We start from the raw sequence: 57,671 nt of genomic DNA, 5'->3' as shown, positions 1-57,671 counted from the left end.
CGACCTGGGTCGTGCCCAGCCGCGTGCGCAGGCGGTCGAACAGTAGGGCAATGGCGTCGTCCGCCTGTCCGGAGCGGCCAACGCCGGCCGGCGCGGACTCCGGTGCGGCCTCAATTTGTGTGGCCTCCAGGGGCTGCACGGCGGTGAGCGTCAGCACCATGGCCTCGATCCCGAAGCCGACATCCAGGCCGTCCAGTGTCTCCTGGAACAGGCGGGCCAGGGCCTGCGGGTCGCGGGTCGGTCGGCTGGTCCCGACCGCCCGGTGGATCATGGTGCCGTCGACGCGCGCCATCTCCAGCACCAGACGCCGGGCGCCGTGGCGGCGGCGCTCCAGCCGGGGCTGGAAGGCGCGACAGAGGGTGGCGATGGCGTGGGCGATGTCCTCCGTGCGGCCGATGGGCTCGGCGAAGGCGAGAGCCTCGCGCCAGGGGTCGGCCGGCGGACGCGGGGTGAAGGGCTCCGGCGCATGGCCGAGCGCCTGATCCAGCCGCTGCGCCACCACCGTGCCCAGGCGCGCGGCCAGGGGCGCCCGGGGCAGGGCGGCGAGGTCGCCGATCCGGGTCAGGCCGAGGCGTCGCAGGGTTTCGCACACATCGGCGGGTAGGCGCAGGGCCTCCACCGGCAGGCCCATGAGAAGCTGGCGTTGGGCGCCTTCCGGCAGATGGGCGACGCCCGGCGGCTCGGTGGTGTCGTCGGCCAGGAAGCGGGCGGCGGCCCAGGCGGCGCCCTGGGTGTCTGCCAGCCCCAGGCGGACGGTCGTGAAGCCCGCCGCGCGTACGCGCGTCCGCAGGTCGCGGGCCAGGGACTCCTCGCCGCCGAGTAGATGGGCGCAGCCGGTGATGTCGAGCCACAGGCCGCCCTCGCCACCGGGGCCCGGCCCCTCGATGGCGGTCCAGGGGGTGTAGCGCGTCGCCCAGGTGGCCAGCGCGCCGAGTGCGGCGGTGTCGGCGGCGGGATCGGCGGGGCGTGTCGCCAGCGTGGGGCACGCGGCGCGGGCGTCGGTCAGCGGCCGGTTCGCGAACACGCCGGCGGTCTCCGCCGGGCGGTTGACGGCGTACAGAGTCGCGGTCGTGCCCGTCTCCGTCACCAGGGCGAACGGGGCCTCACGCGGACCAGCGGACGGCGTTCCCGCACGGGTCGCCCGATCCGTCGCGAAGCGCGGCAACCACAGAAAGAGCACTCGTCTCATCGTTCCACTCCAGTCGCCAACCCGCCGGCCGACCGCTTCGGCATCGCTCCAGCCGTACGTCCCAACGCACCGCGCCCAGCCCCGACCACGCCACCGGCGCGGCCGGAACGGGGGTGACCCGCCAGCGCGTGGTGGCCGCGACCGATCCCGCCGGTCCGGCGCGTCCGGCGGGCACCAGCAGCAGGCCCGTGACGCCGCCGGCCTCGGCCGCGAGCTGAAGCCGCCGCCCAGCGGTGAGACCGGCGACGCGCACCTGTCCCACGACGGCGGCGAGGCCCGGGGTGCGCAGGCCCTCTTCCAGGCACCACAGCACCTGCGCGTCGTCGCGGGCGCGGGCGATCATGATCCGGCGCGGCGGCAGGCCGAGCTGGGCCAACCCCGGGGGATACAGCGTGTCGTCCGTCCCCCCTTGGCGGAGGCACCACAGCACCGGCGCGTCCCGGTGCGCCGCCAGCCGGCCCGCCAGAAGCGCGGTGAAGCCGAGCGCCGCGGCCGGTCCGGTGGCCTGTTCCGCCGGGTCCGCGTCGGCGCCCACCACTTGATGCAGGCACCCCAGCGGCAGACCGCCCCAGGGCAGCGCGGTATCCACGGCCTCCAGCCCCAAGGGCAGGGTGGCGCCGGCGGTCCGGGACGCCCCTTCCAGGCGCTGGATCCGCTGGCGCAGCCGTTCCAACGAGGATGAGTGAGACATGCGACCAGCCCTTCGTGTTCCGTATTTGTTCTATGCGAGAGTCGCGCCGGGAGTCAACACGTCCCACCCTCGGTCGCGTCCTCAATCCCTGGGTCGTGTCAGGCCACGCTGGCTCCCGGTCTTGACCCGTCCGGGGCGAACCCCCACGGTCAAGAGGTTCACTTATCCCGATCAGGATCACCGCCCCGTGCCCACAGCCGCCTCCGTCGCCCCGCCGTTGATCGAGGTGGCCAATCTGACCCAGGATTATCCGGGCCTGCGGGCGCTCGACGCCGTATCCTTCTCCATCGCGCCCGGGACTGTGACGGCGTTGGTCGGCCCCAATGGCGCCGGCAAGACCACGCTGCTGCGCTGCCTCGCCGCGCTGGATCTGCCGTTCGCCGGTCGGATTCGGGTCGCCGGGCTGGACGCGACGGAGCGGCCGCGCGCCGTCCATCGCATGACCGGGTTCCTGCAAGATTTCTTCGGTCTCTATGATTCGCTGACCGTCGAGGCGGGCCTGTGGTACGCCGCCGCCGCGCGCGGCGTGCCGCGATCCGCGATTCCCGAGCGCATCGCCTGGGCGGCGGCGGCGGTCGGCCTGTCCGAGCGGCTGTCGCACCGCGCCGGCACCCTGTCGCGCGGCATGCGCCAGCGTCTCGCCACCGCGCAGACGATCATTCACCGGCCCCGGGTGGTGCTGCTGGACGAGCCGGCGTCCGGGCTGGATCCGGAGAACCGGGCCGATCTGGCCGGGCTGCTGCGCCGCCTGCGGACGGACTATGGGATGACGCTGGTGGTGTCCTCCCACATTCTGTCGGAGCTTGAGGACTACTCCACGCACGTCATGATCCTGCGCGACGGCCGGCTGATCCGCCACGATGCGCTGGGCGATGAGGCCGGCGGTGAACCCGGGGTGGCGAACGACCGGACCGGGCCGGCGCGGCTGCTGGTGTCCCTCAGCCATCCCACCCCCGACGCGGCTGCGGTTCTGGCGGCGCGCGACGACATCGCCGATGTGACCCCGCTGGGGGAGGACGACCGGCGCGTCTTCGTGACCCTGGTTGACGGCGCCGATCCCGCGCGCCGGACCGATCTGCTGGCCGCCCTGGTGGCGGCCGGGGTGCCGGTGTGTGGGTTCGATGTGGAGCGCCGGAACCTCCAGGATGTCTATCTCGATCACCTGCGTGAGCCGCGCGAGCCGGCCGGAGAGGCGCCATGACCCGATTCGCGACCGCGCGTCTGGGGAACCCCGAGTTCCGCCGCAATCTGATGGTGGAGATCTCGCCCCAACGCCTGCTCGGCATGCCGGTCGTTCTGGGGTTGCTGTTTCTGGCGGGCGCGGAAGCGGGCGGCGCCGAGACGGTCGATGTGATCGCTCACGGCGCGCTGGTCGTGCTGCTGCTGTTGTGGGGCACGCGGCTGACGGCGGGCGCGGTCGCCGACGAGATCCAGGCCGGCACCTGGGACGCCCAGCGCATGAGCGGCCTGTCCCCCTGGGCCATGACCTGGGGCAAGCTGTTCGGGGTGACCGCCTTCATGTGGTACGGGGCCGCGTTCGCGGTGGCGGCGATCTGGATCGCCGGCATCACGGGTATGGTGGAACTGCTGGACCTTCTGCTGACCGGGGTGGTGGCGCAGGCCGGCGCGCTGCTGTTCGGGCTGTTGCTGCAACGGGTGCGGCGGACGGGCGGCAAGCGCTTGGGAGTCGCCCTGGCGCAGATCTTCGCCATCGGTCTGGCGGTCTGGCTGACGACGCAGGAGAGCTTGTGGGAGGCGCGGCCGGTTGAATGGTGGTCCCTGACGGTGGACGGCCGCGACTTCATCCTCCTCTCCAAGGCCTTGGCGCTGGGTTGGGTGCTGGCCGGCATTCACGCCCTGATGCGCGAGGAACTGCGCTACCGCGCTCAGCCCTGGACATGGCTGGCGTTCCTGGCCTTCTGCGCCGTCTATGTCGCCGGGTTCGGGGACGAGCTTCTGGTCGTCAGCCTGTTCGGAACCATGCTGGCGGTCGACGCCGTGCCGCTGGTGATCATGATCGGCACCGTGGCCGGCCTGACGCTCGTGGCCGCCCTTCTGGGGATGCACAACAGCGTCGAGATGCGGCGCTGGCTGGCGGGGCCGACGCGCGCCCGAAGCCGACCGGGCGCCCTGCTGACCGAGGCGCCGGCCTGGGGGCTGGGTCTGGCCGTGACGCTCCTGCTGGGGCTGGTGCTGACTGTGATCTGGCTGCGGGTGCCGGAGCCGTCGTGGCTGCCCGTCCTGATCTGGAGCGGCGGGCTGTTCCTGCTGCGGGACGTCGGCGTGATCCTGGCGTTGAACCTGGACTCCGGCGCGCGGCGAGGGCCATGGGCCGGGCTGATCTATCTGTGGGCGCTGTATATCCTGGTGCCTGTGGCGTTGGTCAACGTCTCGCCCGGTGCCTCCGCCGCCGTGATGCCCACCGTGGCGCCGACGGTCTTCGGCGCGTTGATCCCGGCGCTGGGGCAGGCGGCGCTGGCGTGGCTGCTGGTGGCGTGGCGGTGGCGCGTCGCCAAGCGGGGTCTGTCCACCGCGAAACCCGGGTAGCGCACACGCGCAAGGCCCCCTGGACCCGTGCCGTCCGGCCCCGCGAAGAGGAGGTGCCGGCCGTGCGCCGCGAACACGGTCGCCGCATGACGCAGCGCAGCGTGCATGCGGTCGGGCTTGGGCAGATGCCACGTCCGGCCGGGACCGAAGTAGCCCCCCGGTCCCGCCCCACCGCTTCCATCCATATCGGCATGGTTCGGGTCGGGGCCGTGGGAGGTCACCACGCGCCCGTCGATGCGGGCGTCGGGTGGCAGCCGGTAGCGCAGATCGACCCCGACCAGCACCACCGGATCGCAGCCCATCAGGAACGCAAGCTGTACCGCCAGATAGGCCACGGTCTGCCCGGCGTGCAGCGGACCGTCGGCGCGGGTGGCGAACCCCGGCACGGGCCGGCGGTCATCCGGCGCGTACCACGACCAGTCCACCGGAAGATGCAGGCGTCCAGCTGCGCGCGGGATCACATCGGCATGATCCACGGGCAGGATCAGGGGCGCCCAATCCAGGGCGCGCAGCGCGGCCGCCTCCTCGACGGCGACGCGGCGGTCCTCGACCAGATGCCATGTGGGCGTCAGGCGGCCCGTGTGATGCAGCCGCCACGCCCCGTTCAGGGCGAAGGTCACGGCATCGCGCAGCGGCGCGAGGTCGAGCGTTGCGAGGGAGGGCCCGTTTCCCACCACCACCGCCGGGCGCCCGGCGTGGAGCCCGGCAAGATCATAAAGCGTGGTGACCCGCTCTGGCGCCGCATCGGCCGGATGGCCGGCCAGCGCGAGCCGTTCGCAGCGGGGCAGGGTGTCGGGGTGATTCGCGACCGTCAGCGGAACGCCGGCCGGCACGAGAACGCCGCCGACCGGCGCGGTGGGGGAGGGCGCCGCCGCTGGGGTCGAAAAGTCCGGCACATGGATGCCGAAGCAGGCGGGATGGTTTTGGGTGCTGGGCGGCAGGGGGACGCACGGCACCGCTCGCGGGGCCTCCAGCGCCGGCCCGATCGTCGCCAGTCGCGCGTTCAGACCGCGCGGTGCCACCACGCCCGGGCGTAGCACCAGCGTCGGCTCCCGGGCGACGCAGGACTCGGCGTGCGCCGGCGCGGGGAGGGCGGTCTGGCTGTGGTGAACACGTGGCGCCCAGGGCGCAAGTGCCTCCCGCAGGGGGCGGCTCAGGCCACCCGTCAGGGCGACCGTCACGGGTGGCCCGGGCGCCAACGGGTCGTCGTCGAGCAGGCCGGCGAGGGTCTGGAGGGCCGCCGGCTCCTGGCCCGGCCGGAGGGGGATGCGGATCGCGACGGGGGGGCGAGCCCTCACCGGCTGCCGACGATGGCGGCGGCCCGCTGCGGCGACCATCCGTGTTTCAGCAGATCGGCCATGCCCTCTTTTTCGATCGGTTTGCTGAACAGGTAGCCCTGGCCGAGCTGGCAGCCGTTGGCGCGCAGGAATTCGACCTGCGGCTCGGTCTCCACGCCCTCGGCGATCAGTTGCAGCCCGAGCGAACTCGCCATCCGGATGATGGCCTGCGTGATCGCCATGTCATCCTCGCTGCTCGGGATGTCCATCACGAACGAGCGGTCGATCTTGAGCGCGTCGATCGGGAAGCGCTTGAGGTAGGACAGCGACGAATAGCCGGTGCCGAAGTCGTCGATCGACAGCGTGATGCCGATGTTCTTCAGCGACCACAGGGCCTCCACGGCTTCGTCCGCGTTCTCGACCAGCATGCTCTCGGTCAGTTCCAGGTCCAGAAGCTCCGGCTTCACCCCGGTGTCGCTGAGGATGCCCTTGATGGTCTCGGCCAGCCGCTGGTCGCGGAACTGGCGGGCCGACAGGTTGACGCCCACCCGGATCGGCGGCAGGCCCTGGTCCCGCCAGACGCGGAGCTGTTTGCACACCGCCCGCAGCACCCATTCGCCGATGGGCACCACGAGGCCGGTTTCCTCCGCCACCGGCACGAACTCCACCGGCGACACGTCGCCCAACTCGGTCGAGCGCCAGCGCAGCAGGGCCTCGGCACCGACCACCGCCCGCGAGGTCAGGTCCACCTTCGGCTGGTACACCATAAACAACTCATCGCGTTCCAGCGCACGGCGCAGGCCGGTTTCGATCTGGAGGCGCCGCACCATGTCGTCGGACAGACGATCGGTGTAGAACTGATAGTTGTTGCGGCCTTTCTTCTTGGCGAAGTTCACCGCCGTGTCGACGTTGCGCAGAAGGTTCGAGATGCCGCCCCGGGTGCGCGGATAGATCACCACGCCGATGGACCCGGAGGTGTAGATCTCGCGCCCGTCCACCTCGAACGGGCGGGACAGGTCGATCAGCATGCGATGCGCGATGTCCGCCACCTCGTCCTCGCCGCTCACATGCTCCAGGATGACGGTGAATTCGTCGCCGCTCTGGTGTGACACGGTGTCGCCGGGGCGCACGTGCCCCTGCAGGCGGCGCCCGGCCATCTGAAGCACACGGTCGCCGGCCGGGTGGCCGAGCGTGTCGTTGATGTTCTTGAAGTGGTCCAGGTCCACGAACAGGATGCCTAGCATCGTGCCGCGCGTGTCCGCGCGCGAAATCGCAGCCTCCAGCCGGTCGCGGAACAGCGCGCGGTTGGGCAGTCCGGTCAGCGGGTTGCGCGTGGCCAGGAACAGCAGGCGCTGCTCGGCGATCTTGCGCTCGGTGATGTCGCGCATCATGCCGATGAACAGATGCCGGCCGCCGATTTTCATCTCGGACAGGGCCAGTTCGGCGGGGAACGTGGTGCCATCCTGGCGGCGCGCCTCCACCTCCCGGCCCATACCGATCACCCGGCTTTTGCCGGTGGTCAGGTAGTGAACGATGTGGTCCTGGTGCTTCGCCCCGGCCTCCTCCGGCATCAGGATCGTGACCGGCTTGCCGATCGCCTCCGACGCCTCGTACTCGAACATGGTTTCGGCGGCGGCGTTGAAGGTTTCGATGGTGCCCTGGGAATCGACGATGATCAGCGCATCGACCATGGTGTCCATGATCTTGGACAGCCGTTCCTCGCGCTGGATGATCTGCTCCGTCGCCCTTTGGCGTTCGCTGACGTCGCGGGCCACCAGCATGTACCCGATGCCCGGACCGTCCGGGTCGTAGGGTACGGCGGCCAGTTCCACGTCGATCACCCGGCCGCGCACGTCCAGGAGTTGCGCGGGCAGCCGGCGATGTTCCCCGACCAGAAGGGTTTCGGCCTCGTCGAGCAGCGGGCGGCTGTCCTCGTGCACGTACTGCCGAAAGTCCCGCCCGATCAGGGAGTCCGCCGGCCAGACGCCCAGGATCGCCGCGCCAGCGTCGTTCATCACCTCAATGCGGTTGTCGCGCACCACGCAGATCAGGTCCGGCGCCAGATCGATGAGGTGGCGGTAGGTTCGGTCCGCATGCGCGATGTCCTTAAGGCGCCGCAGATCCAGGAGATCGTTGATGATCTCCAGCATGCCATTGCCCGACCGGACGATGTCGTCGATGTAGGTGCGGTACTGCGCGTTCTCCATCGGGCCGAACACCTCGGCCTGGATGACCTCGGCGAAGCCAATGATGCTGTTCAGGGGGGTGCGCAGCTCGTGGCTGATCGCCTGCATCAGCGTGGTCTTGGCCGCATCCGCCGCCTCGGCCTGTTCCAGGGCTTTGGCGACGCGCTGCTTTTGGACCTGGCTTTCGGTGATGTCGGTCAGTGTGATGGCGACGCCATCGGCCAGCGCGGTCGCGCCGAGGCGGACCCAGCCGGTGTCGCCGTCGGGCCGCTGGATCCGCTGTTCCAGCATGCGGGGCTCGCGGTCCGCCACCACCCGTGCCAGCACGTCCACCAGCCCGGGCCAGCCTACATCGTCGGCCAACGCTCGCAGGCCCGCATCCGTGACGTCGCTGCCGGTGCGCTGGAACAGCGCGGTGAAGGCCGGGTTGACCAGAAGGCATCGGAAATCCGTCACAGCCCCGTTGGGGTCGCGCACGCATTCCAGCGCCGCCAGCCCGTCGCCGATGGTGTTGACCACGCCCTCCAGAAAGGCGCCGCCCTTCGCCAGGGTCGTCAGGGTTTCCTTGCGAGCGCAGGCGTAATGGATGGCGCGCAAGAGGCTTTCCGCCGAAAGGCCGTCCTTCGAGAGATAATCCTGGGCGCCCCGGCGCACCGCCGCCACCGCCGCGAAGGCATCATCCGTGCCCGTCAGGACGATGATCGGCGTGTCGGGGGCATCCCGCAGAATCGGATCCAGTGTGGCCAAGCCAACGGAATCGGGCAGTTGCAGGTCGAGAACGACAACGTCGAACGGATCCCGGGACAGGGCATCAAGCGCCGCTTCGAGGGTTGAGGCCTCGATCACGTCAAACTGCGCCGACGCTCCCTCATCCAGCAAGGCCGAGACGAGCGAGGCGAACGATGGATTGTCTTCAACGAGAAGAACACGCACGGTCGTCGCCTCGATCTCCTCTGCCCTCACAATGCCGCGACCGGGCGGGATCGCAGGCGCAGACTCTAAGAGTCCGCCGTGGATTCAGCAGGCTGAGTCCCCGTGCACACACCCGAGTCCGTTTCCAAAAGAGTGCCCCGGGGTTTGCGGTGAGTCCAGAGCCATGAGGACGGCGGTCGTCTCCAACCCCTTGATATAACATTGCGGAACCCGATGGGGCGAGGGCTGCCGGGGGCTGTGATGCGTGGACCGCGCTTGCCGGATAGACCCTCGGCGCGGTCCATCTGCCCCCATTGACCGCGAGACGTCCTTGGGAGCGATTAAGGATGGGTGTTCACGACCTCTATCGGTGCCGATTACCATCGCGCGAGAAACACCGTGTATTCCTAGGTCAGGCGATCGCTCTTCAAGACCGGATGACCGGGTGGCGCATCGGGTGGGGCTGGGTTTCATGGGACGCAGGTGCGGGACGAGGCTGTCACCCGTACACCGTGTCGCTGGCGCCGGAGACCTTCGTATCAAGTGTGCCGAGTCGAGGGTGCCTCCCCATTAGGGCGGGGCGGCCGGACTCAACTCGCTCGGGAGGGCCAGGGCATCGGCGCGACGGAAGGGCGGTGGCGCCGATGCCGGGCGCGCCTCGACGTCTACCGGGATCACGCCGTTTCGCGGGCGGGTGCGGTTTCCGGCTGGTTCAACGGGCCGGATCGCATTGGGGGGGGAGACCTCCGGGGCGATGGTCGGGGCGGGCTGTGCCGCCGTGTCCAGCCCCAGGGACGGTTCGGTCCCATCGCGAGTCCGTCCGGTCCCGAGCGTCGGCGGCGGCGCGGGCGAGGGGTCCGGTCCATCGGCCAGGTTTCCCTCGGCCCGGGATTCGCCTGTAAGGGCCGCCCAGGCTTCTTCAAGGGTCGGGAGGCTGGTATGCCCGCCCCCGGCCAAGTCCCGCAGCAGCGCGCGGACATCGCTTGGCTCGGACACCCGGGCGGGCAGGGGGACCCCATGTGGCACGGCATCCGGAAGGGCGACGACAAGCCCCTGTACCGGCACGCGGCCGACCCGCGCGCGAAGGGCACCGAGCACCTGGTCCAGCAGCGGGAGCGGGTTCGGGATCGTCTGGGCGTGTCGGCCCGTGCCGATCTGCCACGCGCCGGCGCGCGGTGCGTCGGTCACCGGCTCGTCCAACCGGACCGGAAGCAGGACCATCAGGGCGTGCTGCAACGGAACGACCGCCGCGATCGACAGGGGCGCCGCCGCGATCGCTTCGGCGGGTGGCCCTGCGTCCAAAATCACAGGGCCATGGACGGGCGCGGCCACCCGAAGGTCCAGCGCGCGCAGACCGTCCACCAGGGCACGCCAGTCGGTTGCGGCGGCGGACCGGTCGGTGGCGATCGCTCCCGCGTCGGCGTCTGACGCGCCACGTCCGAAGAGCCGCGCCAAAAGACCAGGGCGCGCCCCGGTCGCGTCTCGTCTCCGTTCTGCCATCATATCGAGCCCTTTCTGGTCACGATTCTTGGCCGATGCGGTGTGGTCTCACACCGGGGTTCCGAACGCCAGTGTCGTCGGTGCGGGTGGGGTCGTCCAGCCCTGCGCCTAGGCCAGGTCGAGCAGGGCCGGCACATTCAGATGCGCGACGACATGGTCGGCGAGGGCGTCCAGCGCGGCCTCGACCCGGGTTTCGAACGCAGGCCCTGTCTCCCGGCCGGGCCGCAGCCCCGACAGCAGGGCCGCGCGCGTGGCATCGCGATTCAGCAGGCCATGCAGATAGCAGCCGAGCACGCGGCCATCCGCCCGCGCCGCGCCCTTCGCCGCCAGACCGTCGATGCCGGCCAGGGCGCCCGGCCAGGGACGCCCGGCGTCCGGCCCCTGGGTCACGCCCATGTGCATCTCGTAGCCCAGCGGGCCGTCCCGCAAGGTCTTGGTGGGGCCGATGACCGTGTCGACGTCGAGCAGGCCGAGGCCCTCGGCGGAGCCCGGCGGCCCTTCGATCCCGTCCGGATCGGCGACCGTCCGTCCGAGCATCTGGTAGCCGGCGCACACCCCCAGCACCGCGCCGCCGCGCCGGACGTGGCCGAGCAGATCCACATCCCAGCCCTGGGCGCGGAAAAACGCGAGGTCGGCCAGCGTGGCCTTGGAGCCGGGCAGCAGCACGAGATCCAGATCGCCGGGCAGCGGCTGGCCGGGCTGGATGACCGACAGGGCAACGTCCGGTTCGGCGGACAGCGGGTCTAGATCGTCGAAGTTGGCGATGCGCGACAGGCGCGGCACGGCCACCTTCAGGGGGGCGCCGGCACGGGCGGCCGCCGGGGCCTCCAGCGCCACGGCGTCCTCGGCGGGCAGGTCGCGCGCCCGGTCGAACCACGGCGCCACGCCCAGGCAGGGAAGGCCCGCCGTGTGCGCCGCAATCATCGCCACCGCCGGATCGAACAGGCTGGGGTCGCCCCGGAACTTGTTGATGACATAGCCGCGCAGTGTCGTGCGGTCCTCGGCGGGCAGCAGCGCCCAGGTGCCGACCAGGGAGGCCAGAACGCCGCCCCGGTCGATATCCCCGACCAGCACGACCGGCGTCTGCGTCGCCACGGCGAATCCCATGTTGGCGATATCGCCGGCGCGCAGGTTGACCTCGCTGGCGCTGCCGGCCCCCTCCACAACCACCACGTCGGCCTCGGCCCGCAGGCGCGCGAAGCTGTCCAGCACGGCCGGCATCAGATCGGGCTTCAGGCGGGTGTAGTCGCGCGCGCTGGCATTGCCCCAGACCGTGCCCTGTACGACCACCTGACTGCCGACGTCGGTCTGCGGCTTCAGCAGCACGGGGTTCATGTGCACGGAGGGCGGCACGCCGCAGGCTCGGGCCTGCAACGCCTGCGCCCGGCCGATCTCGCCGCCCTCGACGGTGACGGCGGCGTTGTTGGACATGTTCTGCGGCTTGAACGGCCGCACGGTCAGGCCCTGACGGGTCAACGCGCGGCACAGGCCCGCGACCAGCAGCGACTTGCCGACGTCGGAGCCGGTGCCCTGAAGCATGACGGCCCGCGCAGGGCGACCCCCGCGCAGGGCGTTCAGGCGTCGGATGTCGGACCCCCGGAGACCGGCCTCATCCACCGCCCGGCACCGGTTCCTGCAACGCCTCGATCAGCGGGCTCGACGCCGCATTGGATACGCTGCGATCGAACAGGATGGCGCGGGGCGTCACGGTGGGCGCGTCGTAGTAGGCGGCGTTCCAGTGCGGGCGGGGTTCGATCACCGCGCCCTCGAAGGCGCCGCCGGCGAACAGGCCGCGGCTGTGCGAAAAGGCGACGATGTCCTGGTTGACGTCGGTCGTGCTGCCGGTCGACAGCCCGCCGCCGAAGGTGCCGAAGCTGATGCTGGCCCCCGCTTCCAGCTTGAACTTGTCCTTCAGGATGGCCTGAAGGCCGGCCTCGGTCATGACCAGCAGGATCACGCGCGAGTCCTGGGCCCCGGCCTGAAAACCGAGGCTGCCGGCGGACATCTCCAGAAACGCGGGTTCGGAAAAGGCGCCGGTGTCATCCCGGACGCTCAGCAGCGCCGTGCCGTAGGCCGCGCCGAGGACGAAACCGCCCTTGAAGAAGCTCGGCACCACGACGACGGCGCGGGCTCGGCCAAGGAAGTCGTTCAGCTCCACCTTGAACCCGCTGTTGCGGCGCAGCTCTCGAACCGTGACCGTGGCATCCGCGACCGCGCCCAGGGCCTTGGCCAGGGCGTCGGCGTCGGCCGGGTCGGTGCTACCGCGTGTCGGGATCGGCGCCCCGGCGCTCTCCGGGCCGACGGGGGCGAGAACCTGTCCCTGCGGGCTGGTCGGGGCGGGCGGCGGGGCCAGTTCCGTCGTGGGCGGATTGCCCGGTCCGCCGCCGATGACCCGGGGCGGCCCCAGATCCGGGTTTTGGGGCGCCGTGGTGTCGTCGGCCGGTGCCGGCGTCGCCATCGGGGGTTGGTCCAGTTCGCCCTGGCTTGGATCCAGCGTTCCGGTCGAGGGACCCAGCAGCGGCACGGGCGCGCCGGGATCGCTCGCCGAGCCCGCAGTCTGCGCCAGGGTGGGCGCGATCGGTGCCACGGTCAGCGCCAGGGCCAGGGCCAGCGGCCCGGTGTGCCGGGCGATGGCACGCGGGGTGGCCCGCGTCCGGATCGATGGGCAGAGGGTCGAACGAAGGCGATCCACGATGATTCCTCCTGTGATCGCGGCGGCGGTGCTGGGCCCGTTCCTCGGACAGTCGGTCCCATCCGTCAAGAGACACCCGCAGAATGGCGCGAATATGGACGCGGCGGGGCGGTTTCCAGGTCGGTTCCGACGTGCGCCCCCCGGGCCGCGTGTTGAACCCGAACCGGTTTGCTCCTATACACCGAGCACCGACCGCGCGTGCCGACCTCCGGCGCCATCGGGCGGGGCGCGGGTCAGACCGCGCTATCCGCCCCGTTGCTTGTGCGCGCCGCCGCTCCCCCCGTTGCAGGTTCGACCATCCATGACCGACCTTTCGCATATCCGCAACTTCGCGATCATCGCGCACATCGATCATGGCAAGTCCACGCTGGCGGACCGCATGATCCAGATGTGCGGCGGCCTCGACGACCGTGAGATGAAAGAGCAAGTGCTCGACAGCATGGACATCGAGCGCGAGCGCGGCATCACGATCAAGGCCCAGACCGTCCGCCTGACCTATCAGGCCGGCGACGGCAAGACCTACGCCATCAACCTGATGGACACCCCGGGGCATGTGGACTTCTCGTACGAGGTCTCGCGCTCCCTGGCCGCCTGCGAGGGCGCGATCCTGGTGGTGGACGCCTCCCAGGGGGTCGAGGCGCAGACGCTGGCCAATGTCTATCTGGCGCTTGAGAACGATCTGGAGATCGTGCCGGTCCTCAACAAGATCGACCTGCCAGCGGCCGAGCCCGAGCGGATCAAGGAGCAGATCGAGGACGTGATCGGCATTGATGCGTCTGAGGCCGTGATGATCTCCGCCAAGACCGGGCAGGGTGTGCCGGACGTGCTGGAAGCCCTGGTCCGGCGTCTGCCGCCGCCGACCGGCGAGGCGGAGGCCCCGGCCAAGGCCCTGCTGGTCGATTCCTGGTACGACCCGTATTTGGGCGTCGTGACCCTGGTGCGCGTGATCGACGGCACGTTCCGCAAGGGTATGAAGATGCGCATGATGCGCACCGGCGCCGTGCATCCCATCGACAAGGTGGGCATGTTCACGCCCAAGCTGGTGGAGACGGAGACCCTGTCCGCCGGCGAGATGGGCTTTATCATGGCGGGCATCAAGTCGGTGGCCGACACCCAGGTCGGCGACACGCTGACCGACGACCGCAAGCCCTGCGAGACGCCGCTGCCGGGCTTCCGTCCGTCCGTGCCCGTCGTGTGGTGCGGTCTGTTTCCCGTGGACACGTCGGACTTTGAGACTCTGCGCGACAGCCTCGGCAAGCTACGGCTGAACGACGCCAGTTTCGAATACCAGATGGAAACCTCGGCGGCGCTGGGCTTCGGGTTCCGCTGCGGGTTCCTCGGCCTGCTGCACATGGAGATCATCCAGGAGCGCCTCAGCCGTGAGTTCGACCTGGATCTGATCACGACCGCGCCCAGCGTGGTCTACAAGATGCACCTGACCAACGGCGACTATCTGGAGCTTCACAACCCGGCCGACATGCCGGATCTGGCGACGATCGACACCATCGAGGAACCCTGGGTGAAGGCGACCATCATGGTGCCGGACGAATACCTGGGGCCGGTGCTGAAGCTGTGCACGGAGCGGCGGGGCGAGCAGCTCGATCTGACCTATGCCGGGTCGCGGGCGATGGCGGTCTACAAGCTGCCGCTGAACGAAATCGTGTTCGACTTTTATGATCGGCTGAAGTCGATTTCGCGGGGCTATGCTAGCTTCGACTATGAGATGTCGGAGTACACGGCCTCCGACCTCGTCAAGGTTTCCATCCTGGTCAACAACGAGCCGGTGGATGCACTGGCCTTCGTCGCTCACCGCACCCAGGCGGACAACCGCGGCCGCCAGATCTGCGAGCGGCTGAAGGACCTGATCCCGCGCCACATGTTCAAGATCCCGCTGCAGGCCGCCATTGGTGGGCGGGTGATCGCGCGCGAGACCATTTCGGCCATGCGTAAGGACGTGACCGCCAAGTGCTACGGCGGCGACATCACCCGGAAACGCAAGCTTCTGGAGAAGCAGAAAGAGGGCAAGAAGAAGATGCGGCAGTTCGGCAAGGTCGAAATCCCGCAGTCCGCCTTCATCGAAGCCCTGCGTATGAAGGAGGGCTGAGGGCGCTAGGGTCTCTTGAAGACCAACGGCATCGAACGATGACCTATGGAGTCGGTAGCCGGCCCGCTATTCAGACGTCGTTGGGTCCTGCCCGTCCAGGAAGGCCGCAACGGCCGGCGTGGCGCGCAGGCCCTCCAGGTCGGCCTCGGTCGGCAACTGCGGGCGATCACGCTCCGCGTTGACCATGCACAGAAAGCCCATGGGCGCATCGCCGAGGGTGCGGAACTGGTGCCATGTCATGGGCGCGATCGTCACCAGATCCTGCGACTTCACGCGGCGTACCGTGTCGCCCTGAAGGCACAGGGCGGCGCCCGTCAGGATCATGACGCCGTGCGCGTGCTCGTGGCGCTCCAAGGTGCTGTGCCCGCCGGGCGCGACCTCGAAATAGCGCAGCTCGCAGCCGAGCCAGGGCTCCGAAAACAGGATCTGCCTTGTCACCGCCTTGAAGGGGGCGCTGCCTTCCTCCTTGTAGGCGAGCACGTCCACACCCTCCCAGCGCTGCGGCTCTGTCTGGCGGCGGACGGGCGGGGTGGCCGGCTTCGACGTGTCGTCGCGCATGTCCGTCTCTCCTTTGATCCTACTCGGCGACGGCGGCAACCGAGGCGGGCGCCGCCGCGCTCAGGGCCGCGACATGGTCCTGGAATGTCCGGGTTTCCTCGACCAGGTTTTCCTTGGCCAGCAGCAGGCCGCCGCCGATCAGCAGCATGACGTCGCGGCCGTAGCATTCGATCATCTCCGGCACCCGGTCCAGGGTCATGCCGCCGGCCGGGACGGGCAGGGCGGGCTTCAGGCCGTTCCACGAGCGCGTGGCGCGCTGGCCCAGCTCCATGCACACCTCGCGGGTGAAGGCAAAGCGGCCACCGTGGTTGGTGTAGACCACCGCGTCCCCGCCCAGCAGGCGGAACAGCGTGCCGTGCAGGAACCGGGGATCGATGCGCGCGGCCCCCGTCATGGTCGGATGGGTGAAGAACGCCATGTCCGGGTTTTCGCGCACCAGCGTCTGCATGGCCGGGAAACCGCAGATCATGGGCTGGATCATCAGGCAGTCCAGGCCCTCGTCGCGGGCGATGCGGGCCTGTTCGCGCAACTGGTCGAGGCCGCCGGTCAGGCTGGGGATGTAGCGGGTCTGGCCCCCGGTTTCCTCCCGTGCTTTGCGCACGGCGGCGGCGACGGCCGGCACGCGCTCCACATAGGGCGCGTAGTGCTGGTTGGCGAGGCCGTGGTCGTCCTTGATGAAGTCCAGGCCGCCCAGAGCGAAGCGGTAGGCCAGATCGGCCAGCCCCGGCACCGGCAGGCCCTGCGGCTTCAGCGCGGAGCACGTCAGCGCGCGGTCGGGTGCGTTCACGCGGGCGCGCAATCCGGCGATGCCCTGACGCGGGCCGCCGAACGTCTCCAGGATCTCCGGCGGGAACGCGGCGTCCGCCAGCACGGTGTCCGGCTGAATGGAGGTGTTGCCGTAGATCATGTTGATGAGCTGGCCGGCGTCGTCGCCCACCGTCTCCGTCGCCAGCCCGATGGTCACGGCGTACAGGCCCGGCGCCAGCTCCGCGATGTCCTGCACCTTGCCGACGATCTCGTCCATCACCCGTTGATCGGTGATGGCGGCCAGAGGCATCTCCACCGACTGCTCGACCGCGATGCCCTTGGCGCGGGCCTCGATGGTGTCGGCGTCGGCCGTGACGTGGTAGGTGCAGACGATGCGGCGGGTCATGCCGGGCTCCGGTCGTTCAGGGGACGATGCGGCCCTTCATATACCGATCCGGTTCAGCGGCGCAAAGGGGTTGGCCCGCAAACGGATGCCCCGCGCCCGGAAGACCCGGACGCGGGGCGGAGACACACTTTCTATGACGCCGGACAGGCAAAGCCTATCGGGCGTCGGCCGTTACGCGGCGGCAACCTGCTCGCTCGGCTGGGCGTCTTCGGTCTGATGCTCCAGGGCGGTGGCTCCGGTGGTCGAGGCGATCTCGATCTTGCGCGGCTTCTTCTCCTCCGGCACGACGCGCTCCAGGCTGACGTGCAGCAGGCCGTTCTCGATGGACGCACCACGCACCTTGATATGATCGGCCAGCTCGAACTTGCGCTCGAACGCCCGGGTCGCGATGCCGCGATGCAGGTAGCGGTTCGCCTCTTCGGTGGCGCGCTCCTGACGGCCGGAGATCACCAGCGTGCTGTCGTGCACGGTGACGTCCAGGGTCTCGGGCGCGAACCCGGCCACGGCCATCGTGATCCGGTAGTCGTTCTCGGAGACCTTTTCAATGTTGTACGGGGGATAGGCGGTGGCCTGCTCGTCGACGCGGCTGGCGGCATCCAGCAGGCGGCTGACGTTGTCGAAGCCGATGGCGAAGCGGTGCAGGGGGGCGAGGTCAAAGGTACGCATGATGGAGTCCTCCTTCAGAAGCGACTTCATGGACGGTTCCGCCGACGCCGAATGTAGGTCGGACTGCGAACCGCTCTATGGGCCGGGCGCATCGTCACGATCGCGCCCGTTCGGCTGTGCACCGGGGCCACCGGACGTGCCGCATGACCCCGTTGTGCTCTGTCCGGTCCCCGGTTGGGCAACCGAACGCGAATGATTTGGGTGAGGGAAAAACGGCGCGCAAGGGAAAAAATGCGGTCCCTGCTTTCGAAGGAGGGCGGATCCATCCTTGGGTAGAGCCCCCCGTATCGATTTGCGCAGTCCGGCGGCGGACTCAGGCCACCGGTGCCGGCGTGGGCAGGGGATCCAGCCCAAGTGTGGCGCGGCTGTCCGCTTCCAGCGCGCGGCGCAGGGCGACCGCTTCGTGCGCCTCGTCGAGCGCCACGTCGGTCTGCCGCACCACCTCACCCCGGCGGACCGGCGCGGTCAGCCGGACCCCGTGGGCCAGCCCGATCGGCAGGGCGCCGTCCGACAGGGAGCGCCGGGCCGTGGTCAGCCGGCCCCAGACCGTAAACCCGCCTTCTCCGTCGAGGGTTTCGCCGGCGGCCAGGTCGCGCTTGGCCACCGCGACCACGTCGGCGGAGAACTGGCGCGGGGTGCCGGTGGGCTCGCGCCGCAGCACGGCCGACAGGATGGAGACGTTCAACTCCATGCCGATCAGGTGGAACGGCTTGTACATGGCGGCGAAGCGGCCGCTGGGGTCGGTGAGCAACCCGTACTGGCGGAAACAGGCCCCGGCGTAGTTGGTCGGCGCCTCCAGCGTCACATACACGCCCCAGCGCAGGTCGCGAAAGACGGGTCGGCCGTCGCGTTCCAGCGACGAGACCACCTCGACCATGCCGCGCCCGTCGAGCTGCCCGCCCATGGCGCGCGGCCGCAGGGTGTGCGGCAGGTCGTCGACGCCGCTGGGCGGGAAGCCCAGACCGTGGACGGGGGCCGCCAGCCCGGTGGCGTTGGCGACCGCCGCCATCTCGATGGCGGACTTGGTGCCGTCGAGGAACGAGTTGAACATGCGCGGGTTCATGCCGCCGGCCGCCGCCTGCTCCCCGCTGATGCCGTAGTGGTCCCAGACCGTTTCGGGCGTCGATTCATGGTACCCGGGCAGGTATTTTGTGCCCTTGCCGGCGGCGGTCACCTCGAACCCGCAGGCCCGCGCCCAGTCCACCAGCTCGCAGATCAGCGCCGGCTGGTCGCCATAAGCCATGGAGTGCACCACGCCGGCCGCCTTGGCCTCGCGGGCGAGCAGGGGACCGGCCAGGACGTCCGCCTCGACGTTGACCATGACCACGTGCTTGCCGGCCTTGTGGGCGGCGCGGGCGTGGCGGAGGCCGGCCCAGGGGTCGCCGGTGGCCTCAACCACCACCTCGACATCGTCCGCCGCCATCACGGCTTCGGCGTCATCGCCAATGCGGACCGCGTCGATGCGGTCGGCGCGCCAGCCGACGCTTTCCAGCGTGCGGCGCGCGCGAGCGGGATCCAGGTCGGCGATCGCGACGACCCGAATGCCGGGGCTGGTCGGCGCCTGCGCCAGGAACATCGCGCCGAACTTCCCGGCTCCCACCAGCGCCACCCGGATGGGCCCCTCATCGCGCGCCATACGCTCGCGCATCAATCCCGTCAGTCCCATGGCGTCCCTCCTCGCGTTGTGCGCCGCCGGTTTCGGCGGTCGTTTCCGGCCCGATAGTGCCGAGCCGTGGAAAAGTCTCGGGCAAAGGGAAGGGCGTGGCAAGGCTCCGGCCGGACCCCTTCACCCTTACGGGAGGGGAATAAGCCGTGGTATAACGCCGACCGGGACGAACGACGCCCGGGAACACCGGGAACAACGGCAGGAATACGGGCGTCAGACAGGGAGGACTATCATACATGATGCCGCGCACCATCCTGGTTCACGTGGACGATACCGACGCTTGGCGGACGCGCCTGGATATCGCTCGATCCCTTCTCGGTGACGCGCCGGAGTCCGGCTTCGTGCTCGGAATTTATGGGGTGGTCGATCACACCGAGCGGCATCCGTACAGCCGTCAGGTGTCTTCGGACTTCCTGGCCAAGGTGGATGCGGCCGAGGCGCCGTTCCGCGAGGCCTGCGCCCAGCGCGGGATGGCCTGCGGCTGGCACGGCATTCGGGGGGCGGACGCCAACGTGATCGGCGTTCAGATCGCGGCCAATCTCCAGACCGCCGACCTTGGCATTCTGTCGCAGCCGCGCGAGGGCGACGCCGGCCATACGGTGCCGAACGACGTCATCGAACAGGTGGCCGTCAGCGCCGGCCGTCCGATGCTGGTGCTGCCCTACATCACCAAGAGCTTCGCCATGCCGGAACGGGCCGTCATCGCCCTGAACGAGGACGCGGCCAGTGCCCGCGCCCTGTCGGATGCGTTGCCGTATCTGACCGGCTGTTCGATGGTGACCCTGCTGGCGGTCAGCCGGGATCCGGTGGCGCAGCAATGGCGCTGGGAAGCGCATAAGGCGATGCTCGCCCGGCACGGCATCCCGGCCCAGATCGAGCACGAGGCCCCCACCGACATTCCGGTCAGTGAGCTGATCCTGTCGCGCTGCGCGGACCTGGCGGCGGACATGCTGGCCATGGGGGCGCACGGGGCCTACGACACGCCGCGGCTGCGTCGGGGCGGCGTGACGAAGTCGATCCTGCCGGGCTTGACGCTGCCGTTGCTGCTGTCGCGCTGATCGCACGAGCACGACGTCCGGGGGCGCGCCGCACGGACGGCGCCGCCCCTGGAGGGGCGCCTTACATCAGATAGATTTCGACGCGGCGGTTCTGGGGCTCCCGGACGTTATCGGCGGTCGGCAGGAGGGGCTCTTCCTCGCCGCGTGCGAACACCACGATGCCCTCGGGCGGAATGCCCTGGGAGACCAGCCGTTCCATGACCGAGGCCGCTCGCCGCTGCGACAGCACCATGTTGTAGGACGGCTCGCCCACCCGATCGGTGTGGCCGGTGACCGTGATCCGGGTCTTGCCGACGGTCAGCGCGTTCTGGGCCGCCGTGTCGACGATGCTCACGGCCTGCGGCGACAGGGCCGCGCTGTCGAAGGTGAAGAACACGAGATAGCTGGTCGGCACCACCGACGGCGGAACCGGCACCTGCGGCGCGGTCACCTCGGCCGATCGCGCGGTTTCGGTCCGGGCCGGGGCCGGGCCCGTGCCGAAGGCGTAGCGCAGGCCGAACACCACCGCGTGGTTGGCATACCCATCGGCCACGCTGCCGTCGGAGGAGTCGTGCTCCAGATCGGGGGCGTGGAAGAACCGGTAGTCGGCGGTCAGCGCCAGCCCATCCGTGACGTCGTATCCGAAGCCGACGATGGCCTGATAGGCGAACCCGACGTCCGAATCCGTCAGGCTTTGTCCCGTGCGGTCGTTGCGGGCGTCGATGTCGACGATGGCGGCGCCCAGTCCGGCGCCGAGGTACGGCGTGAACCCGGACCCGGTATCGAACTCGTACAGGGCGTTGACCATCGCGTGCCAGGCGCTCATGTCACCGTCCAGATCCGCGCCGCCCCAGCTTGAGACACCATTGTGCCGGTAGCCGCCTTCCAGCTCGCTCCGCAGGCCGGAGCCGAAGGAATAGCCGACGGTGGCCAGCCCCAGCGCGCCGACATCGGTGTCGAGGTCGTGTGCCACGCCCCCGGACTCGACCTTGCCGCTGTCGTCGAACGTCACGCCGCCGCCGAGGCCGAGGTACACGCCCTCGGGCGTCGGATCGCCGAACGCCGGAGACGCCATCAGAGTCGCCACTCCGGCGCCGCTGAGCAGGGCTCGCCATCTCCGACCCGTCGCACGCATGATCGCTCTCCCCGTGGCGCGCGTCGTCTGCGCCATCCGCTCGCTCCCGCCCTGGGAGGTGAGTCGCCGCTGCTCGGACTCGCGGCCGGACCGCCGTGAGTCCGCGCCGGAACACAAGCCTAAACGTCTATCTTAGAGTTTTCTATGATCTCACTGATTTTGCAACATAATTCTTTGAGGCAGCGAGTCGCGCATAGATATAGGATCGTGCGCCAACGCACCCACGAGATTCGGTGGGTCCGACCAGGGTGACCTCGCCCGGCGAGAGGGGGCAGGCGTCACTCGTGCGTCTCGTGTGCCAGCGCCCTTCGCTGGGGGGCCGTGGCCACCGCCTGCAGCAGCGCCATGAGACGGGCGCCGCCGGCCTCGACCGGGCCGCTGTTGTCCACGCGGGCGAGGGCCGGATGGCGGACGGTGAGCGCCTGCGACCGTTGCAGGCGGGCCTCGATGGCCGCGGAGTCTTCGCGGCCCCGCGATTGCAGCCGCCGACGGATCATGTCCGGCGTCGCGGTGATGAGCACCGGTCGCAGGTCCGGATAGCGCTCCGCGGCGACCGGCAGATGAAGGCGCGAGCCATTGACGACCACCGTCAGCCCGGCGGCGCGCCATGCGTCGATTTCGGTGCCGATCGCATAGCGGTCGCCCAGGCTTTCCCACGTCAGGGCAAACAGGCCGGCCGTCTCACGGGTTCGGAACTCCGCCGGCTGAAGCGGCACGTGGATCTCGCCCTGCACACTGTTGGCGCGCGTGATGTAGCGGTGCGCGAACACGATGGGCAGGTCCGGGCAATCCGAGTTGATGCGCCGCTTCGCCCAGTCGATCAGCGTGTCCTTGCCGACCCCCGATGCCCCGACGACATACACGAGGCCGCCGTCGGTCCCGGGGTGGCGTGGGCTGCTGCCGTCCATGGAACTCCCCTTCCGCCGCACCGGCGGTGTCCGTTCTATTCCGCCGCCGCGCGTCGCGCCGTGCCGGTCAGGCGGGCGGCGAGCGCCCGGGCGCGCGTGACGCTGTCCGCCAGCGTTTCGGCCGTGGCGTAGCGCGGCGTGATCTCCAGCGTCAGGCTGACCTCGTCGGGCAGTGGCAGGCCGGTCAGCGCCGTCTCCCACGGCAGATCGCCCCAGCCGAGCGGGAGGTGGAGATCGCCCATGCCATAGGCCAGAGTCTCCCCGGCCCGGGGACGGGGCAACGTGGGTACTTTACCGAAGGAATCGTGCAGATGCATGTGGCGCGTGACCGGCGCCAGCGCGCAAAGCTGATCCGTCAGGGTGAAGCCCTGGCAGCGGCTGGCGATATAGGCATGGCTCACGTCGATGGTGGCGGCCACGTTGGGGTGATCGACGGCGGCCACCTGTGCGGCGACGCTGCGGCAGTCGAGCCCGTGATTGATGAGGGACCCGTCGGCGTAATCCTCGTTGGTCGGCATGTTTTCCAGGCACAGGGTGACGCCCGCGCTCGCCGCCACGTCGCCGAGCGCGCGCAGGCCATCCCGCTCCCGCGCCATTAGCGCATCGCGCTCCAGGCGCAGGCGCGACGTCTCGATCCAGCCCGGGTGGACCACCATGCGGCGCGCGCCTAGGGCGGCGGCGATCTCCAGGCTGGCCTCACCGACGGACCGTTGGATGGCGGCGTTGGTGTCGTCCATCAGGTTCAGCGACAGCGGCGCGTGCAGAACCACGCCAAGGGGGCGCCCCTGGAGCGCCGCCACGATCTGATTCACGACCGGGGTGTGCGGGCGCCCGTTCACGATGGCGTGCAGCAGGGCGGGGTTGATCTCGACGTGCGCGGCGCCGGCGGCCTCAAGCATGTCGAACGCGCCCGGCAGCGCGGCCGCATCGTAGCGGGTCAGCATCACGCCGAGGCTGGAAACGGTGGTCATGGCTCTCCTCGCGTTTTAGGCGTCTCCCGTCGCACCCTGGGGCCGCCATACCGGTTGATGCCCGATAGGGTACCGATCCAGGGGCGGCGATCCCAGCCGGGGTTACATGACGGTTTGTTGGCGTCGTCAGGACGAAGATATGTTGGCGTCGTCAGGACGACGGGGGGCGCGGGACGGCGGCGCGGGCCAGGCGGTCGTTCAGGGCCTGGCCAAGGCCCGCTCCGGGAATGGGCGAGACCGCGATCCCCCGGAAGGGAGGGCGGTCCAGCGCCCGCAGCATGGCGAACAGGTTGCGCGCGGCCTCGGCCGGATCGCCCGCCGGGCTGAGGTTCAGAGTCGCGCCGGGCGTGTCACCAAATCCCAGCAGGGCCTCACCGTCGTGGGCCGCGTGTGCATTCAGTCGGACCGGACGCGCCGGGGCGTAATGGCTGGCGAGCAGGCCGGGCGACGCCAGCACGGTTCCCGACCCGTGTGTTGGGCTGGAACCGCCGTCGGGGCCGTCAATAGGGTGGCCGAGCACGGCCTCCAGGGCCTCCCGCGTTGTGCCGCCGGGGCGGAGCAGGCGGGGCGCCGGGCCACTGAGGTCCAGCACCGTCGACTCGACGCCCACGTCGCAGGGGCCGCCGTCGAGGATCAGGGCCAGCATTGGGGCCGGGACGGATCCCAGATCCGCCGCCACATGCGCGGCCGTGGTCGGGCTGACGGCTCCAGAGCGGTTGGCGCTCGGCGCGGCCACGGGCAGGGCGGCGCGGCGCAGCAGGGCTTGCGCGACCGGGTGCGCGGGCGCGCGAATGGCGACCGTGGGGCCGCCGGCGGACACCCGGGCGCATAGGGGGGAGTCCGGTGCCCGGCGCAGCACCAGGGTCAGCGGGCCGGGCCAGAAGTGGTCGGCCAGACGCGCGGCGGCGCCCGTCACATCGACCAGCGGTGCGGCGGCGGCCAGATCGGCGACATGAACGATGATGGGGTTGTGCGCGGGGCGTCCCTTGGCGGCGTAGATGGCCGCGACGGCGGCGTCGGAACGCGCGTCCGCGCCCAGGCCATAGACGGTCTCGGTCGGGAACGCCACCAGCCGACCCGCGCGCAAGGCGTCGGCGGCCGCGACGAGGGCGGGCTCGTCCGCGGGGGAGGGCGTCACGGACAGGGAGGTCCCGTCGGGGACCGTGTCATCGGACTCACTGGGCATGGAACCGGAGTGGCAAGATCAAAGGTCGGAGACACACCCGGGAAAGGACACGTCTCAACGGCGATTCATGCACAAAGCCACTCAGGAGCGCGAGGCGCAAGCGTCTGCGGCGCATGGGCGCCATGCATCCCGGAGGTCCCCGTCTAACGGTTTCCTTCGGGAGAGGTCTCGCGCGGTCGGGGACCCGGTTCAGCCAGCCGGGTCCCCGGCACACGACGTGGTGTTATGCCGTCCGAGCCGTCTCGCGCCGGAGCCTCCGGCCAGACGGTCCGGGCCGGCTCAAGCGGCTTTCAGCTTGGATTCGGCCTGATCCGCGCGGCGGCGGGCCGTGTTCAGCTCGCTGCGCAGGCGGCGGACTTCGCTCCGGCGGCGGCTTGCCGACAGCCAGGCAAAGAAGATGCCCAGGAGCAGGCCGATCACAAGGGCGCCCTCAACCGCCCAGAACAGCGGCATGGCGATGGAATATTCCGTCGGCCACATCGTGAAGGTCGTGGCCTCCTGGTTGGAGATCGCGAAGAAAACAGCGAGTACGACGATCGGCAGCCCGATCACCCAAACGAAGAATTTGAACACTGGTCGCGTCCCGTTCTTGAGTGTTGCCAGCCCCCGCGTCTCATGGCACGGCCTCACGATTCACGCATGAGAACCCCCGCCACCGAAACCCGGCGCCTTGGTGTCAAGGAAACCAGACGCTCCAGGCGTCGGTTCCCCACCCGGAAACAGAACGAAATTCCCGGCGGTACGGTCTTGTCAGCCCCCGTCACACGCCGGATTTCGGCCTGCCTCCCTCAGGCGGGTGTCCACTTTACTGGACACCTTCCCCCCCGTTCAACAATTCCCTGAGTTGCTTTCCGGTCTTGAAATAGGGGGCCGCTTTGGCCTCGACTTCGACGGTCTCGCCCGTGCGTGGGTTGCGCCCCGTCCGGGAGTCCCTGTACTTCACCGAGAAGGCGCCAAAGCCCCGCAATTCCACACGATCACCCCGGGTCAACGCCCCGGCGATTTCGTCGAAGATGGTGGAGACAATGCGCTCGACATCGCGCTGGTACAGATGCGGGTTGAGTTCCGCGATCCGGGCGATCAGTTCGGACTTCGTCATCCTGTCAGTCCCCATGAGCCTCCGGCTACATTCGATCGGGCGACTCGGCGTCGAAACCGTCTCGCCTCCCCCAGGCAGCCTCAAGAAACCCTAAGCTGCCAAAGGGCTGCGTTGCGGTCAAGATAACGTCTTCCAGATGAACGATTTTTCCGGTCTGCGTGCGCGCCGGGTCACCCGTGCGGCCCGAACGCGGACAGCGTGCCCGGCGCCTTGCCCCCGGGGACACCGGACCAAGTTTGTCACCACACGAACGACAAGTCCTGGACCCCGTCCGATCGGTGTGCTCGATCGGTGCGTTGATTCCGTTCCCGCGTCGGTTCAGCGTTTCCCGGAGTCCCCCTTACCGCTTGGCACAACGGGACGAGAACGGCGCCTGATGGCGCCATTCCAGCCCTGATGCGCCTCGCCAAGCGGCTTGAGCCTTACCTCGCAGGATCGCTGCCGCAACCGTCTGGCGCCTCAACACCAGCGTTCTCGAAGGCATCAACAACCGCATCAAGGTCATTAAGCGGATGGTTTGCGGCTACCGGGATGACGGCTAGGTCGTCCTCAAAATCGGCGACGCCTTCCCCGGAATTCCGTGATGAACCAAAAAAAAGCCCCGGCGCGGTCCTTGCGCCGGGGCTTTCTCGGGCCGGAGCCGCCCCGAACCGGGGTTCGGGACGGCTCCGGGATCGGACCGCTTAGGAGTCGCTGTTCTTGTCCTGCTGCGCCTGCTTCAGGGCCGCGCCCAGGATGTCGCCGAGCGACGCGCCGGAGTCGGTCGAGCCGTAGTCGGCCATCGCCTGCTTTTCCTCGTCGACCTCGCGGGCCTTGATGGACAGGCCGAGACGACGGTTCGCCTTGTCGATGTTGGTGATCTTGGCGTCCACCTTCTCGCCGACGGCGAAGCGCTCGGGCCGCTGGTCGGCGCGGTCGCGCGCCAGATCGCCCTTGCGGATGAAGCCGATCGCACCACTGACCTCGACCTCGATGCCGTTGTCCTGCACCTGGGTCACGACACCGGTGACGATCTGGCCCTTGCGCAGGTCGGCCGTGGCGGCGGAGTACGGGTCATCGCCGAGCTGCTTGATGCCCAGGCTGATCCGCTCCTTGTCCACGTCGACGTCGAGCACCTTGGCCCGCACCACGTCGCCCTTGCCGTAGTCCTTGACCGCCTCGTCGCCGGAGCGGCTCCAGTCCAGGTCGGACAGGTGCACCATGCCGTCGATCTCGCCGGGCAGGCCGATGAACAGGCCGAACTCGGTGATGTTCTTGATCTCGCCTTCGACCTCGGACCCCTGCGGGAAGCGCTCCAGGAAGTCGGACCAGGGGTTGCCCATGGTCTGCTTCAGACCCAGCGAGATCCGGCGCTTGTCCGGATCCACGTCCAGGATCATGACGTTCACTTCCTGGCTGGTGGAGACGATCTTGCCCGGGTGGATGTTCTTCTTGGTCCAGCTCATCTCGGAGACGTGCACCAGACCCTCGACGCCCGGCTCCAGCTCCACGAACGCGCCGTAGTCGGTGATGTTGGTGACGCGGCCGGTGAAGACCGTGCCGACCGGGTACTTGGCGGCGACACCTTCCCACGGATCGGCCTCAAGCTGCTTCATGCCGAGGCTGATGCGCTGGGTGTCCGGGTTGAAGCGGATCACCTGCACGCGAACCGTCTGGCCGATGTTCAGGGCCTCGGTCGGGTGGTTGATGCGCTTCCACGAAATGTCGGTGACGTGCAGCAGGCCGTCGACACCGCCCAAGTCCACGAAGGCGCCGTAGTCGGTGATGTTCTTGACCACACCGTCCAGGATCTCGCCTTCCTTGAGGCGCTCCAGCAGCTTGGCGCGCTCTTCGGCGCGGGTCTCTTCCAGCACGGAGCGGCGGGAGACCACGATGTTGCCGCGCGCGCGGTCCATCTTCAGGATCTGGAACTCGAACGGCTGGCCCATCAGCGGGGTGACGTCGCGCACGGGGCGGATGTCCACCTGGCTGCCCGGCAGGAAGGCCATGGCGCCCGACAGATCGACGGTGAAGCCACCCTTGACGCGGCCGAAGATCTGACCCTTGACGCGCTGGGTGTTGTTGTAGGCCTTCTCGAGCTCGTTCCAGGCTTCCTCGCGGCGGGCCTTGTCGCGCGACAGCATGATGTTGCCGTCACGGTCCTCGTAGCGCTCGACGAACACGTCGATGGTGTCACCGGGCCGAAGCTCGGGGTCCTCGCCGGCTTTGGTGAACTCCTTCAAGGGCACGCGCCCCTCGGACTTCAGGCCGACGTCGACCACAACGTGATCGTTGCGGACGGCGATCACGGTGCCCCGGATCACGGTGCCTTCCAGCGAGGCATTCTCGCCGAGGGACTCGTTGAGCAGGGCCTCGAAATTCTCTGCAAAGGATTCAGACTCGAGAGTCTGGGTGGCGGCTTCGGCCATCTGTGGTCTTCCTTTCGGGTCGTTCACGGTTTTTTCTGGCCAGCCGGTTGGGTCCGGCGGTCTTTGCCAAGGCGTTTGTTCAGGAGGCGCCGGTGTGGCTCATGCTTGCGCGGGCGACATCGCTGCCGGCGGCCCGCAGGCGATCACCCGCAAGGGCGAACGCGGCGGCGAGCGCCTCGGTCCGATCAAGATCGGACGTATCCAGCACAACGGCATCAGCCGCGGGCACAAGCGGCGCAATGCCGCGAGAGGAATCCCGGGCGTCCCGCGCCTTCATGTCCTGAAGGATGCGCGACTCTATAACGTCTTGACCGGCATCCCGCAACTCAAGAAAGCGCCGTTGCGCCCGGGTTTCCGCGCTGGCTGTAACGAAGAGTTTGACCGGTGCGCTCGGGCATACGACCGACCCGATATCGCGGCCGTCGAGCACCGCGCCCCAAGCCCCATCCGGCGGAGTGCGGGCGAACTGGCGCTGGAACGCCAGCAGGGCGTCGCGCACCGCGGGAATGGCCGCCACACGGGAGGCCGCATCCCCGGCCGCCTCGCTGCGCAGCGCGGGATCGGCCAGCACGCGGGTGTCGAGGGACCGCGCGGCCTGTTCCGCCGCCGCCGGATCGGACGGGTCGCCGCCCGCTTGCAGAACGCTGTAGCCGGTCGCCCGGTACAGGCGCCCCGTGTCCAGATAGGCTAGGCCCAGGGCATCCGCCAGCGATCGGGCCAGGGTGCCTTTGCCGGCCGCTGCGGGCCCATCGATGGCCACGGTGATCGCGCCCGTGGAGGCGGCCTGCGCGGCTCGGACCCAGGGCGGGGCCGTCACCCAGTCCGCCGTAAGGCTCGCGGGCGTCGTCTCCGCCTCGCCGGTGACCGTCAGCGCCAGCCGTGCGCCGCAGGGGGCGAGGGCGACCGGAATGCCGAACGCGGCCAGCAGGTCGGCCAAGGGACCGCCCAGCGTCGGGGGCAGGGCGGCCGTGGTCCGGCCGGGGCACGCGAGGCCGGCGAACAGGCGCGCCAGGGCCAGCGGGACCGGTTCGTGCGGTTGGTCCTCCGGGACCATCGCCGGCACCATAAGGGTCGGGGTCCCACGCAGCGACAGGGGCGGACGGGCGCCGTGGTCGGCCCCCTGCACGGCGGCGCCCATGGTTTCCAGAAGCGGAACCAGTCCCTTCGGCAGGGCGTCGGCCAAGATGACGGCCGTCCCGTCGTGCGCGGCGAGCAGGCCGCACAAGGGCGCGATCAGGGCGGGGTGGGCGCGCAGATCAAGGGGCGCGTCCGGTTCGCGCAGGCCGCCGAGGCCGCATCCGGCCAGTCCGGGAAGCCCCTCTGGGGCGTTGGGCGCCGCCGGCGTGGCTCCCAAGGCCTGCGTCAGCCTGTCCTGGCCCTCCGCAAGGGCATCCGCCGGCAGGCGGCTTTCACCGACGGTGGCGGTGGCCAGCAGCGCGGCCAGTCCGTTCAGGGCGGCGCGGGCCGCGCGTGTGTCGGCGGCAACCGTCTCGGTCTCGACGGGGGAGGGCAGAACAGATGCGGTGTCGGTCATGGTGGCGGCTCTCGACTGACGGCGGGCGGCGGGTACGCTGTCGGGCGGTCTAGCACGCGGTTGGGTCCGGCAACAGCCACCGCCGCCGTCCTCCGCTCTGTGTGTGGGCTTAGGGCCTCTCTGGGATGCAGGAGTCGAACGGGTGAACCAAGAGCGTTGACTTGCCGGGACGATGATGGCAAACGCCCCCAACTCGCCCAGGCGCGCCCACATGCGACCCGGGGAGGGCATGTGTCGGAAGCCAGATCCAGGGAGGATTAAGGGTGGCCAAGCCGGAATGGGGATCCAAGCGAACCTGCGGCTCTTGCGGAGCCCGCTTCTACGACATGCGGCGCCAGCCCATCATCTGCCCGAAGTGCGAGGCGGTGTATGAGGAAGAGGCGCCCACCCGGACTCGCCGCGCTCGGCCGGCGCCGGTGGAGAAAAAGCCGAAAGCGGCACCCGTGCCCGATGAATCCCTGGAGTCCGTGGACGAGACCGAACTGGACGACACCGACCTGGGTGATCATGACGACACGAGCGATGACGAACGCGACGACATGATCGAGGACGCCTCGGACCTCGGCGAGGACGACGAGGACATGGCCGAGGTGATCGACCACCTCGACAACGAAGGCGACGACGAATAGACGGACCGTGGTCGGGCGGGGTGGTCGACCGGGCTCCGTCGCGAGTATGACAGGGTGGCCAGCCGCCATTTCAACACGGCCAGTGCCGCGGAGCACGACAGCGCGCTCGCGCCGGGGATCGGATACGGCGATGAAGGTCGTGCGTGGTGCGTGTGCGTTGTGGGATGAGCGGGTTCGTTTCGGGGCGTGCGGGAGGCCGCAAAAAAAGTCGACCAACCCCGCATTTTCCGCTTGCCCCCGGCCGGCTCAGCCCCTAAGTTCCCGGGCCTCGACAGGGGGTTGCGCCGCACCGGGCGGCGCGAAAACCTCTCCTTCTCCCGGGACATGGGGTGCCATGCAGCCCACCGAGAGAGGGTCGATCCGGACCCCAATCCGGACCGAAGCCACGGGATGCTGTGGCGAGGTAGCCTGACGAGACACTATGGGGCCGTAGCTCAGTTGGGAGAGCGCTACAATGGCATTGTAGAGGTCAGGGGTTCGATTCCCCTCGGCTCCACCAATCAGATCAAGGGGTTGCGAAGTATTTCGCAGCCCCTTTTTCGTGGCGTGCCACAGAATGCGCCACGGACTGCTATCACGCTTGCGCTGACGATCGCGCGCATGGTCGACCAAGGGCACCGCGCGATGGTTTGCGCGATCGGGGCGCTGGAGGCCGAGCGATGGCCTTAAACCACCTGGCGACAGGCCAAGGTACGCGGCGATGACCAAGGGAGCGATGCGGATTGTTCGTGCACGAACGAACAATCTCAAAAATGTATCCCTGGATATCCCCAAGGGACATCTTGTCGTGTTCACCGGTGTGTCCGGCTCCGGCAAATCATCGCTCTTGTTCGATACCATCGCGGCGGAGTCACAGCGCCACCTGGCGGAAACCTATCCGACCTTCGTGCGCAACAGGATGCCGCATATGGGGCGGCCGGATGCGGATCGCCTGGAGAACGTGCCGGCGTCTATTGTCGTGGATCAGCGTCGGCTTGGCGGGAGCACCCGATCGACCGTCGGGACGGCGACCGAAATCTATGCCCTCCTACGCTTGCTGTTTTCGCGTATTGGCCAGCCTCATATCGGAGAATCGAGCCTGTTCTCCTTCAACAACCCGGACGGGATGTGCCCAGAGTGCCAAGGCCTCGGGACGGTCCGGGTGGTCGACGAGCTGGCCTTGTTCGATCGTGGGCGCTCGCTGGACGACGGCGCCATCCTGTTTCCGGGGTTCGAACCAGGAGCGTGGCGCTGGAAGCGCTACGCCCTGTCCGGCTTTTTCGATACGGCCAAGCCCCTGTCCGCCTATTCCGATGCGGAGTGGATACGCTTGACGGTGGACGAGGGGACGCCCGTTACCGACCCCAAGCCGGGCTGGCCCAAGACCACGGTGTACGAAGGCGTTCTGCCGCGGTTGCGACGCTCCTTTCTGGACCGCAACCTGTCGGATCTTTCGGAGCCCGAGCGCGACGCCCTTGAGCGGATCACGCGGACGGGGCCGTGTCCGGCGTGCGGCGGGGCGCGTCTGAACCCGACCGTGCTGTCCTGTCGCATCGCGGGCCATAACATTGCCGCCTGTGCCGCCATGGAGGCGGCGGATCTCATGGGGTTCCTGAGCGGCGTTCACGAGCCTGAGATGCGACCGGTTCTCTCGTCCTTGCGGGAAAAGCTCGAGAGCATGATCGATATCGGTCTGGATTATCTCAGCCTGGACCGTGGGACGGCCGGGTTGTCCGGCGGGGAGTCCCAGCGGATAAAGATGATCCGCCATCTCGGCAGCAGCCTTGCGGACATTGCCTACATCTTTGATGAGCCGAGCGTCGGCCTCCACGCCCGCGATGTGCACCATCTTGGTCAGCTGCTGATCCGCTTGCGGGACAAGGGCAACAGCGTTCTGTTGGTCGAACATGATCCCGATCTGATTGCGATCGCCGACCATGTGATCGACATCGGGCCCGGCTCTGGACACGCCGGCGGGCAGGTCGTCTATCAGGGAGCGGTGGCCGGCCTGCAGGAGTCCGACACCCAAACCGGGCGGGGTTTTCGCAGGCCCGTGCACCTCAATGCGGCGCCGCGTGCGCCGTCCGGCTGGGTGCACGTCACCAACCAATCCATGTTCAATGTGCATGACCTGTCGGTGGACATCCCGCTGGGTCTGATGACCGTGATCGCCGGCGTCGCCGGGTCCGGAAAGTCGACGCTCGCCAATCGCATCCTGCCGCGGCTTCGCGCGGACATCGTCGTCATAGACCAGTCGGAACTCCGCGGCTCCTCGCGCTCCACCGCCGCAAGCTATCTTGGCATTCTGGACGATGTCCGGCGGGACTACGCGCGCCGGAGCGGCAAGCCCGTTGGCCTCTTCAGCACGAATGCGGCAGGGGCCTGTCCGGCGTGCAAGGGACGTGGCGTGGTCAAAACCGATCTCGCGTTTCTTGATGCCGTTGAAGCGCCCTGCGAGGCGTGCGCGGGGTCGGGCTACTCGGCCGAAGCCCGGTCCATTCGTGTCGCGGGTTACGCGATCGATCAGATCATGGACATGCGCGCCTCAGAGCTTCGCGCGGTGTTCGGCGGTCATCGGCGGATTTCGGAGGCCCTCGCTCGACTGGACCAGGTGGGGCTGGGTTACATACAGATCGGGCAACGGGTGTCGACATTGTCCGGGGGCGAGCGGCAGCGGCTGAAGCTGGCGGGCGAACTCGGTCGCACGGGGCGCATATACGTGTTCGATGAGCCCACATCCGGCCTGCACATGGCCGATGTCGCCCGGCTGATCGCGATGTTCAGGGCTCTTCTGGATCAAGGCCTCACCCTGATCATCGTCGAACACAATCTCGATATGATCGCGGCGGCGGATCATGTGATTGAAATGGGTCCGGGGGCCGGGAAACACGGGGGCCACGTGATCTATCAAGGAGGCCCGGCCGGGCTGATGGACGATCCCCGTTCGGTCACCGGGCCGTATCTGGTCCGGGCCATAGACGCCCGGTCCTCGGTGTCCGCCGCCTCTGAGATCGTACGGCCAGACGCAGAGCGGGGACATGGGACGGTGCCATAGGGGGCGGCCGCGGGAGGCATGGGGCGCGCGGGTCATGGTCCAGGGCCTCGCGTGACAGATTGCGCCTTGACATGGGGCTGCAGCCTCGGCTACCGATCAGCTCGGGCCTTGTCACATGCCGCCACAGAATACCGGCACGAACCGGTGACCTGCGGGCGCGTCGAGGGCAGGAACCTAAGGAAATGGCCGAGTCGTGCTGAGCCCCGCACAATCGCCTTGTAGAGGTCGGGGGGCCGATCCTCGCGACTCCACGCATCTAAGGACGGGCTTGACCGCGTGGTCGAGCCCCTTTTTTGTGACCGGTTGGGAGATCTCGCAGCGATGCCCATCGAACGCCTGTTTGCAAACAACGCCGCCTGGCGGGCGCGCAAGACCGATGCCGATCCGGCTTTCTTCCAGCGGTTGGTCAATCAGCAGTCGCCGGAGTTCCTTTGGATCGGGTGCTCCGACAGCCGGGTTCCGGCCAACGACATCGTCGGGCTCGATCCGGGCGAGCTGTTCGTGCACCGCAACGTGGCGAACATGGTCGTGCCATCCGATCTGAACCTGCTGGCCGTTCTGCAATACGCCGTGGAGATCCTGAAGGTCCGCCATGTGGCCGTGACCGGCCATTACGGCTGCGGTGGCGTGCGGGCCGCGATGAGCGGGCGCGCCTTCGGCCTAATCGACAACTGGCTGCGGCCGATCAAGACCATCATGGCGCAGAACGCCGACGCCCTGTCGGACCTGGACGAGGCGACGCGCCTGGACACCCTGTGTGAGTTGAACGTGATCGAGCAGAGCCGCAACGTGGCGGCCACGACGATCGTTCAGGACGCCTGGGCGCGCGGCCAGTTTCTCCAGGTCCACGGATGGATTTACTCGCTGGATAACGGCCGCCTGCACGATCTGAACTGCACCCTGGCGGGCCCTGAGGACCTCGACATGGTGATGCGCCTGCGCCGGGAGACCCCCGGCGCCTGAGGCGCCACGAAACGCCGCACCTGAGGCGCCACGAAACGCCGCGCCTGAGGCGCCACGAAACGCCGCGCCTGAGGCGCCACGAAACGCCGCACCTGAGGCGCCACGAAACGCCGCGCCTGAGGCGCCACGAAACGCCGCGCCTGAGGCGCTGGCACGCGCATGAAAGCGGTGCCTGGGGCGGGGCACCGCCCCCTTTAATCCGTGTCCTTACGCTTGACCACGGCGTGTTTGGCCGTGTGGATGCCGTACCAGACGAGGCCGGCCACCACGGGCACCGACAGGCCGGTGGCGATCCCGACGTTCAGCGGCACGCCGGTGCTCTCCACGCCCTTGAACAGATAGCTAACCAGCCCGACGGCGTAGTAGCTGATTGCCACCACGGACAGACCCTCGACCGTCTCTTGCAGCTTGAGCTGAATGCGGGAGCGCTCGTTCATGCTGGTCAGCAGGTCGCTGTTCTGCTTTTCCACCGCCACCTCGACGCGGGCGCGCAGCAGGCTGCCGATGCGGGTGGCGCGCTGGGCCAGCGCTTCCTGGCGCGTCTCGGCCGTTTCGCAGGTGGCCATCGCCGGCCCCATGCGGCGATCCAGGAAGCCGTCGATGGTCAGGTAGCCTTCGAGGCGGTCGGTGCGCAGATCGCGCAGCCGCTGGCGGACCAGCCCGTAGTAGGCTCGCGTGGCGCCGAATCGATAGCTGGTACGGGCGGCCAGACTCTCGATATCGGCGGACAGCTGCGACAGACGGGACAGCAGTTCGGCGTCCGTCGCGGGGTCCGCCGTGTCGGCCATGCGCGTGCTGACCTCGGCCAGACTTTCGTCGATGCCCCGCAGCTGCGGAAGGGTATCCTGTGCCAGGGGAAACGCCAGGAGCGACAGCGCGCGATAGGTGTTCAGTTCGATCAGGCGCTGAATCGTGCGGCCGGCGTGACGCTCGTCAAGACCCAGGTCCTGCACGAGGATCCGGGTGAAGTGGTCGGCATGGAGCCGGAAGTCCGCCCACACCCGGGCCTTGCCGCCGGCTACCGTATTGGCGATCAGGGGATTGCCATTGAAGTGGCGCAGCGAGAGTTCCTCGGCGTCGGGCATCTCGACGGCGCTGGGCAGCAGGGCGACGTGCACCGCCGACAGCACATCGCCGGGCAGCTCGGCGAGCCAATCCTGCGGTACCTCCTCGATGACCGGCTGCTCGAACGGCATGGTGAAATGGGCCCGGCGGGAAAACGCATACGAACTGAACTCGGTGTGGCGCTCCCACTTCACCGTCAATCCGCCGAAGTCGGCGACATGTTGTTTGGCGCCCTCGGCCGGCGGCGGCGCGCCCTTGCGGCTGCACAACCGCGCCAGATGGGCCCGGTCCGAGTCTCCGCCGTGCTCTCCCGACAGGATCGTGATCTGCGAAATGCGCATCGGGGCCTTGTGCGGCTCCGACGGGCGCGCGTGCAGCTCCCGGATGAGCATCTCGCGCTGCGGGTGCTCCGGAAACGGGGGGACGGACATCGGGTTACTCTCCCTCGGCGGCGCGCACGGCGGCGCAGAAGCGTTCAATCAACGCAGCGTCCTTGCGCCCCTTGGCGCGCTCCACCCCGGACGAGACGTCCACGCCGGGGGCTCCGGTGGCGCGGATGGCCTCGGCCACCGTGACCGGCGTGAGGCCCCCGGCCAGCATCCAGGGCAGGGGGGAGTGCCAGCCGGCCAGGATGGACCAGTCGAAGGCGGTGGCATGCCCGCCGGGCCGGTCGGACCCGGCTGGGGGCTTGGCGTCCAGCAGCAGCCGGTCGGCGTGGTCGGCGTAGACGGTGGCGGCCTCCAGATCGGCCGGTGTGGACACCCCCAGCGCCTTCATGACCGGGAGGCCGTAGTCCAGGCGGATGGCGTCGATCCGCTCGGGGGATTCGCGGCCGTGAAGCTGGATCAGGTCGAGCCGGACGTGGTTCAGCACATGGTCGAGCAGAGCCTCGTCCGGGTCGACGAACAGGCCGACCGTGCCGATATCGTCGGGCAGGGCGTCGAACAGGTCCGCGGCCTCCTCGGCCGTCACCGCGCGCGGCGAGGGCGGGAAGAACACGGCGCCGAGCCAGTCCGCGCCGGCCGCCACGGCGGCATCGACGGCGTCCACGTCGGTCAGGCCGCAGATCTTGATCTCGATGTGGCGCGTGGGGGGGCGCTTTGCGGGGCGGGGCGGCATGGCGGCGGTCTCCCTCAGCCCACGAGTTCGTCGAGGACCCGCCGGGCGGCGGCGGCGACGTCGGCGGCGCCGGTGATCGGGCGGCCCACCACGAGGGAACTGGCGCCGGCGGCCATGGCCTCGGCCGGGGTGGTCACGCGCTTCTGGTCGCCGGTGGCGCCCCAGGTCGGGCGGACGCCCGGGGTAACGAGCAGGACGTCCGGCCCCAGGTCGGCGCGCAGCACGGGGGCTTCGCGCGCGGAGCAGACCACGCCGTCGAGTCCGGCGTCGACCGCGAGCGCGGCGAGGCGGCGAACTTGATCCGTGGCGCCGCCGGGCACGCCCGTGGCCGCCAGATCCGCGTCGTCCAGGCTGGTCAGTACGGTGACCGCGATCACCTTCGGCCGGGGCGCGCCCAGGCCGGTGGCGGTCTCCTCGGCGGCGTCCCGGGCGGCGCGCATCATCGCGGTCCCGCCGGCCGCGTGGACGTTCAGGATCGCGGGCGCCAGCGGGGTCACGGACCGGACGGCACCGGCCACGGTGTTCGGAATGTCGTGAAACTTGAGGTCCAGGAACACCGGCAGCACCGCGTCCCCGGTCACGGCCCGCACGCCGGCCGCGCCGTGGGCGCCAAAGAACTCCAGGCCGAGCTTGATGCCGCATCCGGTCTCGGCAACGGCCTGGGCCCAGGTGCGCGCCCGATCCAGATCGGGTGTGTCGAGGGCGACGAACAGCGGACAGCGGGCAGCGGCGGCGGACATGGCGGGGCACCGAGTGAGGCGGGAGGGATGCGGAGTCGCGGAACCGCGTGTTTACACGATGCCCGCGCGCATCACCAGGGGCGACCCCGCCGTCCGTGCGGGTTTCACCGTTTCGCCCCGGTCCTTACGGTGCGCTCTGAACGATCCCCTTGTCCCGGGCGCTAACCCGGGCCGCCGCCAGCGACAGGCAGCCGACCACCCAGACGATCACCACGGCAAGGGCGATCAGATACGACCCTTGACCGAACAGCGTCAGCGGGTCGGCGTAGAACGGCGCCCGCAGGATAGTCATGGCGTGGGTGACGGGGTTGATCATCATGATCCAGTGCAGCCAGGACGGCACGCCCGTAATCGGGAAAAACGCGCCGGACAGCACCCACATGGGCATCATGATGACCATCATCATGGCGTGGAAGCCCGCCGTGGACTTCATGGGCCAGGCGAACAGGAAGCCCAGGCCGGTGAAGCCCAGCGCGATCAGGACCAGTGTGATCGCGAGCAGCACCGCCCCACCAATGGACACGCTCAGCCCGATGAACGGCGCGGCGACCAGCAGGATGGCGGTCTGAAACAGCGCCACCAGCGACGCGCCCCCCACCTTGCCCAGCACGATGCCCAGGCGCGGCACGGGCGCCACCAGCACGCCCTGCAGAAAGCCCTGGTCCCGATCCTCGATGATCGTGATCGACGCGAACACCGACGCGAACAGGATCATCATCATCAGCACACCCGGATAGAAGTACTCCAGGTACGTCATGCCCTCCATCCCGGGGGCGCTGAAGCTAGGGGTCAGGCCGGCGCCGAGCAGAACCCAGAAAATCAGGGGCTGTCCGATCGATCCGATGACCCGGGTGGGCTGGCGGATGAAGCGGGTGAACTCCCGCCGCGCCAGGGCCGCGCCGACGGCCCACAGCGAGGCACGGGGCGGCGCCTCGGACTCATCCAGGGACGCATCGTTGGCGCGGGACAGGGTGGTTTCCGGGCCGCCGTGCACGGGGGCCTTGCCGGCAACGGTCATGCGGCAGTCTCCTGGGGCGTGGCGCCGGAGCGGGCGGCCCGCGCTTCCGCCGTCACATGAATAAAGACATCCTCCAGTGCGGGCTGCTTGACGGTGATGCCCCGCACCAGCGGGCGATAGTCCTTGAGCACGCGCTCCAGCAGCGCCACCGCGTCCGTATGACCGGGCGGCTCGTCGACGCGCAGTTCGTCGCCGTGACGGATGGCCGTCACACCCAGATCGGCGCGCAGCCGCTCGACCAGCGTGTCCGGCTCCGGGCTGTCGATCACCAGAACGTCGGTGTTGAGGCGCGCCCGCAGGGCCTGCGGCGTGTCGTGCGCCAGCAGCCGCCCGTTGGCCATGATGGCGACGCTGTCGACGTCCTCCGCCTCGCTGAAGATATGGCTGGTCATCAGCACCGTCATCCCCCGCTCGCGGCGGAGGCGGGTCAACGCGGACAGGAAGCTGCGGCGGCTGGCCGGATCCAGGCCGGTGGTCGGCTCGTCCAGCAGCAGGAGACGCGGCCGCGTCAGCAGGCACTTGGCCAACTCCACCTGACGGGCGAGGCCGCCCGACAGCGTGTCGACCCGGTCCCCGAGCCGCCCGTCCAGGTCCGTCCACCCCAGCGCCTCGTCGAGGCGGGCGCGGAACGCCGCGCCGGTCAGGCCGTACAGGGCCGCGTGGATGGACAGGTTTTCCTGAACGCTCAGGTGTTTGTCCACGGCCGGGCTTTGGAACACCACGCCCATGCGTGCGCGGGCCGCGGCCGGATCGGCCAGCAGGTCACGCCCGGCCACCAGCACGCGCCCCCGGCTGGGGCGGGCGAGGCCGCACAGAATGCGGAACAGGGTGCTCTTGCCGCTGCCGTTCGGGCCGGACAGAATCGTGAACCGTCCCTCTGGAATGTGCAGGGTCAGATCGGCCACGGCCGTGCGTGGCGGCTGGCGGCGTCCGCCCGGATAAACGTGGGTCAGGGCCTCAATGCGAATCATGGCACGCACGCCCGGCGCTGGGTGCCGGGCGATCTCCCTTGCAACCGGACCACGCCATCATGGCGCGTCCTTGAGGGTCCTCGTTGTACGGCACGCGGCCCGGCCGGGTAAACCCCGCGCCATGTGGGGGTTTGGCGGGGCGCCTCTCGCCTGAATACCAGAGCGGCGCCGTCTCTTTTTTCGACCCGCGCCGTGATCCAGTGTCCCTGGCCTGGCGTAGGGTTGGGCAGAGGTGGAGCGCGGCGCGATAAGCCCGCTCCACGGGCGAGAACCCTAGGCGGCTGGTTGGTTGTCGGGATGCGTTGCTCAATCGGTCGGTGATAGGTCAGTGAAAGGGCCGGTTCCATGTCCCATGCACGTCTGACCCTGTTTCGGGTTGCGGCCGGTCCGTTGGCCGCGTGTCCGCTCCTTTACGCCCGCCGGGTTGCCGGCTTGAGCGTCCCGTCGTTCGGCCAGACCAGCGGCTCCCCTTTCCGGAGTCGCAGACCCAGAGCGTGACGTCGACCTGACGGTTCCCGCGACCCGAACGCACCGCTTGGCGTGTGCCGGACCGGATCCGTGGGGCGCATGAGAGCCTTGGTGGCTTCGCGCCGTGTTTCCTCTGTCCCGTTTCCTCCTACCCCACTTTTCCGGGGTTCCCCGCCACGCCCCCTTCGGACCGCCCCCCTCAAGGTCCGCTGGGGCGTGGACCTTGGCCGGCCGGTGTCTCATCGGCCGGCCTTTTTTTTGCGCGCTCGCGCGGGCCTTCACACGGGTCTCCCATCGCCCTGGTCGCGGCCCTGCGCGAGACCAATTCTTGCGGCCGGGGTGTTGTGGGGACCGGTCAGCCGCGCCCGCTGGCTCGCCGCCAGCATCATGGCGGTGGGGGTGATCCTGATGCGGGCGTGAACCTGCGCCCCTCTGTCACCCCCGGAAGCGGTTGGTGATGGGATAGCGCCGGTCGCGGCCGAACGCGCGCAGGGTGATCTTGACCCCGGGCGGGGCCTGACGCCGCTTGTACTCGGCGATATTGAGCAGTCGCCACACCGCCTGCACGGTGGCGTCGTCGTGGCCAGCGGCGATCAGGTCGGACACGCCCTGTTCGCCCTCGATCAGGCCGTTCAGGATGCGGTCCAGCACCGGATAGGGCGGCAGACTGTCCTCGTCCTTCTGGTCCGGGCGCAATTCGGCGGTCGGCGGCTTGGTGATGACGCGCTCGGGCATGACGGGCCCGTCCGGTCCCAGCATTCCGCTCGGTACGCCCTGCGCGTTGCGCCAGTGGCTGAGGCGGGTGACGGTGGTCTTGTAGACATCCTTGAGCACCGAGAAGCCGCCGCACATGTCGCCGTACAGCGTGGCGTAGCCCACGCTCATCTCCGACTTGTTGCCGGTTGACAGCACCATGGGGCCGAACTTGTTCGACAGCGCCATCAGGGTGATCCCGCGCGCGCGCGACTGGATGTTTTCCTCGGTGGTGTCGGGGGTGCGGCCCTCGAACAGACGGCCCAGCATCTGATCGTAGGCGTCGATGGCCGGGCCGATGTTGACGGTGTCATAGCGCAGCCCGAGCATTTGCGCGACGCCCTCCGCGTCCTCCAGGCTGTCGCGAGAGGTGTAAGGCGAGGGCATCATGACGCACCACACCCGCTCCGGCCCGAGCGCGTCCACCGCCACCGCCGCCGACAGGGCGCTATCGATGCCGCCCGACAGGCCAAGAATGACGCCGGGGAAGCCGTTCTTGTTGACGTAGTCGGCCAGCCCCATCACCAGGGCGCGATAGATGGCCTCGTCCGTATCGGGGGCCGGGGCCAGGGGCGCGGCCTCGCAGGTCCAGGGGCGATCGGTGCCCTGGGGGCGCGTCCAGGTCGTGGGTACAACCGCTTCGGTCCAGGACGGCAGCCGCCCCACCATCTGCCCGTCCGCGCCCACGACGAACGACTCGCCGTCAAACACCAGTTCGTCCTGGCCGCCCACCTGATTGACGTAGACCAGCGGAAGCCCGGCGTCCTGGACGCGCGGGCGGGCGTTTTCCAGGCGCTGGCCGTGCTTGTCGACCTCGAAGGGGGAGCCGTTCAGCACCAGCAGGATGTCCGCGCCCTGTTCGGCCAGATGCCGGGTGACCTGCGGCCCCCACATATCCTCGCACACCATGATGCCCAGCCGGGCGCCCTTCAGTGTGACAATATCGGGCAGGGGACCGCGTGAGAACACCCGGACCTCGTCGAACACGCCGTAGTTCGGCAGCAGGTACTTGAAGCCGATGAAGCGGATCTCGCCGCCGTCCATCAGCAGCGCCGCGTTGCCCAGCTTGCGCCGGCCGTCGTCCGGATCGGTGAAGCGCCAGGGCGCGCCTACCAGAAGGGCCGGGCCGCCGTCGCCGGTCTCCGCCGCCAGCGCCAGCGCGGCCGCCTGCACGGTGTCGAGGAACGCCTGGCGGAACACCAGGTCCTCGGGCGGATAGCCGCTGAGCACCAGTTCGGGGAACACGACCAGATCGGCCCCCTGCGCCGCCGCGTCCGCGCGCGCGGCCCGGACACGGTCGGCGTTCGCGGCTACGTCGCCGACGGTGGGATTGATCTGCGCGAGTGCGATGACCAGACGGTCGAGGCGATCGGACATGCGGGGCTCCTCCGCGCCGGTGAGGGGCGGGCCTTCGAGGCACCGTGGTCCCCCGTCTTACGGCAGGGGGAGTCCGTGGGGCCAGAGGGGATTTTGCGTCGAGGGGGGCGCGGGCGGTTAAAAACCGCTGTCGGCGAGCACGGCTGGGGGCGACCGCACAAGATCGGGCAGGTCCATGATACCGGGATCGGCCCCGAGGGAACGAGGGGCCGGCACGCCCGTGCTCTCGGGGCCGATCCAGGGGGTGGGCGTGGGTCCGTAGGGTGCGCCCGCGTATCCGGGGGGGAGCGGTGCTGCGTTTGGATACCCCGGGGGTGCGGTCGGCGGTTGCGGATAGGCCGACGGCGGTGTGACGTGTTGGGGATAGGCCGGTTGGGGGGCGGCTTGCTGCGGGTATGCCTGTTGGGGATAACCGGGCGGAAGCGTAGCGGGAGCCGCGATGTAGGGGGGGCTATAGCCGGGCGGCGTCGGATAGGGGAACGGCTGCGCTGGTTGGATCTGGGGTTGCACTTGGCGCTGAGGGTGCGGCTGCGTTTGGGGCTGCGGATACGCCATCGGGTAGCGGAACGGGAAGCCGTCGGGTGTACCACTCGGCGGGGCAGGCGGGTGGGCGGACGGCGGCGCCAACGGCATCGGCGGCCGGGGCGGCAGCGGGGTCGACCGATCAAAGGCCTGCGGGACCGGCGACGGCGGGGCCTTCGGGGCTCCGATCACGGGAAGCGGCGGGTCCGGTAGCATCGGGCGGGCCGCCGGGCTTGGGCCGGGGGCGGGGGCGGGTAGGCCGGCGTTGACCATCGTGCGCGTCAGCAGGTCCGATTGGGCCGTCGGGGCGAGCCGCCCCCCGCGCGCCAAGTCGTCCAGGCCCGCCCGCACGCCCGCGAGGACGGCATCGCGGCCCGCCGGGTCCGGCCGTGTGCGCGACGCCAGGGTCCCGAGCAGGGCGACCGCGCCCGGATCCGACACCGCGCGCTCCAAGGTTAGCGAGCGGGCCGCGACGTACAGGGCACCTGGATCCACCGCGGTTACCGTTTCGCCCGGCGCAAGGCGGGCGGTGACGGAGGCCAGGACCTCGGACAGCTCGGCCGCCCGGACACCCGGGGGGGACCCGAGCATGAGGCCGGTGAAAAGGGCCGCACCCAGGATCAGGCCGGCGCGTCCGGTCCGCGTCCGCCTGAGAGGGGAGCGATGTCCCATGCCGGTGTCCTCCGTGGACGACGTCGCCGAAGACGTCCCTGCGGGCACCCGATGGGCTCCCTGTGCAATCATGGGTGACAAATCTCATAAAGTCCCGCAGGGCACTCTTCATACGATACCCGCAATCGGGTGTGCGGTAAATCCGTGTCCGAACGCCCGTCAGGGGGGCCGCCAGGCGGGCATCTGTGGCCGAGGGCGGGGACGCTGACCGGTGCGGAGATCGTTGCCGGCTTCTCCCCGGTGACTCCCCTGCGAGCCCACCGTGCTTGGGCGGTCACCGGCGCCTCTTCCGCGCCTCCCCGGGATCGGGTAGGAAGCGGGCATGGCTCTGCTTCGCTCCATCGCGACGGTCGGCGGCTATACGCTGCTCAGCCGTCTGACCGGGTTCGCCCGTGACATCCTCGTGGCCGGAACGCTTGGCGCCGGCACCGTGTCGGATGCCTTCTTCGTGGCGTTCCGCTTTCCCAACCTGTTCCGGCGTCTGTTCGCGGAGGGGGCGTTCCAGGCCGCCTTCGTGCCGCTGTTCGCCGGAACGCTGGAAACGGACGGGCCGGAGCAAGCCCGGCTGTTCGCCCGCCGTGCCTTCAGCGTGCTGGCGCTGGTGCTGCTGGTGTTCACGGCGGCGCTGGAAGTGCTGATGCCGTTTGCCATGATCGTCATGGCGCCGGGGTTCGACGCGGTGCCGGGCAAGATGGAGTTGGCGACGGAGCTGACCCGCATCGCCTTTCCCTATCTGCTGTTCATCTCGCTGGTGTCGCTGCAATCGGGGGTTCTGAACTCCCTGGGGCATTTTGCGGCGGCGGCGGCGGCGCCGATCCTGCTCAATCTCACGCTGATCGCCGCCCTGGTCGGGTTCACGCCGATGATGGAAACGCCCGGCCACGCGCTGGCCTGGGGCGTGTTCGCGGCCGGTGTGATCCAGTTCGCGTGGCTGGCGTGGCACTGCCTCCGCGCCGGGATGACGATCGCGCCGATCCGGCCCGCACTGACGGCGCGGGTGCGGCTGCTCGGTCGGCGCATCGTGCCGGTGGTCCTCGGCGGCAGCCTGTACCAGATCAACCTGCTGATCGGCACCATCCTGGCCTCGCTGCTGGCGGATGGCGCGGTGTCGTGGCTGTACTACGCCGATCGCGTGACCCAACTCCCCCTCGGGGTCGTGGGCGTGGCCGTGAGCACGGCGCTGCTGCCGCTGCTGTCGCGCCAGCTCAAGGGCGGCCAATGGGAGCACGCGCGCCACAACCAGAACCGCGCGCTGGAGGTCGCCCTGCTGCTGACCCTTCCGGCGGCGGCGGCGCTGATGGTGATTCCGGGGCCGATCATCGGCACGCTGTTCGAGCGGGGCGCGTTTAGCCCCGCCGACACCGCCGCAACGGCGGCGGCCCTGGTCGCCTTCGCCAGCGGTCTGCCGTCCTATGTGCTGGTCAAGATCCTGGCGCAATGTTTCTTCGCGCGGGAGGACACCGCGATGCCCGTGCGTATCGCCGCTGCCGCCATGGCCGCCAACATAGCGCTGAACGTCGCGTTGATGCAGGTGTGGGGGCATGTGGGGATCGCGCTCGCGGCCTCGCTGTCGAACTGGGGCAACGCGATCGCGCTGGGGGTCGTCCTGCACCGGCGCGGCCAGCTTGGCCTCGACGCGCGCTTCCTGGAGCGGCTGCCCCGCATTGCACTGGCGACCGTGGTGATGGCGGGCGCGGTGGCCGGTGGAACCCTGGTCGTGGCCGATCTGTTGGCGGCCGGGGATCCATGGCGGCCGCTGGCGCTGGCTGCGCTGGTTGTGGTGGGGGCCGTGGTCTACGCCGGTGTGGCGCAGGTCTCCGGCGCGGCGCGCCTCGGCGAAATCAAGGCGATGCTGCGGCGGGGCGAACCGGCGACGCCGGGGCCGATCCCGCCGGATCCTTGAGACCCTTCTGCACCTCCGCGAGCAGGGTGGGCAGGGCGGCGGCGACCGGGGCGCTCAGGGGGGCGCCCAGGTCCCAGCACGCGCCCTGAAGGCCCAGCAGCACCAGCCTGTCGGGCAAACGGCCCAGAACGCGGGCGGTTTCCACGGCCTCCGCCACCCCAAAAGCATGGGAGGAGGTGCGAAAGGCACGGGCCATCATCGGGCCGCTGTCCGGAGTGAATCGCAGCAGGGTGCCCGGCGGCCGGCCGGCGTCCATGGCGTCGATCACCACCACGGTCCCGCGTGCCTCCCACAGGGCGATCAGGCCCAGCCCCTCGCCGACATGGGCCACGCGACCAAGATCAAGTGAGGCGGGAAGGTGAGCCAGGGCGATTAGCCCAAGGGCGTCGTCGCCCCGGTCGGGGTGCCCGACGCCGATGACGAGGGGACGGGGGCGGTCTGGGAGGACGCGCCCCTCAGGCGCCGGCATGGAGGCGGAGGTCGGCCAGGGCCGGCGCGAAGACGTCCAGGACCTGGGTGTAGAGCCCGCGCTTGAACGGCACGATCAGATCGACGACCTGATCCGGCGGCGCCCAGCGCCACGCCGAGAACTCGGGGTGTTCGGTCTCCAGGGTGATGTCGGTATCCCGGCCCAGGAAGCGCATCAAGTACCATTTCTGCTCCTGGCCCCGGTACCGGCCGCCCCACAGGCGCGGGCGCAGGTCGTCCGGCAGGTCATAGCGCAGCCAGCCCGGCGATTCGGCGATCACCTCGGTCAGGCGGGGCGGAATGCCGGTCTCTTCCTCCAGTTCGCGGTCGGCGGTGTCGCGCGGGTCCTCTCCGGGGTCGATCCCGCCTTGCGGCATCTGCCAAGCGTCGCTTTTGAAATCGATGCGCTGGGCGACGAACACCGCCCCGTCGGCGTTCGCCAGCATGATGCCGACCCCGCGCCGGTAGGCGGTGCCGTCGCCGTTCTGTTTACCCATGCTCCCGTGTTCCTTCGCCTGCGTGGCCGTCGGCCCCGGACTCGGGGCTGTGTCCCGCGTCCGCCTCGGCCTCGGAATGCGCGGGCGCGCCGCTGAGCGGGGCGTCTTCGGTCCCGCCCGCCCGGCGGATCACGGCCGAGACCGGGACCAGGGCAACGTCCGTGGGCTCCAGGCCGGCGATCCACTCGCGCAGCAGGGTGAACCCAAGCGGCGTGGCGCGCATCACCCCGACGGCGGTACCGCGCGCCTTTGCGGCCTCGGTCAGCCATCCCAGGCGGGCCTTGATGCTTTCCGCGAAGCCGTGTTTGTCGATGTCCACATCGACGACGGTCCGGGCCGGCAACGTCTGGCGGTTGGCGGCCAGCGCCACCATCGGGCCGTCGTGGACGTACAAAAGGCCGGACTGGCGCAGGGCCGTCAGGACGCTTTGCATATTTTCGGTGGATGCGGACAGCCGGTCCCCCTCGTGAGCCAGAACCCCGACGTAGCCGTGCGACGTGGCGAGCACCTGCTGCAGCCGATCCATCAGGTCGTCGGGCGGCAGCAGGGTGAGCAGGCCCATGGGACCGGGATCGGCGGCGGGATAGGCCGCGGCCTCGGTGGGCAGGTCGAGCAGGGTTTCATGGCCAGCGCGCCGCGCCATGGCCATCTTGTCGCCGAGGTCGCGCGCGTAGGGCGTGAACGACAGGGTTACGGCGGGCGGCAGCTTGACCGTGGCAGCCTCCAGCGCGTCGCTCATCATGCCCAAGTCGCGCACGATGATGGCGACGCGCGGCTGACCGGCCGGGGCCGGGTCGGGCGCGGCATAGACCTGCCAGGGCCGCCGGCCATCGGCCGCGACGGTCGGGACCTTGCCATAGGGGCTGTCGGCCTGAAGGGCGGGGATCGGCGACGGCGCCAGCGCCTCGCCGCGCGACGCCGGCGTCAGCGCGTCGTAGGACGGGACCGGCGGGGGCTCGCCCAGGCGCCTTGGGCTCTCGGGCTCCACGATACCCTGGACGCCCGGGGGCACCGGCTGCAGGCCGGGCACGTCGGACACGGCAACGTCGGACACGGCAACGTCGGACACGGCAACGTCGGGCGGGGCAACGTCGGGCGTTGCGGGACCGGACTGCGCGCGGACGCCGTCGCTCGGGGCGGCGGCGCCATGATCCATGACGTGCTCGCCCTCCTGGGCTGCCCCCGGGGCCGCTCCCTGGTCCGCGCCATGGTTGGCCTCGGCGGCCGGCCCATGTCCGGCCTCGGCCATGGCGGTTCCGTTGTGGGCGGACTCTGTCGGGGCGTGCGCGGGCTCTGCGGGATCCGTTTGTTCCGGGGCCATCGCGGCGTCGGAGGCGGGATCGCTCTCCGGTGCGTTTGGAGAGGGGGCGTTTGGAGAGGGGGAATCGGGGGACGGGGCGTCTGGGGTGCGCGCGTCGCCGGTGTTCGATTCGGGGGCGGGCGCGCCGTCCTGCGCGTCCGCGGTGAGCCATGGGCGCCGCGCCGGTGACCGGTCGGTGGCGGCGGTCGTATCTGGGGTCATGGATCCCGGGGCCGGGCGTGGCGGCAGGGTCATCACCACCAGATCCGGGGCCACATATTGAACGCCGTTGGCGTCGGGCTCGGCGGTCGCTGTGGCCGGTGCCGGTGGCGCCTCGTCGCCGCCGAAGACGCCGTTAGCGTAGAGCGCGTAGCCGCCCCCGGCTAGAAGCAGCAGCCCAAGACCGGCGGCGATCATGGGGCCGCGTCTGCCGGAAGCGCGCAGTGGCCCGCCGTCGATATCACGCAGGCCGGCAAACGGGTCGTCTGCGCCCGGCGTCGGCCCCCGGGATCGGCCTCGCCCGGCCCCGAATAGGCGGGCGACCACGCCGGGCGCGCGGCGCGGGCCGCCCCCATCGTCCAGATCGAGGTCGAGATCCATATCCATATCGCCAGCGCCAGGCGGCGTCAGCGGGACGCTCAGGTCCGGGTCGGTGCCCGCCATGCGTCTCGTTGCGCCCCGCGTGCCCGCGGATCCGGCGTCATCATCGCTGGACGACTCCATCTCGTCGTCGGCGAGATCAAGACCGTCAAACGGATCACCCAAGGGGTCCCGGGACCGATTCTGGCCACGGGTCTTGGATTTACCGGGCAATTTTACCAAAGCGGGCGCTCCTCCATCGAGCCGGCCTCACCCCCCTGTGCCGAACGTCATCCTAACCCAATCGGGCGCTGAAGAAAATCGGCTGTCCGCCGGTTGAGGGCGTCGGCATCGGCGCGGTGTGGTCCGGACCCTCATCCGTGCCCCTGCGGTCGTCCTTGACCCGGTCCGGCGAACGGCCAACATGCCGGTGACCGGATTCGCCCCGCGCGACCGAAGGTCTTCGTGATCCCCGAGGGAGGGAGCCCCCATGGCTCATATCGAACTGTACACGACCCCCATTTGCCCCTTCTGCCATCGCGCCAAACAGCTTCTGCAGCGCAAGGGTGCGTCGTATGACGAACACAATGTCATGCTCAACCCGGGGCGGCGCGCTGAGATGCGTACCCGTTCTGGCGGCGCCAACACTGTGCCGCAGATCTTCATCGACGGCCAGCACATCGGGGGCTGTGACGAACTGTACGCGCTCGACGCGCGCGGCGGCCTGGATCCTTTGCTGCAGGCGGCGTCGTGATGGCGTCCGACCGCCGCTCGTTTCGCGCCGCCGTCGTGCAGGTGAACGCCGGCAACGACATGGACCATAACATATGGCGCGCACTGGATGCCGTGCGCCGGGCGCGCGCCGCCGGGGCGGAGATCGTGTTCTTGCCCGAGAACGTCGCCATGATGGAACTGGGGCGCGAGAACGTGCTGGCCCAGGCGCGGACCGAGGCGGAGCATCCCGCCCTGGCCGCGTTCCGCGGTGTGGCGCGGGAGACTGGGGCGTGGGTCCACGGCGGCACGCTGGCGATCCTGACCGAGGACGGCCGGGCCGCCAATCGCACCTATCTGATCGCGCCGGATGGCTCGGTGGCGGCGCATTACGACAAGATCCACATGTTCGATGTCGATCTGAGTGCGACCGAAAGCTACCAGGAGTCGGACACGTTCCAGCCCGGGGAGCGCGCCGTGGTGGCCGACCTGCCGTGGACGCGGCTGGGGCTGACGGTGTGCTACGACGTGCGTTTTCCGGCCCTGCACCGCGCACTGGCGCAGGCGGGGGCGGAGGTGATCGCGGTCCCGGCGGCGTTCACCGTGCCGACCGGGCAGGCGCATTGGCATGTGCTGCTGCGCGCCCGCGCCATCGAGACCGGGTGTTACGTCCTGGCCCCGGCGCAATGCGGCACGCACCCGCGCGACCGGCGGACGTACGGTCACGCGCTCATCATTGACCCCTGGGGGCAGGTGTTGGCGGATGCGGGCGAGGCGGATTTCGAGATCCTGCACGCCACCATCGATCCGGAGCAGGTCGACGAGGCACGCCGCCGCGTCCCCGCGCTGAGTCACGACCGAGTCTTTGCCGCGCCGTGAGGCCGGGGCGACGGGGCGAAGGGGCGGGGGCTTTCGGCCTCCACCTCTCCGGTTCCCATCAACCGCGGGCTTCAGCCGCTGGCATTGCCCCCTGCCCACAGCCCATTGTGTCGGATCAGCCGACCCGGCGGACCAGCGTCGGCGCCGGGCGTTCCGCCGCGTCGGCGGCGGCGGCGTTGGCGGCGCGCTCCGCGTCGGTGATGTAGTCGCGGGTGATCGGCGCCGCGTCCAGGCTGCGGGTCATCTGCATTTGGAACACCACCTGCCGGTCGAAGCGGAACACGGCTTCGCAGCCCGCCAGATAGAACATCCACATCCGGTAGAACCGCGCGTCGTACAGCTGCGTGACGATGCGCTCGCGCTGCGCCTCGAACCGCGCCCGCCAGTGCCGCAGGGTTTCGGCGTAGTGCACCCGCAGCACCTCCACGTCGGTCGGGATCCAGTCCGCGCGCTCGACGGCGGCGCTCAGCTCCGACAGCGCGGGGGTGTATCCGCCCGGGAAGATGTACTTGCGCAGCCATGCGTTGGTGCCGCCCGGCGGCTCCGCCCGGCCGATGGTGTGGAGTAGGAAAATGCCGTCCTCCTTCAGGCGCGCCCGGGTGGCCTCGAAGAAGTCCCTGTAGTGGTTCACGCCGACGTGTTCGAACATTCCGACGGAGACGATGCGGTCGAACGTTTCCGTGACATGCCGATAGTCCTGGAGCCGAAAGGTCACGCGGTCCGCCAATCCCTCCGCTTTCGCACGCTCCTGCGCGACATGGAACTGCTCGCTCGACAATGTGATGCCGGTGACGTGGACGTCGTGTTCCCGCGCCAGATGCAGCGCGAGCCCACCCCAGCCACAGCCGACGTCGAGCACCGACTGGCCGGGCTCCAGGCGCAGCTTGGCCGCGATGTGGCGCTTCTTGGCACGCTGGGCGTCCTCCAGCGTCTCGATCCCCGGTGGCCAGTAGGCGCAGGAGTACTGCCGGTCTCCGTCCAGGAACAGGCGGTACATTTCCGCCGACAGATTGTAGTGATGGGCGACGTTGCGCTCCGCCCGTTCGATCGGGTTGTACTGATGGAACCACCGCAGGGCCCGGTTCAACGCCCAGTGAAGCCGGAAAAACGCGGTGCGCCGACTATGCCGGTACACGTTGTGGATCAGCGTGGCGACCAGGTCGTAGATGGACCCCTCCTCCAGGATCAGGGTTCCGTCCATGTACGCCTCGCCGATCGCCATTTCCGGGCCGGCGAGAAACCGCCGTGCGAACCGCGGATCGGTGATGCGCAGGGTGACCGGGCCCGGTGCCGGGCCGGTGGTCGTGCTGGTGACAATCGGCGATCCTCCGAACGTGTGCCGACGCCCATCATGGTCGATCAGGGTCACGCTACCTTCGCGCAGGACCCTTTTGAAGATGGTTTGCAGGATCATGGCCAGCCTTGTCCCCTCTTGGTGCCGGCCAGGATGGCGCTGACGCGCGGGCGCCATGCTGTTCGTTATGTCGCATCACGTCAGCTCCACGAACGGACCCATGGCGAGGTGTGTGTGTCGAAGCTCTCCCGTCGTCAGACGCGCGATCCCTGGCCATGCGCTTTTTGTTGGGATCCGGTCGAGCGTCGATGCTCGTCCGGTTCATTCCGCCAAGGTATATGTTGACAATGGGGATGCGAAACCGACGGTGCAACGGTTCGGTGTTGGATCCAGGGTCGCGGTGCCGTCTCGGCTCAACGCGCTGGACAGCGGGTGCCTCCTGTCCGCATCCTAAGGCCCGTCCCGGCGGCCCTTTCGACGGTCCGCTTCGTTCCTCTCGCCCGTCCGACGCTCATGTTTGCTTCCGCTCCCGGTTCCTCCTCGCGCGGGGAGGGGACGTCGCCCGACGGGATCCCCCAAGGCCTCCTGCGGCCGGACACACCACGTCATCCGGCCTTGGGACCGATCGGGGCGGTGGTGGTGACCTACAACGCCGGCCCCGGTGTCGGCGACCGGCTGCGGCGCCTGTCGGCGCAGGTCGATGCGGTGGTGGTGGTCGACAACGGGTCTGACGCGGCGACGGTGGAGGCTTTGCGGGCGGCGGCAGCGGATGATCCGGCCCTGCGCTGGATCGGCAATCCGGACAACCGGGGTCTTGCGGCCGCGCAGAATCAGGGTCTGGCGGCCGTTCTGGGGGCCGGGTTCGCCTGGGTCCTGCTGATGGACGACGACAGCACGCCCGCCCCGGACATGGTGGCTGTCCTCGCGGCGGTGGAGGCGGCGCGGCCCGGTGCCTTTGACCTGCTGGCCCCGCGCCTGCGCTATCCAGACATCGGCCGTGTGCCGGGGTTCGTGACCGGGCTGGGCTGGCGGGTGCGCAAGGCTCCGGCGCCGATCCAGGGCGTGCTGGAGGATCCGGTGTTCGTCATTGCGTCCGGGTCGTTGATCCGGGCGGCGGCGGCGCGCGCGGTCGGGCCGATGCGTGAGGACTTTTTCATCGACTACCTCGACGTGGACTACAGCTTCCGTCTGCGGCGCGCCGGCGGGCGGATCGCGGTGGCGGGGGCGGCCGTGCTGGATCACGCGCTCGGGCGGCAGAGCGCGCACCGGCTGCTCGGCCGCACCGTGTGGACGAGCAACCACACGGCCTTCCGCTATCACGCCATGGCCCGCAACCGGGCGCGTCTGTGGCGCGGCTGGGCGAGGGTGCATCCCGGGTGGGCGCTGCAGGACATGGCCGCGCTGCTGGCGCAGATCCTGCGCGTGCTGCTGTGGGAGGCCGATGGGCGCGCCAAGGCGGGCGCAATCCTTCGGGGGCTTTGGCGCGGCTTACTGTCGCTCCCGGCGGCCCGGCCCGCGGCGCGGTCGCCAGCGGCCGACGCCTAACCCGGGGCACGCTATCGTTTGAGGTAGGCGGACACGTCCACGGCGTCGATCTGCTCGGGTCGCAGGTACATCTCCGCGTAGCTGCGCCACACGCCAGCGCGCAGGAACAGGTCGAACAGGTCTGGGTCGATGTGGTTGGTATCGCGCATTTTCGCCATGATGCCGAGGGCCTCCGACACCGCCTTGGGCTTCTTGTAGGGCCGGTCGGCGGCCGTCAGGGCCTCATAGATATCGGCGATGGCCATGATCCGGGCCGGGATCGACATGCTGCCGGCCATCAGCGCACGGGGATAGCCCGACCCATCCATCCTTTCGTGATGACCGCCCGCGTATTCCGGCACGCGGCGCAAATGCTTGGGCAGTGGTAGGCTTTCCAGCATGACGATCGTCTGCACGATATGGTCGTTGACCTTGAAGCGCTCTTCTTCCGTCAAGGTGCCGCGCCGGATGGACAGATTGTACAGTTCCCCAAAGTTAAACTGCTTCGGCGGCGCGACCATGGTGAAGCCGCGCGGGTCGTTCTCCTGGATCGGCGGGGTGTCGTTCGGCCACGGGACGACATGCTCCGCCTTGTCGCTCAACAGCCGCTCCGTGGCCGGAAGCGGGCGGGGCGGAATGCCCCGCAGACGCTCCGTCTCGGCGATGGACAGGCCCAGGCGGTCGTCGAAGTGACGGGTCCAGCTGCGGGCGCCGATCGCATTCAGGCGTTCGATGCTGTCGTCGTCCATGTATTCGCCGCCCACGTTGCACGCCGCGACGAAGCCGAAATCGTCCAGCAGCGCGGCCTGAGTGCGGTCGCGTTCGGCGGCGGCGGTGGCGGGATCCGCGCCCGCCAGGCGGGCGCGGCACTCGGCCAGCTCCGCGTCGCGCCACAGAACTTCGAAGCGCGTGCGGATCTCGTGGATCCGGTTGTAGATCGTTTCCAGCTTGGTGGCCTTGTCGACCACGTATTCCGGGCTGGTCACCTTGCCGCAGTCGTGCAGCCAGCTTGCGATGTGCAGTTCGTACCACTCGGCTTCGGTCAGGTCGAAGTCTGCGAACTGCTCCGTGTCGCGGCAGGCGGCTTCGGTCAGCAGGCGCGTCAGTTCCGGCACGCGCGAGCAGTGGCCGCCCGTGTAGGGCGATTTGGCGTCGATGGCGCCGGCCATCAGTTCGATGAACGAGTCGAGCAGGCGGCGCTGGCTTTCGATCAGGATCTGGTTTTCCAGGGCGACGCCGGCCTGCGCGGCCAGGACCTGGGCGATGGATTCATCGACCTCGTCGAACGGCCCGACCCTCCGGGTCCGCGGGTCGATGGCGTTGGACAGCTCCAGCACGCCGATGATTTCGCCGCCGCGGGTGCGCAGCGGAACCGCCAGATGCGACCGGCTGCTGTAGCCGTAGGTCCGGTCGAAGGCCTCGAACTCCCGCGGGTCAAAGCGGCTGTCATGATAGATGGAGGGAGTGTTGAGCAGCCGACCGGTGATGGCGACATGGCTCGCGACCCGGTCCAGACGCGGCGTGCCGTTCGGATGGGTCAGCGGCACGGGACGAAGGGCCATCGGCGTTCCGTCCTCGCCCCCCATGCGCAGCGTGATGCTCGTGGCCAGGACGACGGCGTACTGAAGCTGGTTGCTGTGTTCGTCCCGCACGAGTACCGCACCGCCGTCGGCGCTGCACAGCTCCATGGCCGACCGCAGAACCGTTTCGGCGAGCCGGCGGGGGGTGCGCTCGGCGTCCATCTGGATGCCGAGTTCGATCAGGCGGGACCGGGTTTCCTCCAGCATGGCCCGGCGCCGCTCCATGGCGTTGAAGGCCTCGATGACGTCGCCGAGTTCGTCCTTGGCCATGGGCGTGACATGCCGTTGTTCTCCGGGCCTCGGGTCCTTGACCATGGCCCGGTGGAGGTGGTCCAGCGGGCGGAACACCAGCCGGCTGGTGGCCACCACCACCAGTCCGACCAGCGCGCTGAGCGTAACCACGATGATGAGCAGGTCGGTCGCGACATCGCGCTTCAGGTTCCGCCACACCCGGGTGGTATCGAACGCGACCTGGAACGAGCCGACGCTGGTGGCCTCGTTGCGCTCCGTGTGCACGAGCAGAACGTCCCGAAGCAGCGGTCCGCCAGGCGTCAGGCTTGCGGGGTCGCCCGTCTGGGCCACCACCGCGCTGTCGATGTCCAGGACTCGCAGGGCCCTGATATCGGGCTGGTTTCCCATGACCCGCACCAGGGAGCGGGCCTGACCGTAGTCGTAGGTCCACAGCGGCGCCGCAAGCACGCCCTTTGCTGTGGTGACGAAGGTGTTGAGCCGGCCTTCCAGGTCACCCATGGCGTCCCGGTAGGCCCGCCACTCCAGGGCTGCCAGCAGAACCATCATGAAGATCAGCAGGACGGGCACGAAGATCGCCAGGAACTTCACCCGCAACGACCGGCGGGGACCCAGGCCGGTCGGCTGGCCGTGGGCGTCCTCCCGGGAGGGGCGCGCGTCGGCGTTCGCTGTGGCCGGGCCTTCGAACATCAGTTGGCCTTCCCATCCGTCAGGGGCGGGATCGAAGACCCGCCCTGTTCATCCCCGACGTGGAGGGGCGGACGGTCATAGGCGTGCAGCGTGACCGGATTTGGGGCGGCGGGCGGCTCCCGGTTGGGTGCGACGGCCTCCGCGGCGACGGCCGGGGCGTCGTTGTGCGGTCCCGGGCCGGGTATCCGCTCGGATCCTGGGGCGGTTCCGGGGATGATCTGTGCCACGAACAGAGCCGGTTTGGCCACACCCGACGCGACGGTCCATCGGCGCCAAGCGTCCGACCGTCGTCGCTGTGGAGGGCCGGACGTCGCTGTCGGCGCGTACCGGCGGGCGCGGGACGTCGGGAACCGCATGCTAAGGCGCGGCATGGGGCGAACTCCAAGCCGAGGGATGATGTCATGCCAAATACTAGTATGAGACATAAACCGGAATGCGTTCTCAAGCTTTCATGCACTTTTTTTTAGGGTGTGTCCGACCATCGACCAACCCGCGCCCACATCGCGTCGACGCCATGTCCTCGGTATCCCCGCACGCCGCGGGGCCCGTTCGCGCGGTCCGGTCACAAATCGCTGGGCACTCGGGACCCGAGGCGGCATTATGAGTCCCGTCCTTCGGGGGGGCGCCGGCTGGTCCGTTCGGCGGAGCCGGAGTCCGCACGTCGAAGGCGCAGTCCGGCGGCGCAGCCGGAAGGCGTGACACGGGATGCGTCGTCAAGCGTTCCAGCGTCGTCCGAGTTGGTCTCGCAGCGAACGGCGGTGTTCGGTACCGCCCCTCCCATCATCGGCCACTATCCAGGGTAGACGTGACAGGCATGGACGAGACGAAACCGATTTCCAATCTGGCGCGCGAAGCGCTTCTGATGCACGCCTCGGGCCGCCCGGGCAAGATCGAGATCAGCCCCACCAAGCCTTTGACCACCCAACGGGATCTGTCGCTGGCGTACTCTCCTGGCGTGGCGGCGCCCTGCCTGGAGATCGAGCGCGATCCGACCACGGCCTATGATTATACGGCGCGCGGCAACATGGTGGCGGTGATCTCCAACGGGACCGCCGTGCTCGGGCTCGGCAATCTCGGTGCCCTGGCCTCGAAGCCGGTGATGGAAGGCAAGTCCGTCCTGTTCAAGAAGTTCGCCGACGTGGACGCCATCGACCTGGAAGTCGACACCCTGGACGTGGACGAGTTCGTCAACTGCGTTCGGTTCCTCGGCCCCACGTTCGGCGGGATCAACCTGGAGGACATCAAGGCTCCGGAATGCTTCATCATCGAGCAGCGTCTGAAGGAGCTGATGAACATTCCGGTCTTTCATGATGACCAGCACGGCACCGCTATCATCGTCGCGGCCGGTCTCATCAATGCCTGCCATCTGACCGGGCGGGATCTGCGCGACGTCAAGGTCGTCATCAACGGGGCCGGCGCGGCGGGGGTCGCCTGCGCGGAACTCATCAAGTTCATGGGCGCGTCGCCCGCGAACGTCATACTGTGCGACACCAAGGGCATCATTCACCGGGATCGCAAAGACCTGAACCAGTGGAAGTCGGCCCACGCGGTGAACACCGACATGCGCAGCCTGAGCGACGCGCTGGCCGGGGCCGACGCCTTCCTGGGACTGTCGGTCAAGGGCGCGGTGACCCCGGAGATGGTCGCGGCCATGGCCGACAAGCCGATCATCTTCGCGATGGCCAACCCGGACCCGGAGATCACGCCGGAAGAGGTCGCCACCGTGCGCACCGACGCCATCATGGCCACGGGCCGGTCGGACTACCCGAACCAGATCAACAACGTGTTGGGCTTCCCTTACATCTTCCGCGGCGCGCTCGACGTGCGGGCGCGCAGCATCAACATGGAAATGAAGGTCGCGGCCGCTCGCGCCATCGCCAATCTGGCGCGCGAGGACGTGCCCGACGAGGTCGCGGCCGCCTACGCTGGGCGTCGGCTGCGCTATGGTCCAGACTACATCATCCCGGTGCCGTTCGATCCGCGCATGATCTTCGCCATTCCGCCGGCGGTGGCCCGCGCCGCCATGGACACCGGCGTGGCGACGATGCCCATCGTCGATATGGATGGCTACCGGCAGGCGTTGTCCGCCCGGCTCGATCCGACGGTGGCGAGCCTGCAGGCGATCCACAACGAGGTGGCCGCCCACCCGCAGCGCGTCGTCTTCGCCGAGGGCGAGGAGGAAAAGTCCATCCGCGCCGCGATCGCTTACCGCAACGGCGGCTACGGCACGCCGATCCTGGTGGGGCGCGAGGACCAGATCGAAGAGGCGGTGGCGCGCCTCGGCCTGGGCAGCCTGGAGGGTATCGAAGTCTACAACGCCAAGGTCTCTTACCATAACAAGCATTACACCGATTTCGTCTACAGTCGGATGAACCGGCGTGGCGCGCTGTATCGGGACGCGCAGCGCTGGGTCAACCAGGACCGCAACGTGTTCGGCGCCTGTATGGTCGCCATGGGCGATGCGGATGCCATGGTGACGGGCCTGACCCGGCATCAGCATCACATTCTCGATCAGGTCGGCATGTGCATCGATCCGACCCCGGGGGATCGCCTGATGGGGCTGACGATGGTCGTGGCGAAGGGCCGGACGGTGTTCATCGCGGATACGACCGTGCACGAGGCGCCCACCGCCGAGCAGATGGCCGACATCGCCTGTCAGGCGGCCCGCAAGGCGCGGCAACTCGGGCATGAGCCGCGCGTCGCGTTCCTGTCCTATTCGACCTTCGGCGCGCCGGAGGGCGAGAACCCGGTGATGGCCCGTCAGGCGGTGCGCATTCTGGAGCAGCGCCACCCCGACTTCGAGTTCGAGGGCGAGATGGGCGCGCATGTCGCCTTGGATGCGGAACTGCTGAAGGTCTATCCCTTCCAGCGTCTGTCGGGACCGGCCAACGTGCTGATCACGCCGGGGCTGAACTCGGCCAACATTTCATACAAGCTTCTTCAGAAACTGGGCGGTGGAACGGTTATTGGTCCTATGTTGATTGGTCTGTCACGCCCCGTGCAGATTACGGCCATGGACGCCACGGTCTCGGACATGGTCCACATGGCGGTCATGGCTGCGTATGACGCCCTGCGTCGAACCTGAGTCGGCGGTGCGGTCCGTCTGGGTACGCTGAGTCTGTTGGGGCCGGGCGGATGATCGCTCGCGGTTTTGGGGGGCGACGGCGGGTGTCGGGGAGACCAGGCCATGGTCCGTAATGCTCTCCTCCAGCGGTTTCGAACGCCACTGCCCGGGCGTCTGTTGCGC

The 57,671-nt window shown here is 69.3% G+C and carries 44 protein-coding genes and 1 tRNA gene (2 of these 45 cut by a window edge); 14 read left to right on the top strand and 31 right to left on the bottom strand.

The genetic code is table 11. From position 1 onward, the window contains the following. Together GGD82_RS15620 and GGD82_RS15615 are read right to left on the bottom strand one after the other, a co-directional pair. Positions 1-1,189, bottom strand: partial view of a Y-family DNA polymerase gene (locus GGD82_RS15620; protein ID WP_150063054.1) — the 5' portion only. The gene continues 368 nt to the left of window position 1, outside the view; 1,189 of the gene's 1,557 nt are visible here — the first part of the coding sequence; its start codon is at positions 1,187-1,189; the stop codon falls past the left edge of the window. Then, positions 1,104-1,880, bottom strand: a complete 777-nt coding sequence (locus GGD82_RS15615; RefSeq protein WP_150063053.1) for an ImuA family protein — start codon at positions 1,878-1,880, stop codon at positions 1,104-1,106. The genes GGD82_RS15620 and GGD82_RS15615 overlap by 86 nt, the downstream gene beginning before the upstream one ends. Positions 1,881-2,067: 187 nt before the next feature. Here GGD82_RS15615 and GGD82_RS15610 point away from each other — a divergent pair, with 187 nt between their 5' ends. Further along, complete coding sequence (locus GGD82_RS15610; RefSeq protein WP_211364793.1) at positions 2,068-3,081, top strand: ABC transporter ATP-binding protein; 1,014 nt, start codon at positions 2,068-2,070, stop codon at positions 3,079-3,081. Positions 3,082-4,222: 1,141 nt separating this feature from the next. Here GGD82_RS15610 and GGD82_RS15605 read toward each other — a convergent pair. From GGD82_RS15605 to GGD82_RS21465, 5 genes are all read right to left on the bottom strand, one after another. Further along, positions 4,223-5,725, bottom strand: a complete 1,503-nt coding sequence (locus tag GGD82_RS15605) for a 6-hydroxymethylpterin diphosphokinase MptE-like protein (RefSeq protein ID WP_170284351.1) — start codon at positions 5,723-5,725, stop codon at positions 4,223-4,225. Beyond that, positions 5,722-8,823, bottom strand: a complete 3,102-nt coding sequence (locus GGD82_RS15600; RefSeq protein WP_150063051.1) for an EAL domain-containing protein — start codon at positions 8,821-8,823, stop codon at positions 5,722-5,724. Before GGD82_RS15600 ends, GGD82_RS15605 begins: the two co-directional genes overlap by 4 nt. Before the next feature lie 549 nt (positions 8,824-9,372). Continuing rightward, a complete protein-coding gene (locus GGD82_RS15595) occupies positions 9,373-10,305 on the bottom strand; it encodes a hypothetical protein (RefSeq protein WP_150063050.1) in 933 nt (310 codons plus the stop codon). 105 nt (positions 10,306-10,410) lie between these two features. Beyond that, positions 10,411-11,841, bottom strand: a complete 1,431-nt coding sequence (locus GGD82_RS15590) for a cobyric acid synthase (RefSeq protein ID WP_150063049.1) — start codon at positions 11,839-11,841, stop codon at positions 10,411-10,413. 70 nt (positions 11,842-11,911) lie between these two features. Then, positions 11,912-12,994, bottom strand: coding sequence for a lipid-binding SYLF domain-containing protein (locus GGD82_RS21465; protein WP_150063048.1), 1,083 nt, complete (start codon positions 12,992-12,994; stop codon positions 11,912-11,914). A 301-nt stretch (positions 12,995-13,295) separates the two neighbouring features. On the opposite strand from GGD82_RS21465, the gene lepA reads away from it, so the two are divergent. Beyond that, positions 13,296-15,098: a translation elongation factor 4 gene (gene lepA / locus GGD82_RS15580; RefSeq protein WP_150063047.1), complete on the top strand. Its 1,803-nt coding sequence runs from the start codon at positions 13,296-13,298 to the stop codon at positions 15,096-15,098. Between the two features lie 66 nt (positions 15,099-15,164). Here lepA and GGD82_RS15575 read toward each other — a convergent pair whose 3' ends face one another. The 4 genes from GGD82_RS15575 to GGD82_RS15560 form a co-directional block, all read right to left on the bottom strand. Beyond that, a complete protein-coding gene (locus GGD82_RS15575; RefSeq protein WP_150063046.1) occupies positions 15,165-15,656 on the bottom strand; it encodes a cupin domain-containing protein in 492 nt (163 codons plus the stop codon). A 19-nt stretch (positions 15,657-15,675) separates the two neighbouring features. Beyond that, positions 15,676-16,809, bottom strand: a complete 1,134-nt coding sequence (locus GGD82_RS15570; RefSeq protein ID WP_150063045.1) for a RuBisCO large subunit C-terminal-like domain-containing protein — start codon at positions 16,807-16,809, stop codon at positions 15,676-15,678. A 171-nt stretch (positions 16,810-16,980) separates the two neighbouring features. Then, a complete protein-coding gene (locus GGD82_RS15565) occupies positions 16,981-17,475 on the bottom strand; it encodes an Hsp20 family protein (protein WP_150063068.1) in 495 nt (164 codons plus the stop codon). 313 nt (positions 17,476-17,788) lie between these two features. Continuing rightward, on the bottom strand, positions 17,789-19,141 hold the full coding sequence (locus GGD82_RS15560) for an NAD(P)H-dependent oxidoreductase (protein ID WP_150063044.1): 1,353 nt from the start codon (positions 19,139-19,141) through the stop codon (positions 17,789-17,791). Positions 19,142-19,377: 236 nt separating this feature from the next. Between GGD82_RS15560 and GGD82_RS15555 the strand changes: the two genes are divergently transcribed. Continuing rightward, on the top strand, positions 19,378-20,199 hold the full coding sequence (locus GGD82_RS15555) for a putative universal stress family protein (protein ID WP_150063043.1): 822 nt from the start codon (positions 19,378-19,380) through the stop codon (positions 20,197-20,199). A 61-nt stretch (positions 20,200-20,260) separates the two neighbouring features. Here GGD82_RS15555 and GGD82_RS15550 read toward each other — a convergent pair whose 3' ends face one another. From GGD82_RS15550 to ihfB, 6 genes are all read right to left on the bottom strand, one after another. Next, positions 20,261-21,313, bottom strand: a complete 1,053-nt coding sequence (locus GGD82_RS15550; RefSeq protein WP_170284350.1) for an OmpA family protein — start codon at positions 21,311-21,313, stop codon at positions 20,261-20,263. A 278-nt stretch (positions 21,314-21,591) separates the two neighbouring features. Beyond that, the gene (gene phnN / locus GGD82_RS15545) at positions 21,592-22,221 is read right to left on the bottom strand and encodes a phosphonate metabolism protein/1,5-bisphosphokinase (PRPP-forming) PhnN (protein WP_150063041.1); all 630 of its coding nucleotides are present in this window, start codon (positions 22,219-22,221) and stop codon (positions 21,592-21,594) included. Between the two features lie 35 nt (positions 22,222-22,256). Next, a complete protein-coding gene (locus GGD82_RS15540) occupies positions 22,257-23,192 on the bottom strand; it encodes a sugar phosphate isomerase/epimerase family protein (RefSeq protein ID WP_150063040.1) in 936 nt (311 codons plus the stop codon). 151 nt (positions 23,193-23,343) lie between these two features. After that, positions 23,344-24,378 (bottom strand): L-threonylcarbamoyladenylate synthase, encoded by a 1,035-nt coding sequence (locus GGD82_RS15535; protein ID WP_150063039.1) that lies wholly within the window; start codon positions 24,376-24,378, stop codon positions 23,344-23,346. 279 nt (positions 24,379-24,657) lie between these two features. After that, positions 24,658-24,951 (bottom strand): lipopolysaccharide assembly protein LapA domain-containing protein, encoded by a 294-nt coding sequence (locus GGD82_RS15530; protein ID WP_150063038.1) that lies wholly within the window; start codon positions 24,949-24,951, stop codon positions 24,658-24,660. A 232-nt stretch (positions 24,952-25,183) separates the two neighbouring features. Then, positions 25,184-25,477: an integration host factor subunit beta gene (ihfB, locus tag GGD82_RS15525; RefSeq protein WP_150063037.1), complete on the bottom strand. Its 294-nt coding sequence runs from the start codon at positions 25,475-25,477 to the stop codon at positions 25,184-25,186. Positions 25,478-25,911: 434 nt separating this feature from the next. Here ihfB and GGD82_RS15520 point away from each other — a divergent pair, with 434 nt between their 5' ends. Then, a complete protein-coding gene (locus GGD82_RS15520; RefSeq protein ID WP_375782134.1) occupies positions 25,912-26,019 on the top strand; it encodes a transposase in 108 nt (35 codons plus the stop codon). A gap of 141 nt (positions 26,020-26,160) precedes the next feature. Here the strand turns inward: GGD82_RS15520 and rpsA are convergent, their stop codons facing one another. Both rpsA and cmk read right to left on the bottom strand, forming a co-directional pair. Next, positions 26,161-27,885, bottom strand: a complete 1,725-nt coding sequence (gene rpsA / locus GGD82_RS15515) for a 30S ribosomal protein S1 (RefSeq protein ID WP_150063036.1) — start codon at positions 27,883-27,885, stop codon at positions 26,161-26,163. Between the two features lie 79 nt (positions 27,886-27,964). Further along, on the bottom strand, positions 27,965-28,651 hold the full coding sequence (cmk, locus tag GGD82_RS15510; protein ID WP_170284354.1) for a (d)CMP kinase: 687 nt from the start codon (positions 28,649-28,651) through the stop codon (positions 27,965-27,967). Positions 28,652-29,682: 1,031 nt separating this feature from the next. Between cmk and GGD82_RS15505 the strand changes: the two genes are divergently transcribed. The 4 genes from GGD82_RS15505 (at position 29,683) to can (ending at position 34,045) form a co-directional block, all read left to right on the top strand. After that, the gene (locus tag GGD82_RS15505; RefSeq protein ID WP_150063035.1) at positions 29,683-30,048 is read left to right on the top strand and encodes a TIGR02300 family protein; all 366 of its coding nucleotides are present in this window, start codon (positions 29,683-29,685) and stop codon (positions 30,046-30,048) included. A gap of 423 nt (positions 30,049-30,471) precedes the next feature. Continuing rightward, a tRNA-Ala gene (locus GGD82_RS15500) sits at positions 30,472-30,547 on the top strand. 288 nt (positions 30,548-30,835) lie between these two features. Then, complete coding sequence (locus GGD82_RS21460) at positions 30,836-33,082, top strand: ATP-binding cassette domain-containing protein (RefSeq protein ID WP_211364792.1); 2,247 nt, start codon at positions 30,836-30,838, stop codon at positions 33,080-33,082. A gap of 321 nt (positions 33,083-33,403) precedes the next feature. Then, entirely contained in the window at positions 33,404-34,045 is a 642-nt protein-coding gene (gene can / locus GGD82_RS15490; RefSeq protein WP_150063033.1) for a carbonate dehydratase, read from the top strand. A 194-nt stretch (positions 34,046-34,239) separates the two neighbouring features. Here can and GGD82_RS15485 read toward each other — a convergent pair whose 3' ends face one another. The 7 genes from GGD82_RS15485 to GGD82_RS15455 form a co-directional block, all read right to left on the bottom strand. Next, positions 34,240-35,541, bottom strand: a complete 1,302-nt coding sequence (locus GGD82_RS15485) for a DUF3422 family protein (protein ID WP_150063032.1) — start codon at positions 35,539-35,541, stop codon at positions 34,240-34,242. Positions 35,542-35,545: 4 nt separating this feature from the next. After that, positions 35,546-36,229: a phosphoribosylanthranilate isomerase gene (locus GGD82_RS15480; protein WP_150063031.1), complete on the bottom strand. Its 684-nt coding sequence runs from the start codon at positions 36,227-36,229 to the stop codon at positions 35,546-35,548. A gap of 14 nt (positions 36,230-36,243) precedes the next feature. After that, positions 36,244-36,969, bottom strand: coding sequence for an orotidine-5'-phosphate decarboxylase (gene pyrF / locus GGD82_RS15475; protein ID WP_150063030.1), 726 nt, complete (start codon positions 36,967-36,969; stop codon positions 36,244-36,246). A 124-nt stretch (positions 36,970-37,093) separates the two neighbouring features. Continuing rightward, positions 37,094-37,987, bottom strand: coding sequence for an ABC transporter permease (locus tag GGD82_RS15470; protein ID WP_150063029.1), 894 nt, complete (start codon positions 37,985-37,987; stop codon positions 37,094-37,096). Then, on the bottom strand, positions 37,984-38,958 hold the full coding sequence (locus GGD82_RS15465) for an ABC transporter ATP-binding protein (RefSeq protein ID WP_150063028.1): 975 nt from the start codon (positions 38,956-38,958) through the stop codon (positions 37,984-37,986). The genes GGD82_RS15470 and GGD82_RS15465 overlap by 4 nt, the downstream gene beginning before the upstream one ends. A 903-nt stretch (positions 38,959-39,861) precedes the next feature. After that, the gene (locus GGD82_RS15460; protein ID WP_150063027.1) at positions 39,862-41,556 is read right to left on the bottom strand and encodes an NAD+ synthase; all 1,695 of its coding nucleotides are present in this window, start codon (positions 41,554-41,556) and stop codon (positions 39,862-39,864) included. Positions 41,557-41,673: 117 nt separating this feature from the next. Continuing rightward, a complete protein-coding gene (locus GGD82_RS15455) occupies positions 41,674-42,750 on the bottom strand; it encodes a hypothetical protein (RefSeq protein WP_150063026.1) in 1,077 nt (358 codons plus the stop codon). Positions 42,751-43,072: 322 nt separating this feature from the next. Between GGD82_RS15455 and murJ the strand changes: the two genes are divergently transcribed. Further along, positions 43,073-44,653: a murein biosynthesis integral membrane protein MurJ gene (murJ, locus tag GGD82_RS15450; protein ID WP_150063025.1), complete on the top strand. Its 1,581-nt coding sequence runs from the start codon at positions 43,073-43,075 to the stop codon at positions 44,651-44,653. Here murJ and GGD82_RS15445 read toward each other — a convergent pair. Genes GGD82_RS15445 through GGD82_RS15435 form a run of 3 tightly spaced genes read right to left on the bottom strand, consistent with a single transcriptional unit; the run spans position 44,592 to position 47,581 of the window. Next, the gene (locus GGD82_RS15445) at positions 44,592-45,122 is read right to left on the bottom strand and encodes a hydrogenase maturation protease (protein WP_150063024.1); all 531 of its coding nucleotides are present in this window, start codon (positions 45,120-45,122) and stop codon (positions 44,592-44,594) included. The genes murJ and GGD82_RS15445 overlap by 62 nt on opposite strands. Then, a complete protein-coding gene (locus GGD82_RS15440; RefSeq protein WP_150063023.1) occupies positions 45,109-45,618 on the bottom strand; it encodes an RNA pyrophosphohydrolase in 510 nt (169 codons plus the stop codon). Before GGD82_RS15440 ends, GGD82_RS15445 begins: the two co-directional genes overlap by 14 nt. Continuing rightward, positions 45,611-47,581: a divergent polysaccharide deacetylase family protein gene (locus GGD82_RS15435; protein ID WP_170284349.1), complete on the bottom strand. Its 1,971-nt coding sequence runs from the start codon at positions 47,579-47,581 to the stop codon at positions 45,611-45,613. Before GGD82_RS15435 ends, GGD82_RS15440 begins: the two co-directional genes overlap by 8 nt. Positions 47,582-47,987: 406 nt before the next feature. Here GGD82_RS15435 and grxC point away from each other — a divergent pair, with 406 nt between their 5' ends. Together grxC and GGD82_RS15425 are read left to right on the top strand one after the other, a co-directional pair. Next, positions 47,988-48,251 carry a glutaredoxin 3 gene (gene grxC, locus GGD82_RS15430; RefSeq protein ID WP_150063021.1) on the top strand — a complete coding sequence of 88 codons (264 nt, stop codon included), beginning with the start codon at positions 47,988-47,990 and terminating at the stop codon, positions 48,249-48,251. Further along, positions 48,251-49,087, top strand: coding sequence for a carbon-nitrogen hydrolase family protein (locus GGD82_RS15425; protein WP_150063020.1), 837 nt, complete (start codon positions 48,251-48,253; stop codon positions 49,085-49,087). Before grxC ends, GGD82_RS15425 begins: the two co-directional genes overlap by 1 nt. Positions 49,088-49,202: 115 nt before the next feature. Here the strand turns inward: GGD82_RS15425 and GGD82_RS15420 are convergent, their stop codons facing one another. Further along, positions 49,203-50,501 (bottom strand): SAM-dependent methyltransferase, encoded by a 1,299-nt coding sequence (locus GGD82_RS15420; protein ID WP_150063019.1) that lies wholly within the window; start codon positions 50,499-50,501, stop codon positions 49,203-49,205. Between the two features lie 495 nt (positions 50,502-50,996). On the opposite strand from GGD82_RS15420, the gene GGD82_RS15415 reads away from it, so the two are divergent. Continuing rightward, positions 50,997-51,926: a glycosyltransferase gene (locus GGD82_RS15415; RefSeq protein ID WP_170284348.1), complete on the top strand. Its 930-nt coding sequence runs from the start codon at positions 50,997-50,999 to the stop codon at positions 51,924-51,926. Positions 51,927-51,937: 11 nt separating this feature from the next. Here the strand turns inward: GGD82_RS15415 and GGD82_RS15410 are convergent, their stop codons facing one another. After that, entirely contained in the window at positions 51,938-54,424 is a 2,487-nt protein-coding gene (locus tag GGD82_RS15410; protein ID WP_246163943.1) for an HD domain-containing phosphohydrolase, read from the bottom strand. Between the two features lie 814 nt (positions 54,425-55,238). On the opposite strand from GGD82_RS15410, the gene GGD82_RS15405 reads away from it, so the two are divergent. Together GGD82_RS15405 and GGD82_RS15400 are read left to right on the top strand one after the other, a co-directional pair. Beyond that, entirely contained in the window at positions 55,239-57,509 is a 2,271-nt protein-coding gene (locus GGD82_RS15405) for an NADP-dependent malic enzyme (RefSeq protein WP_150063017.1), read from the top strand. A gap of 102 nt (positions 57,510-57,611) precedes the next feature. Next, positions 57,612-57,671 carry the 5' end (the start) of an ATP-binding protein gene (locus GGD82_RS15400; RefSeq protein WP_150063016.1) on the top strand. The gene runs 1,440 nt beyond the window's last position, so 60 of the gene's 1,500 nt are visible here — the first part of the coding sequence; the start codon lies at positions 57,612-57,614; its stop codon lies beyond the right edge, outside the window.

This window comes from Roseospira marina (assembly GCF_014197855.1).
GTDB classification, from domain to species: Bacteria; Pseudomonadota; Alphaproteobacteria; order Rhodospirillales; family Rhodospirillaceae; genus Rhodospira; species Rhodospira marina.
Note: the sequence above shows the minus strand (reverse complement) of the source record. Positions and strands in the feature narration are given on the sequence as shown.

Bases quoted from the DNA above. Each gene is read 5' to 3' on its own strand.
- GGD82_RS15420 (WP_150063019.1), bottom strand. From the start codon at position 50,501: ATGATCCTGCAAACCATCTTCAAAAGGGTCCTGCGCGAAGGTAGCGTG.
- GGD82_RS15550 (WP_170284350.1), bottom strand. From the start codon at position 21,313: ATGCGTGCGACGGGTCGGAGATGGCGAGCCCTGCTCAGCGGCGCCGGA.
- GGD82_RS15455 (WP_150063026.1), bottom strand. From the start codon at position 42,750: ATGGGACATCGCTCCCCTCTCAGGCGGACGCGGACCGGACGCGCCGGC.
- grxC (WP_150063021.1), top strand. From the start codon at position 47,988: ATGGCTCATATCGAACTGTACACGACCCCCATTTGCCCCTTCTGCCAT.
- GGD82_RS15540 (WP_150063040.1), bottom strand. From the start codon at position 23,192: ATGACCACCGTTTCCAGCCTCGGCGTGATGCTGACCCGCTACGATGCG.
- GGD82_RS15560 (WP_150063044.1), bottom strand. From the start codon at position 19,141: ATGGGACTGACGGGATTGATGCGCGAGCGTATGGCGCGCGATGAGGGG.
- GGD82_RS15480 (WP_150063031.1), bottom strand. From the start codon at position 36,229: ATGCCGCCCCGCCCCGCAAAGCGCCCCCCCACGCGCCACATCGAGATC.
- ihfB (WP_150063037.1), bottom strand. From the start codon at position 25,477: ATGACGAAGTCCGAACTGATCGCCCGGATCGCGGAACTCAACCCGCAT.
- can (WP_150063033.1), top strand. From the start codon at position 33,404: ATGCCCATCGAACGCCTGTTTGCAAACAACGCCGCCTGGCGGGCGCGC.
- GGD82_RS15595 (WP_150063050.1), bottom strand. From the start codon at position 10,305: ATGATGGCAGAACGGAGACGAGACGCGACCGGGGCGCGCCCTGGTCTT.
- GGD82_RS15485 (WP_150063032.1), bottom strand. From the start codon at position 35,541: ATGTCCGTCCCCCCGTTTCCGGAGCACCCGCAGCGCGAGATGCTCATC.
- GGD82_RS15435 (WP_170284349.1), bottom strand. From the start codon at position 47,581: ATGGCGGGCACCGACCCGGACCTGAGCGTCCCGCTGACGCCGCCTGGC.
- GGD82_RS15535 (WP_150063039.1), bottom strand. From the start codon at position 24,378: ATGCCCAGTGAGTCCGATGACACGGTCCCCGACGGGACCTCCCTGTCC.
- GGD82_RS15470 (WP_150063029.1), bottom strand. From the start codon at position 37,987: ATGACCGTTGCCGGCAAGGCCCCCGTGCACGGCGGCCCGGAAACCACC.
- murJ (WP_150063025.1), top strand. From the start codon at position 43,073: ATGGCTCTGCTTCGCTCCATCGCGACGGTCGGCGGCTATACGCTGCTC.
- lepA (WP_150063047.1), top strand. From the start codon at position 13,296: ATGACCGACCTTTCGCATATCCGCAACTTCGCGATCATCGCGCACATC.
- GGD82_RS15615 (WP_150063053.1), bottom strand. From the start codon at position 1,880: ATGTCTCACTCATCCTCGTTGGAACGGCTGCGCCAGCGGATCCAGCGC.
- pyrF (WP_150063030.1), bottom strand. From the start codon at position 36,969: ATGTCCGCCGCCGCTGCCCGCTGTCCGCTGTTCGTCGCCCTCGACACA.
- GGD82_RS15410 (WP_246163943.1), bottom strand. From the start codon at position 54,424: ATGTTCGAAGGCCCGGCCACAGCGAACGCCGACGCGCGCCCCTCCCGG.
- GGD82_RS15440 (WP_150063023.1), bottom strand. From the start codon at position 45,618: ATGGGTAAACAGAACGGCGACGGCACCGCCTACCGGCGCGGGGTCGGC.
- GGD82_RS15590 (WP_150063049.1), bottom strand. From the start codon at position 11,841: ATGCTTCAGGGCACCGGCTCCGACGTCGGCAAGTCGCTGCTGGTCGCG.
- GGD82_RS15425 (WP_150063020.1), top strand. From the start codon at position 48,251: ATGGCGTCCGACCGCCGCTCGTTTCGCGCCGCCGTCGTGCAGGTGAAC.
- GGD82_RS15570 (WP_150063045.1), bottom strand. From the start codon at position 16,809: ATGACCCGCCGCATCGTCTGCACCTACCACGTCACGGCCGACGCCGAC.
- phnN (WP_150063041.1), bottom strand. From the start codon at position 22,221: ATGGACGGCAGCAGCCCACGCCACCCCGGGACCGACGGCGGCCTCGTG.
- GGD82_RS15575 (WP_150063046.1), bottom strand. From the start codon at position 15,656: ATGCGCGACGACACGTCGAAGCCGGCCACCCCGCCCGTCCGCCGCCAG.
- GGD82_RS15445 (WP_150063024.1), bottom strand. From the start codon at position 45,122: ATGCCGGCGCCTGAGGGGCGCGTCCTCCCAGACCGCCCCCGTCCCCTC.
- GGD82_RS15465 (WP_150063028.1), bottom strand. From the start codon at position 38,958: ATGATTCGCATTGAGGCCCTGACCCACGTTTATCCGGGCGGACGCCGC.
- rpsA (WP_150063036.1), bottom strand. From the start codon at position 27,885: ATGGCCGAAGCCGCCACCCAGACTCTCGAGTCTGAATCCTTTGCAGAG.
- GGD82_RS15405 (WP_150063017.1), top strand. From the start codon at position 55,239: ATGGACGAGACGAAACCGATTTCCAATCTGGCGCGCGAAGCGCTTCTG.
- GGD82_RS15565 (WP_150063068.1), bottom strand. From the start codon at position 17,475: ATGCGTACCTTTGACCTCGCCCCCCTGCACCGCTTCGCCATCGGCTTC.
- GGD82_RS15460 (WP_150063027.1), bottom strand. From the start codon at position 41,556: ATGTCCGATCGCCTCGACCGTCTGGTCATCGCACTCGCGCAGATCAAT.
- GGD82_RS15555 (WP_150063043.1), top strand. From the start codon at position 19,378: ATGATGCCGCGCACCATCCTGGTTCACGTGGACGATACCGACGCTTGG.